Raw genomic sequence first — 57671 nt, forward strand, 5'->3', positions numbered from 1 at the left:
CGCGGGCCTAAGGGCTCATCCCTTGTGTGACAGAATCATAAGTAGGATGGAAATTTTAACGTTAGAAAGTATCGAAGAAGTTCAGAAGAGGCGTATAACGGGAATATTTATCTGAAATGGGATATTGCTCAAGGGTCATTCAAAAGAAAACATCTGCTGATAACCCATCTTAAAGCCTTGATCGTAAGTATTATCCTTTCTCATCCCATATAAACCGCTAAAGAAAACTCGTCCCCCATCTCCTATCTTATACTGAACTCCAGGATGAAGATTGAATGAATCAGAACGAGGAGCCGGTATCGTATCTTCCACTGCCATACGATAGGTAGTTTCTAAAAGAAGGATCCAATTCGAATTCGTTTCGTAAGAAAGAGTGGCCCCTGCTTCCATATAACGATAATATTTATCCTGGACCGGATCTCTAAACTTAGAATCGGTTTCTCTTTCGTATAAACCGAAAGCTTGGAACTTAGTTCTACCAAAATCCAATACAAAACCTAAATGAGGGCGAACCAAAAGAAGATCAGGATTTCTTTCTCCGATCCAAGGTTCGGATACAGAAGGTCCGTAAACGTTTACACCTCCTCCTATAGAAAATATCCCGAAGGTAAAAAATGTTTTTAGACCTGCCTTCCATCTATCCCAACCACTCCAAGGTGTAGCCTGAGTAGCATATTGATCCACATATCCGTACCCCGCAGAAACGGAAAAATGATCTCCTAATTTCAACTCTCCGTCCAAAGAAACATTACGATTGCGATCATAATTTTCAGAGTTTCTATATTCTTTAGCGCCCGCGCTAATTACAAATATATTATATACTCCGACTGACTGTCCCCAAGCAGGATAAGGGATTACGGTTTTGTCTGAGGCAAAAATTTCTGCGAACGGACTTAAGAATAATAGAAGGAGTAAGAATCTATACTTCATAATAGAAACTCCATCCAAAACTCAGGTAAAGTTGCTTTAAGATATTCTCTTACTCTTTGGGAAAGAATTCCATATCCCTCGTCCGTTAAGTGACCGCCGTCCAATAACATCTCGCTATGGATCAGATTTTCCGGATCTATCCTAGGTAAGAAGGTTACCTTCTCCTTCATTTCTAAATTGATCATAGACGCAGCTTTTGTCGGCCAAGGAAGTTGTACCGTCCATACGTTCAATACAATGATATAGTCACAATGGTTGTTTAATATCTCTAAGGTCTTAAGCTGACGTTGAACAGTAGCATCGACTTCCTCCCAAGTGGGTTCGAAATTATTGAGGAAATCGTTTACACCACCGTTCAACATACAGGACCGATATCTCATTGTTTCATTTTCAGCAGCCTCTTGGATCTCGTAGGTCCTTCTTCCAGGAAACGCTTTCTTATATGTCTCAAACTCAGGAAACTGTTGCTCCACAGGCCAAAAGGCAGAGATACTATCTCCGAAGAGTGCAAAGCTAGGTTTGTATAATTTGGATTCTTTAGATTGGATTCGATCCTGAACGCAGGCCCCTAACAGAAGTGCCAGCGCCAAAACAAAAACTGAAAACCGATTAAAAACTCCCCTGGTTTTCGAAAGGAAAGAAAGAAGCCTCAACTTCTTCTGGAAATAAATTATATTCATTTTTCATAATGCTCTATAAATTAGGACAAGGAAAGAAAGGAGAATGTTCCAATTTTCCTAAAAATAGAGTGACGGTGACCGGAGTTCAACAAAACTTAAAGTGCACTTTAATATTATATTTTAATAATACAATTGGAATGCGGTTCATTTTTATTAACACAATGTATTAAAAATTATTCCCTGAGTGAGAAGAAAAAATAAGGCTAGGACTGATGTTTAAATTAATCGATTAAGACCACAGCCCGTAGTAAAACCCATGGACGAAAACTATAGTCCGATAGACTCTGGTCTCGAAGTGCGGACTTTTATACTAGACCAAAAATCCATTCGGACTCCTTATTATAATCTAGCTTTAGAAGAAGCTCTTGCAGTCCAACTAGTATCCGGTGGATATTCCGGTGGAGTTCGGTTCTGGGAAGGACCTAGGTCCATTATAATGGGTCTCTCTGAAAAACCGGAGCTAAGCGCAGGGAAAGAAAATACGGAAAGTTTCCTCGCGATATTCCGGAAAAGGCAAGCTCCTAAAAAACCTTCTCCAACAGATCCGGTTTATATTGCCAGAAGAGCAAGCGGTGGAGGGACAGTTGTTCATGAGCCTGGATGGAATCTGAACTTCAGTCTTTTTGTTTCCCTAGAAGTGAAACCCGAACTGTATCCGGTCTCCAATTCTTATAATATATTCTTAGGCTTAATATCGTCCGCCTTGAATAAACAAGGACTAAAGACAAAATGTAAGGGTAAGTCTGATCTTGCCTTGGAGCTTTCTCCGGATGTATGGAAAAAAATTTCGGGTAATGCTCAATTCAGAAAGAAGAACTGCATCGTACAACATGGGACCTTGATCCTGGACTCAAGACTTATTCCCTTGGTGTCGGACCTCCTACCCCATCCTCCGGAAGAACCCGAATATAGAAAAGGCAGAAGTCACGATGAATTTGTGACCTCCTTACCAGCCTCTTTTTCGCCAGGAAAATTCAAACAAGACCTTTCCCTTTTATTTGCGGATTATCTGGGGGTTGAAATCCTAGGTACCGAAGCGGATCCTTCCTTCTTTCGAAACGTTCGCAAGATAGCAGATCGGCTGTTTCAGGAAAAATATTCAAATCTAGGATATATCCTGGGAGAATGATTCTCGCAGGACACGACAGAGGAAAAAATGAAATACCTTCCCCAACAAGACCCCGAAATTTTCAAAGCCTTACAAGCGGAAGACCAAAGACAGGAACAAAACCTGGAAATGATCGCTTCCGAAAACTTCGTGTCCAGAGCCGTTTTGGAAGCTTATACTTCCACGCTTACCAATAAATATGCGGAAGGATATCCTGGAAAAAGATATTATAACGGATGCGTAAACGCAGACGCTGTAGAGTCCCTGGCTATTGAAAGAGCAAAAAAGATCTTCAAAGCGGAATATGCAAACGTTCAGCCGCACTCCGGTGCGCAGGCAAATATGGCGGTCTTCTTGGCTACCATGGAACCGGGAGATTCTTTCTTAGGAATGAATCTGGCTCATGGAGGACATTTAACTCATGGTTCTCCGGTAAATATCAGCGGAAAATATTATAAACCGATCCCTTACGGTGTAGATCCTAAAACCGAAACCATAGATTATGATGCTCTTGCATCTCTTGCAAAAGAACATAAGCCTAAATTGATCGTAGCAGGTGCCTCTGCATATTCAAGAACGATCGATTTTGATAAATTCGCAGAGATCGCAAAGTCCGTAGGCGCAAAACTTATGGCAGATATCGCACATATCTCCGGATTAGTAGCAACTGGATATCACCCTTCTCCGATCGATAGTTTTGATTATGTTACTACTACAACCCACAAAACTCTCAGAGGACCGAGAGGTGGATTAATTCTTTCTAAATTAGAAAACGAGAAAGTATTAAACTCTAGAGTTTTCCCAGGCATCCAAGGTGGACCTTTAATGCATGTGATCGCGGCAAAAGCGGTGGCGTTCGGAGAAACTTTAACTCCTGATTATAAAAAGTACATCGAAACAGTACTCGCAAACGCTAAAACATTGGCAGAAGTTTTTGTAAAAAGAGGATTCAGAGTAGTTAGCGGCGGGACCGACAACCACCTGGTCCTACTCGATGTTTCCGTAAAAGGTTTAACCGGTGCCAAAGCAGCTGACGGACTGGACGAAGTGGGAGTTACCGTGAATAAGAACGCGATCCCATTCGACAAAAATCCTCCTGCAGTTGCTTCCGGAATTCGTTTAGGAACTCCTGCACTTACAACCAGAGGGCTCAAACCTGCTGATATTGAGAAAGTAGGAAATTTGATCTGCGATTTCTTGGACAATCCGGATGACGAAAAGACCAAAGAAAAAGTTAGACAAGGTGTAAAAGAGATCACCCAACAATTCCCAATGACCAATTTTAGATTGGATTAATTACTTTAAGTTAACGTATAAGAGAGCCTTATGAAATTTTTTTCGTATATTACAGAGAAGCGGGATGAGGAATACCCTGCCCTTAATGGAGTCAGAGCTATCTCCATTATGATGATCATAGGGCTCCATATATGGATTGGGGCAAATCATTTTATCCCTAATATCCCCAACTTATTGGATACCGCTCTTAAAAACCTTACTGCCGGGATCGACTTATTCTTTATACTAAGTGGGTTCCTAATTTATGGAAATCTACTAAAAGAGAAAATAAAGTATGGGAACATAAAGTTATCCCTTTTTTATATTAAAAGATCTCTTAGGATCTTCCCTGCTTACTATTTTCTACTCTTAGTCCAATATCTCAGCATGAGAGGAATGTTAAAATCCTTGAACGCTGCAGAAAATTTAGATGCTTCCAAAACCCTTTTAAAACAGAGTTTGACAGAAAGTATTTCCTACGCATGGGCGGATCTATTCTATATTTCCAATTATACGAAAGGAAGATTATTCGATTACGGATGGTCTTTATCGATTGAGGAGCAGTTCTATTTAATATTGCCTCCTTTATGTGCATTGCTCTTTTTCAAAATTTCAGATTCCACAAGAAGGATCCTACTTGTGGGCCTTTATTTTGTTCCGGTCATATTAAGAGCGGTTTATTCCCAATTCGATATTTTGCCTGTCAAAATCATATATACCCATAGCGAGACTAGATTCGATTCGCTTATTGCTGGAATGTTGTGTTCCGAATTTTTTCTTTCTTCTTATTATTCAAACTTTTCCCAGAAAAAACCGATCCGTTATGCCGTGCTTTCTGTTTCTATTATTCTCGCAGCAATAGGCTTTTTGACGGAGAAAACCGCAGTCACTCAAATTTATGCTTATAATTGTTTGAATCTTGGTTTTGCAGGAATTGTATTAGTTAGCCTTTCCGAAAATTCCTATATAGGCAAATTTTTAAGCTTTTCCGGATTTCGTCCTATCGCTCGGGTGAGTTACACAATGTATCTTTGGCATTTATACCCGACCTCCGCAGCAATCTCCATAGTTTGTGGAACAGTAATACAATCCTTAAGTTATTCCAGGACTTTCGCCACTTTTATAGTTGCGGTATTATTCACTTTCTTATTCTGTACCATTCTATTCTATTTGATCGAAAAACCATTCTTAAATCTTAAAGACAAATGGATTGCTAGACTAAAGGCAAGATCGACTTCAACACCTAACTAACTGGTAAAATACATGCTAAAATACTTATATGCTAAAAATGACGCCGAAATCCCCTCATTAAACGGCCTAAGAGCTCTCTCCATATTTATGGTGATTATTTTCCATCTTGGGACTGGAGCAGGGAAAGTTCTGGTCTCCGACGGGGAAATATTAACCACAATTATCGTAAACTTACAATCATCCGTTGATCTATTTTTCATGTTAAGCGGGTTCCTGATCTACGGTGGGTTATTAGATGAATACGGAAGAAGTTCCAAGATCGATCTAAAAAAATTCTACTTAAAACGTACATTTAGGATCATACCTGCATATTACATTTGTTTAATTGTTCATTTTATACAAACTAAAGCAGCCTACAAAATCGGCGAAAAAATGACCTCCCCTTCTCCGGAAATCCTGATCATAAAAGAAAAATTAGCGAACTCTCTCTCAAATTCCTGGACTGATTTTTTATATATTTCCAATTTTTTCCATGATAGATTATTTTCATTCGGCTGGAGTCTTTCCATCGAAGAACAATTTTATTTAGTCGTTCCTCCACTATGCTCCATCCTTCTTTTCAAACAAAAAGCGGAAATGCGAAGGATCATATTAGTCGTACTATATTTTATCCCTATGATTATCAGAGGTTTCTATTATCACTTCGGCTTTACGGCGGATTGGACCAGCTTTCATACAGAATCCCGTTTCGATGCGATCATTGTAGGAATGTTGCTTACTGAGCTTGTAAGATGGAAACCTGAATTCCTAAAAAACACGAGTCGGACAAAAAACTTAGGTTTTTCGATCGGAGCCGCGTTATCTCTCTGTATCGCACTTCTGATGAGTAGAACAAATATAAATTCGATATTCATTCATACATATTTCCAATTTAGTTTCGCTGTTTTATTTATTGCATGTTTACTCGAAGGGAATTTCTGGAATTTTATATTCAGATCACGCTTTTTCACTCCGATAGCTCGGACAAGCTATACAATGTATCTTTGGCACGGAATGTTTTTACTGGCCGCCCTTCGGTTTATATTCAAAAATAATCTTCCATCCGGATTAGAAGCGGGACCTTACTTACTTCTTGGAATTTATACGGTATTATTTGTTTTCGTTGTTTGCGTTCCGATTTTTTATATTACGGAAAGGCCGTTCTTAGCAATTCGAGATTATATACTAAAAAGAATGAAAAAGAAAGAGCTCCAAACCAAGTAAACATCTTGACTACTTTATAATTCTATTTAATATTTTTGCATGCTTATATTAGGTCAGGATCCCGGAAACCCTATCCTGATTTGGCCAGAGTTCTCTTGGACTCCTGTTATCAGCGGAGCGATCTTTTTAGTCCTTCTATTCACAGTAATTTATCTATTACAACGTTATCTACGCAGACAAAACCGCCTCGCTTTAGAATATAGAGCTAAGATCGTATCAAAACTACAACTTCATCATTTCAATTCCAAGGATACGAATCTGTTCCACACATTCTTGGATCATGTTGATAACTCGGATCTAAAACGACTGGCAGAAGATCCTTCTTGGTATCGAAAATATTTCCTTCCGGAGTTTTTACAATTCTTAGCCGAACAAAGTAATCTTCCCGCATGGAAAGATATATTGATCGTACATGCTTTGGATCATTTGATAGAAGATCATAAGGCGACTGCCAAAAACTTCATCACTGCGATTTTAGAAACTGACTCCGAAGAAAGATTTCCAGCCTTATTAGGAATACAAGAACTGGATGAAAATGCCCTAAATCGAGCAATACGAGCCAGGATTTATACCAAAAAAGTAGGAGCTACATTCTCTCTCACAAGATATGAAAGAATGCAGATCTTAGTTCCAGACGAGAGTAAACAATGGCTTAAATCCGAGGCGATCTTGCTCTCTCAAGAAGGAACAAATCTCACCCTTCAGATCAAAACAACTCCTGAACTGGACGATAAAAAAACGGAAGAATGGGCCGAAGCTCCTAAAACAAGTCCTGCAGGCCCCGCTCATTCCGGCACCATACCGGAAGAATATACGAACAGTCTTACCCAAATTTTAGAATATTCGGGACTGAACCCTGGTGTTTGTGAAGAAATTACCAGGCTTGTAACCGCATACAAAGAGCATCCAGGACTAATACGCAGAAGACATAGACAAGAAGATTATAAAATATTAATACGATTATACAAGGTTTGTTTTATAAAATTCCGCTCTCAGGCAGCGCATGTACCCAAGCCTGTTCTTCTATTTATACATTTTTTCTTCTTGGATGAAGGTTTAGTCTCTGCCAAAAGATTGCAGGATCTTGAACTTGCGATCACTACATTAAAATCCTCCGTCAACGATCGCCAATATCAGGAAGTAAAACTTTCTATTCACCTTCTTCCTGATTGGTTGAACTTAATACTCGCCGGCAAAAAGAATCCTTCTCAAAATCATTTCGGACAAACTTACGATCAGGTCCAAAAATCAAATCTACGCTGGAACCAAGAAGCTGAAGCGAAGAATATTATGAATAAAGAATATCTTTTGCATATTCTTGATTGGGAACTGGAAAATATACTTTATATGGGGCTTTTAGGAGTTTCCTTAAACCCAAATTTTGCTTATCCGATCCTCTCCGAAGATCAATTTTACGGAGCAACAGAATCCAATCTTACTTTCCCGGATAAGATCCTATCAAATGCAGAAAGAGTTTTAAAGATAGATAAAAGTATTTTCCATAGAGAAGTTAGTGTGATATCTCATACTGACCCAAGCAAGACGGATGAGTATAGAAAAGAATTTTTTGCCGATTGTATACTTCTACCTTATAGCGGAAATAGAGGAGTACTTTGGCAGGAAACAAGTGTAGGTAACCAAGATTACAGTAGGCTATTATTCCCAGTTGTTATGACTGAAAATGCCACGTTAGTAGTTACTAAAACCTTAGGAGAATTCCGTTGGGAAACGGAAAGAACCTTAAGAGGCAGAAAATGGAAGGATCCAATCCCTGCTTCTCTTACTTCAGAATATTATTCTTATTTGGAAAATTTCCAAAAGAACCCGCACCTTACAGTAGAAGCCAAAAAAAGAATAGAGCAACAATGGGTCAAAGTCGGGAAGAATATCAAGGACATGTTCAGTATTGACTATGCCTATTGGATCCTTCTGGAAGCCGAAGGAAAGCCCAGACTCAATCGGGCGGTTAGGGAAATCTTAAATCAATTTGTTCCTATTCAGATTAAGATGTAATTAAAGAATTCCTTTAATTTCCAGGAATATTAAGATCATAGAAGAAGTAACACCAACTAAAAGACAGCGATAACTCCATCTCAAATATCTATATTTTGTAAAGTAAAGGGATTTTCCTAACTGGTATAGATCCCTAGTTAACGCTTCATATAAAGAAGAATCTTCCGAAGCAATCTCTTCCATCTTATTCATAAATTCATTTTCACTCATAGGAGCAAAATGTCCGAAAAACAAGGGATTTGATTTTCCATTCTTCTTCTGTTTGAATGTAGGCATCACCGCAAGTATAGCCAAACTCGCTGCGATTACAATAAATACCATCAGAGTTAGTAAGCCTGTTCTATAGGTGGGTCTTTGTACATATCCCAAGGAAAGCGAAAGTATAACGAATGATGCAGCGATCAGAATATTCGCCTTTTGGTCCGCCATCTGACTGAGCTGAGAGTGATGTTGGTGAACGGTCCTAAAAAGATAATCTACAGCAGAACGAGCACGGACCGTTTTGAAATGATCTGATTCCATAGCTCCAAGGATTTTGGAAAATTTATTTCGACAAGACATAATTGCAGTAGGCCGTAGCCCAAAGTACCCTTTTTGGAATTCCTACATCTCAAATCACTTTACATTTTTTAACATATCATTTATATAGTATATATGTATTTAGGCCCTTTGGAAGGTTTCCAAGACCAGCTATTTCGCCCGGTCCTAGGCTGGAGCAGAGACAATGTTGGGCTTTTAACGGGAAGGCAAGGAATCTATAAATTGGCGCTTCGTTGGGAATACGCATTTGCGGTTTCTGGATTCCAGGTTTTTAATTTGGACTGCGCCATTCGTTTCGATGTATTCACGATTACAGAAGAGACCAGAAAAAGAAGGGTATCTCCCGAAGCTCTATTAGAAAAGATACTGGTACAAAGAGCATTCACTCCTTATCAGATCCTGGACTCTTTAAAGGAAATCTATACTTCCACAAAAGAGAATACTATCTATTTCATTTTAGCTCCATGCAAACAATTCTTCGATGGGGATGTCCAAGACGACGAGGGTCTTTTTCTTTTGGAAAAATTGGTATTATTATTGGAACGTATGCGTTCTAGACAAATCCCGATCGTTCTTGTAGAATCCACAAAATACACTCATCCCAACTTTCAAAAAATTTTCCCTAAGTTAGTCTCTCTTTCGGAAGATCTTTGGGAGTTGAATATGGTGGAAGGCCATTCTTATTTAAAGATCAGAAAAGCAAAATCTATGTATGAGATCGGAACAGATCCAAATTCTAAACAGGAGTTTATTTATGGGTAGGACGGTTATTCCATATTCCAGACAAATGCAATATATAGAGTCCAGCCTTGGGCAATACAGAAGAGGACTTCGTAAACCGGATCAGGAAATTTTTGACGAGTTGATCCGAACTGCAAAATTACAGGTACAAGCAGGTGTGATGGCTTCTTCTCCTTATCCAATCGATATCATGCTTCTTACGATGATGATAGATCTGAAAAAAGAGATACTTAGATTAAAAAAAGAAACGGAAACTCTTCGGAAATCGGAATGAACCTCCAAACCGCCAAGGGATATTTGTTCGACGTTTATCATGCGGAGGACATGGTATATCTTTGGTTAAAAAATGAAAAAGGTGAATCCCAACTCTTCTTGGACAAATTTAATCCGATCATATACGCAAGAGGAGAATCTGATCTACTTAAAAAATTAGTAAAACGTCTTTTCGAACTGGATGCTATCGTAGATATTCCCGTTCCTGAAAATAGAAAACTATTTTACGAAAACAAAACTGTCCCAGTCCTAAAAATTACGATCACCAAACCTTCTATACTACCTAAGATCAGCCGCAAATTATATGCTCTATATGGGAAATTCGAGATCTATCATTCGGATCTGGATCTTCCTACAAGTTATATGTTCCAGAAGGGCCTATTTCCTTTATGCAAAATGGAGATAGATTATACCGAAGATCCTGGAGCAAAAAGGATCGTAAATATAAGAACCGAAGATTCTCCTTCGGAAATGGATTATGAAGTTCCTAAATTCAAGATCATGTATCTAAATCTCCAAAAGAGCCATAGGATCAGTATAGAAAACAACCCATTAATAGTAAGAACAGACACAGATTATCATGAATTGTCCGGAAAAAATCCAAGAAGATTATTAGAAAAACTAGATATACTTCTAAGGGAAGAAGATCCGGACATTCTACTTACCAGATACGGAGACCAAGTCATTCTACCCTACTTGTTTTACCAATCCCAAAGGCAGGGATTTCTACCGGCACTGGACAGAGATAGAACCACTCCTATCCGAAGAAATATCAGCACCAAAGGAACCAGTTATTTTACGTATGGAAATATAGTATTTCGTGCACCTTCTTATCCTTTATTCGGAAGATGGCATATAGATTCTAAAAATAGTTTCGTGTATAAGGAAGCGGATCTAATGGGAGTCGTGGAACTAGCAAGGCTCTCCAGACTTCCTATGCAAAAAATGGCAAGAGCATCCACAGGGAAGGCACTCACTTATATTGAAACGGATGTAGCCTTAAGAAGAGGTTATTTAGTTCCTTGGCAAAAAAGTGCGGTAGAGGCCCCAAAAACCGCTCTCCAATTATTGGAAGCAGACAAAGGCGGTTTAGTTTTCCAACCGGATGTCAGTGAAGGAAAAACGGCGGAAAATGTTGCACAATTGGATTTTGCTCAGATGTATCCGAGCATCATGGCAATGCATAATATTTCTCCAGAATGTGTGAACTGCCTATGCTGCGTTGATGATGAAACAGTTCCCAAGGCACCGGATATAGGATATCGTATATGCGACAAACGTAAAGGAGTTGTTTCGGAAGCCTTGGAGCATGTGTTGGAAAGAAGGGCCTATTACAAAAAACAAGCCAAGGTCACTTCCGGAAAACAATTAGAGGACTACGAAGCAAAACAAGCCAGCTTAAAATGGATGCTAGTCACTTCTTTCGGATACTTAGGGTATAGAAATGCAAAATTCGGAAGATTAGAAAGTCACGAAAGTGTAAACGCATTCGGAAGAGAAAAACTTCTACTCGCAAAAGAAACTGCAGAAGAATTCGGCTATGAGTTCGTTCACGCAATCACGGACAGTTTATTCATTAAAAACTATAACTCTTCTCCATTAAGCGCATCCGAGCTAAACTCTTTGTGTTTAGAAATACAAAAAAGGACCGGGATCCGAATGGAAGTGGATGGGATATATACCTGGTTACTTTTTCCTCCGTCTAGTCAAGATTCCGAGATGCCCGTAGCGAACAGGTATATGGGAAGATTCCAATCCGGAAAATTGAAATGCAGAGGAATAGGGGCCAGAAGAAAGGATCTTCCCTACTTTATAACAAGTGCACAAAGTGAAATGTTGGAATGGATGAAAACTAAAATTACGATCCAAGATCTAAAAAAGTCCGAATCTGAAATTTTATCCATCTATCATAAATATGATTCTATGATCCGGCAGAATTGTATCCCTCCTGAAAATCTTCTACTTCTCAAATCCAGTTCCAGAGAATTGGAAGAATATGAAGTAATGGGAGCCACTGCACTTTCTATGATGAAACTAAAAGATTTTGGAATGCATGTACAGGCAGGAGAAAAGATAAAATACTTAGTATTGAACCAGAAATCGAAAACCAAGGATAGAAGATATATGCCGGAAGAAGAATTACAACTCCATCCGAACAGGATCAAAAGAACAGGTTTCGACAAAGAATATTATAGAAAAATGTTAGTTGGGGTCTTCCGGGAAGTTTGGGCGGAATTCGCATCTTTCAAGGATTTTGATTCTCTTATAGATCCACAAGGAAGATTCGAATTTTAGATCATAATGCGCCTTTCTGCATCAATTCTAAATTCTTAATATATCTATCCCTTTCTCCAGGATGGTCCGATTTACTCTTAAATTCAAGGCCTAAGGTCAAATTTCCATCTTCGTCCTTTCCCCACCAGCGAATCACGGCGGAAACTGTCAAAGGAGCCTGCATTTTGAATAGAACATCGAATATAAAACCCTCTTGTTTAGGTAAGGTATCAATCAGATTCGGATCGTGTATCTTTACCTTAAGTCCTTTAGGTGAAGCATCTAAAATTGTAAATTTTTCAGTGGTCTTGATCGTATTCGATTCTTTGATCCGGCCCACAACTTCGTCTGAAAGTCTTCCTAGTTCCGCCAAATAATCCGAACTGAGTTTTTTATCCTTACTTTGGATCCAGATATAACCTATCGGAACCGGTTGATCCGAATGGTTTTTGTAAATGATAGGACGAATGAGTTCAGAAACAATTTTTTGGTCCTTAAATTTACGAATGATAGTCCCAATATCATCGTCAATATCTTTGGAATAATCCAAACGATCCGGTCCTGACTCAGAATAAGAATTAGCGTTTTGTGTGTCTTCTAATAGCAAAGACTTTCGGGAACGTTTTACAATCTCGAACTTTCTGTCTAACCCAGGTTTAAATGTCTCGATCACTATATTATCCGTACTGTTCTTTTTCAGACGGTTCTTATAATCTTCTAAATTCACCTTTATCAAAGTCGGAATATTGAACATATTCGCTTCGATTACAGTTTTAGGCGTGATTAGATTCGTAACTACAGCTTTGCCGTTCGAGACTTGGACCCTGGCACTTTCCCGGTTCAATTTCGCAATCGCCAGTCTTTCCACTTTTAAAAGGTAAAGGTCCTTCTCCGCTTTTTGAAGGAACTGACAGTCAATTTCTATATATTTAGCGAGGATCTTGAATAAAGAGACCTTCTTCTCTCCGGTTTCTTCCCAATCCTCAGGCATACGGATCAGGATCTTCTCATCCTCTTCCAAATACTTTTTGATGACGGCCTTTTGCTCGAAAGGATAGATCTTAAGGGAAAGTTCCTGGTCTAGTAGATATTTCAGAATAACATGCTTTTTCTGATCTTTAGAAACTATATAATCTAAAGCTCTGGAATTCTTTTCAAAATATTGCATAATCCGACTATACTTCTTTTATTAAGCGAATTGATTCTTTTCGAATTAACCGACTCACAATTTATTCTTGGAATGTCTTTCGTTTTCGATTTTTTTGAGGTGAAATCGTCTTCTTTTGGAAAAAAATTTTTACCAAATTTTGTCCGTTAGGGAACACGGATCCAGACTAACGTATCACTCGATTTAGGGAGAGTCTGAAAAGGTGGGAAAAATCCTCGAAAAGTCGAGTTTTACCTAGGTTTTCATAAACTAATTTTTTTATTTGATATAGGACTAATCTAAATTTAAAGAAAACGTTTCTAAAAATTAATCGATTGACTATCGTTCAATTTGGAAATAAATTATTAATCAAATTTTGAGTTTGGGATATATATGAAAAAACTACTCATCGTCCAGCTTCTCATCTTGATTCTCTCTGCTCATTCTAAACTTGGCCTTAGCGCGGATGGATGTTATATCTGCGGTTCCGGCTCTAGCTCTAACTGTAGGGATTATTGTAGCTATTCGGGTTCTGATACTTCTGAAAGTCGTAAAAAATGTGAAAAATCAGGATGTAAGATCGGAGGAACAGCAAGTTGTCCATCTGCTGTTAATTATAAAGTTTGTTCTGCTTCTATTTTCGATTCTCCTATCGATAAGAAAAGTCTCCTCGCATCCCTTCTCGCTAAATAGCTTCTAGCCCGGGGGATGACCCCGGGTGTCTTTTCTTACTTTAAAGTATTTATATATTCACTTAAGTCAGAACTGATCTTTTGGGAACTTGCTTCAAATACCATAGGTGGATTCGTTCCCAACGTAGGGCTGAACATTCCAAGACAGCTCAAACTTCCGATTCCACATTCTTTAGGATTCGGGGAGATCCATAATGCTCTCCAAACAGAATAATTATTATCATATTCCAGTTCTTTGAGCAAATTTAGGTTTTTATCATATACTAAAACTTTTGTATTCGCTGCATACGCCTCGTAAGAAGGCAAGATCCCTAAGGTTGCCACACTGAATAAACTTGAAAAAATGGTGATAAAGTTCAGACCTACATTCCTTGTTTTTTCAAAAACAGGATAATGAAGACCTACAATATAGTAATCGTAAGGAAGATTTTTGAACGAGTATATATAATTATCCCCGGTTTTTGAGATCTCCAAAAACTTTTCTAATTCTTTGATGCCGGTAGGACCCGTTACCTCTAGGAAAGATTTTGCGAATTTTGAAACCTTCTCCGTAGCCAAATCCTTTCTAATTCCGTTCGGTTTATTTTCTCCAGGAATAGGAAAACTTCCTCCGACAGGTTCTTTGATCGTACGAGAATATGGATCTGAGAGAGCTTCAAAATCCACGGTTCCATCCGGATTTTTTAATTTTGTGGATTTGAATGTATTAAATCCTATATAAGCAATCCTGAATTTTTTAATAAGTGGTTTTGTAGGAGCTCCTACATCGCTGTTTTGGGTAAGAGAATATCTAGAAGCGCAGGCATTGGATAAAAATAAGAAGAAGATGGAAAGGACCAGTAAACGCATTTGGAAACCCTAAACGAATTTTCTATAAGATTCCAGTAAAAAATTTACTTCGGTTAGGGATTAAATTCTCAAACTTCTTCTTTGGAAGGGATCAAGACCAAAGCCAAACTGCATAGAGCGATCACTAAAGTGACTGGAGTGAACACAGTCGTTTCAGTAGAATTCAAAGAGAATATATTTCCCAGAGTATTCAAAGAAAAGATTACAACCATGATCCAGATTGTGATCCGAACAACCCGCCCGGAGATCGGAAGTTTAATAAATTTGGAATCGAGAGCGATCACCATTAGAAAGATTGCATTTAGAAGTATTGAGATCGATTCGAATACGATCATCTGTTCCGAGGTTTCTAGTCTTCCACCCCATACTATGGAAAAAGGGACAGCACCGGATATGATAATCGTATGAAATATGATGGAACAGGAAAAAAATAGAAGAAGCAAGCCTGCAGCGAACTTTCGGATCAGTATTTTTTTATTCATGGTGTTTTCTCTCCCTTCTCATATAGCAAAAAAAATCCCCCAACGAATCAAATTCGGAGGGGGTTTTGTGAATTTTGAAACGGATAAAAGAACGTTCTTCTTTTACTTTTTCAGCTCAGGTGCCAGATCTGCCAGAGGAACCTTATCTTTCGGAAGGTTTCTGTAGATATCATATTCGAACCCGTCCGCAGATCTTCCTTTTGAATCAGGTCCTGCGTTAGGATCGTTTTTATAATTATATCTGTCTCTGTCCTCTCTGTCTAAGAAAGGTTTATAATCGGAACGATATCCCCATTTGAAAACTGAATCATCAGGATTCTGCGCGACAACTAAACAAGATGGGTCTACCCAACCTTCGTTTTTCTCTGTCTTGATACGGACCAATTTTTTCGCGATATAGTAATGGTTTCTGTAATCATAAACCTTTACAACAGTTCCAACAGGAAGGAGTTCTATTTGCACGGAACCCGACTGGTCGTCGGAAAGAATTCCGACTTTAGGATCCAGTTTATCTTTTTCTAATGTAGGACAGTTAATATTCCCTACAATTTGAGCGGTGTTGGAGCAAGCTCCCAAAGCGAGAGCTGCAATTCCGAGGATCGTAATATTTAATGCTAATTTTCTCATGATCCTTTTCCTTATTGGTGATGGTGTAAAGCTTCTTCCAATCTCGGATCTCCCACCGGGATCAAAGGAGCTTTCTCCAATCTTTTCAGAACTACCAGACCGAATAATCCGATCACACCTACTACTGATCCTAAAGATACCAGGTATCCTCCGAAGGAGAAATCCACGAAATTAGCAGGGTATACCAACCAGAAAATCTCGGTAGCTTGAGTGAAGATAACCCAAAGAGCAACTTTCACCAAGAAATCGATGTCTCTTTTGTTTGGACGGTTTAACAAGAGCATAAAAGGAACCGCAAACTTAATTGCAGGCAATGCTAAAGTAAGATATTCCCATCCACCGGTCAGTCTTTGCTCATAGAAGAAAGTTTCTTCCGGAATGGAAGCATACCAGATCAACATGAACTGAGAGAAACCAACATAAGCCCAGAATACTGTGAAACCGAGTAAGAATTTCCCTAAGTCATGGATATGGTTTTCGTTCACCAGGTTTCCTAAGAATCCTTTCTTCTTCAGATAATACGCCATGATTATGAAAGAAGAAAGTCCTGCCTGGTAAGCTCCTGCGAAGCAGTAAACTCCGAACATGGTAGAGAACCAGTGTGGAGTAAGAGACATTACCAACATGATGGAAACTAAGGAGAAAGAAAGAGCGAAGAATATGATATATCCTCCGGCTAACTTCGCATTGAATTGAGTATGTTTAACGTCTTTGTCACTGTCTTGAGTTACGGATTTCTTATAGAAAAGATATCCGAATGCAGACCAAGCAGCTCCTAAAACAACCACCATCACGGAGAAAAATCCGATGTTTAAGAGCGGTTTTTTGTGTTTTAGAAGTTTATCAGCCTCTACAGCTTCTGCGTGAGTCCACTCATATAGATCATGAGCTCCGAAGATCAAAACAAGAAGAAGGACAGCCGCAACAGGTACGAATAATCCATAAGTTTCGGAAATTCTACGGAGAGTTACCGGCCAATGAGCACCGGTAATATGAGCCAAAGAGGTAAAGAAGATCCCTGCAAGTGTAATCCCCAAAATGAAAAATGCACCGACCAGATATGCAGACCAAGCCGGGTTAGAATGTCCACCTTCATGACGAAGTTCAGGATGTCCAAGACCGAATGCCGCAAGACCGATACTTGCTAGTCCTACTAGGATCATTCCGACCAGAGCGTTTCTGGTTTTGGAATCCAACTTAAAGTTGATTAAGTTTTGTTCTACTTTAACTTCCATTATTTACCAGCCGTTCTGTCGTATTCTTGTAATTTACGAACATATAATATGATTTTCCAACGATCCTCAGGAAGAACTTGAGAAGCATAACTTTTCATAGCTCCTTTTCCCTCGGTGATGATATGGTAGATCTGTCCGTCTGAATAACCTTTAGCACTTGCAGATGTTAGTGCAGCCATTGGGCTTCCGTCAGACTGAGCCATATTCAAACGTGGAGCAGGACCTACTACGGTTCCGTTTCCTTGTCCTCTAACACCGTGACAAGGACTGCAATACGTTTGGTATTTGATCTCCCCTTTTTGAAGAGTAGCTAGATCTCCTTTGATAGGATTCGCAAGTCCCTTGTTTGGAAGAGCATCCAGAGATTGTGTCCAACCTGCATACTCATAAGGGAAATATCCCTGAGGAACCGCTCCCACCGGAGGAAGACGTAAGGAAGTATTATTCGGAAAATTAGAGTCCGCTTCCTGAGCTTCTCTTGCTGGAGAATCAGCCATATCCGGCATGTACTCCATAGGAGGAGTCTTAGACTCGCAGTTCCATAGTATCAAACCTGCGAGAGAAAGAGCAAAAATTCTTTGCAGTGAAATCATCAAAATTCTCCTATTTCACCGTCTCGACATGTTTAGAGCCGAGGCCTTTGATAAAGTCGGTCACTGAACCTTCTGAATAATTTGCAGAGTTGGAAGGGATCCAAAGTGCAAATTTGTCGGTAGTGATGTCCGGATGTAAAACCTTACGACCGGTTCTTGGAAGTTTAGCCAGGAAGAACAAAGCTGCTGCTGTGGAAAGTCCAGCCATGAACACTGTAAACTCGAATGTGATCGGAATATAAGCAAACCAAGCGTTGAAACTTTTTCCGGAGATATTGATCGGCCAATCGTATTTATGAGTTAAATACTGCATGGAGAAACCAACAGTGCATCCGAAAATTCCCATGAAGAAGGTTACCCAAGGAAGTCCGGAACGTGGAAGACCCATCGCATCATCCAATCCATGAACAGGATACGGAGTAAAACAATCGAAGTTGGTATAACCCTTCTCCTTTGTTTTTTGAGCTGCGTCTATGATCTGAGCTGGAGTATCGAATAATCCGAAAACTCCATGTTCTGTTTCTTCGAAAGTATGAAACTGTTCTTTCTTAGGAGTATACATTAATGATGACCTCCATCTTTATGAGGCATTACTGTTTTCACTTCCGCGATTGCGATTACCGGAAGTAATCTACAGAAGAGAAGGAACATAGTGAAGAAGATACCGAAGGTTCCGAGTAACATCATGAAGTCGTAAACCGTTGGAATGTATTTATCCCAGCTGGAAGGTAAGAAGTCCGCGTGTAATGTCATTACAATCACGAAACGTTCGAACCACATACCGATGTTTACGATGATGGAAACGATGAACATTACAGGGATACTGTTTCTAAGTTTTTTAGACCAGAATACCTGAGGAGCGAACACGTTACAGCTGAACATGATGAAGTATGCCCATCCGTAAGGTCCGAATGCTCTGTTTACGAAGGTAAATCCTTCGTATTCGTTTCCTGAATACCAAGCCATGAAGAACTCAGTGGAGTAAGCAAGACCCACGATCAAACCGGTAACCATGATCACTTTGTTCATGTTTTCCAAGTGTTTCATGGTGATATAATCTTTCAGTTGGAAGACTTCCCTTGCGATTACCATCAGGGTAACCACCATCGCGAATCCGGAGAAAATCGCACCGGCAACGAAGTAAGGAGGGAAGATCGTAGTGTGCCATCCAGGAACGATGGAAACCGCGAAGTCGAAGGATACGATCGTGTGCACCGAAAGAACCAGAGGTGTAGACAATGCAGCGAGGATCATCGCAACAGTCTCTAAGTGAGACCATGCTTTATTGGATCCAACCCATCCGAAGGAAAGAATATCATAAACTTTTCTACGAAGTGGTGTAGTTGCCCTGTCTCTCACAGCTGCGATATCCGGGATCAAACCGATATACCAGAAAACAAGAGAGATACTCAAGTAAGTGGAAACCGCGAAAGTATCCCAGATCAGAGGAGATCTGAAGTTCACCCAAAGAGGTCCTCTTTCGTTCGGATAAGGGAATAACCAGAATCCCATCCAAGGACGTCCAATGTGGATGATCAAAGTGGATGCAGCAGTTAATACCGCGAAGATGGTCATCGCTTCTGCAGCACGGTTAATACCGGTTCTCCATTCTTGGCGGAACAGATAAAGAACCGCGGAGATCAGAGTTCCCGCGTGACCGATACCGATCCAGAATACGAAGTTTACGATGAAGAATCCCCAACCTACAGGATTGTTAATCCCGAGGATATAAAGACCTTCGTATACCAAGTATCCGATGATACCTAAATCGATTACGGTAATGGTAAGAGCCAGAATGAAAGCCTTCCACCACAGAGAAGTGGGGAAAGCTTCGACCGGCTTGAGGATATCCTCGGTAACGTCACGGACGGACTTGCCGCCAGTGACTAAGGGTTGGATATCCAGGGCTTCTTTGATTGCGTTAGGTATAGACATAGCGCTTTAATTACTCCGGATTAAGCTCTTACCCTGGTCAGATATGCGACCTGGGGACCGACATTTAAATACTCGAGAACTCGGAAAGATCTAGGATCCGCACTAAGTTTGGAAACCTTAGAAGTTTTATCGTTGGTGTTACCGAAGCTGATCGCATCTGCTGCACAGCTTTGTTCGCAAGCACAACGAACTTCTCCGTCTTTAAGAGTTCTGCCTTCGTTCTTGGCTTGGATTTTAGCCTCTGCGATTTTGTGAGCGCAGAAGTTACATTTTTCCATAACCCCTCTACCGCGAACCGTAACTTCAGGATTGAGTCCAAGATATCTAGGAGTTCTAGATCCTTTTTCGGCTCCGGTATCGTTATACCAGTGCTGAGCCCAGTTATAACGACGAACTTTGTAAGGACAGTTGTTAGAGCAGTAACGAGTTCCAACGCAACGGTTATAAACCATGTCGTTGATCCCTTCAGAACTATGAACAGTTGCCATAACTGGACAAACGGTCTCACAAGGAGCGTTATCACACTGTTGGCACATCATAGGCTGGTGAGCGATCTGTAGATCTTCCGGTTTTTCAGGATCACCGATATAGTAACGGTCGATACGAAGCCAATGCATCTCGCGACCCACTCTAACTTCGTCTCTTCCTACTACCGGAATATTATTCTCTACTTGGCAAGCGATGACGCAAGAACCGCAACCGGTACAAGCAGTCAAATCGATAGCCATACCCCATTTGTAACCAGGGTATTCATGAACCGGGTTTGCTCCGGTTGCGTAGACCATCTTACCGTCTTTTTTGATTTTAGGAATTTCGGATTCTTTCACTCCGGAAGCAGGATTCTTTTTCCATTCTTCCAAAGAAGTAGATTGTACCAAAGGACGATCTTCGTATCCGAAACCTGGTGATAAAACGTGGTGGTGCTGGGTGCAAGCAAGCTTATAGGTTTTGCCTGTCTTCTCAAGAGAAGTTACAGAGATTCCGGAGAAAACTCCGTCTTCTGCCAGAACATAAGCGTTCTTACCTACTTCGTTTCCTACTTTACCAGCTGCAGTTCTACCGTAACCAACCGCGATCCCGATCGTATCCTTATGCACACCAGGTTGAACCTGAGCAGGAAGTTCGATAGAACCTTTAGTAGTTTTAACGGAAACCACATCGTTGGATTGGATCCCTTTCTCTTTTGCTAATGCAGGAGAAATAACAACATAGTTGTCCCAAGTAACCTTGGTTACAGGATCCGGAAGCTCTTGTAATAGAGAGTTATTAGCCGCTCTACCATCTCCGATGGAGCTTGTCTCATAAAGAGCTAAACGGATTCCAGCAGGATAAGTCGCAGGCTTTTTCAAGGCAGCTTTATTGAAGCCACGAGTAGCACTTGCAGTTTTTCTGCGGTCCTTAGCTCTTACAGTAGTTCCAACTCTGAGAAGATCTTCCCATTTCTGTTTGGAACCAAGTTTTTTAGTCCAAGAGTTCTTTACATATTCGTAAAATGATTTTTCTCCGCTGAGAGAGCCGCCTGCGAAAGCGATCAAACTGTCCTCGAAAGAACGAGTGTTGAATAGAGGGCGGATCGCAGGTTGTTGGATAGAGAATATTCCCTTAGTTCCTTCTGAATCTCCCCAAGACTCTAAGAAATGAGTAGTGGAAGCAAGATAGTTGGAAGCAAGTGCAGTCTCATCCGCTCTGTCTGCAAGACTTACGGTTAAAGCGGCTCTATGAAGAAGGTCCTTCCAAGAATCGCCAGCTTGGTAAACCAAATTGGTATCATAGAGGAATAGAACTCCTACTTTAGTTTGTTTTAATGCTTCAGTAAGTTTGTTTAAGTTACCGGAATAATCCGCTAAACCTTCTTTTTTAGGAGAAGTATAATCAACAGTCTTACCGTCGTTGTCTAAGCTAGAGTTTAAGAAGTTCACAAGGATCTGAAGATCCACAGCTTCTTTGGTAGAAGCAGAAAGACCGCCCGCAACCACGAGGGATCTGCCTTTGTTTGACCAAAGAGCTTTTGCTGTTTTGCGGATACCTTCTGCGCTAACTCCAAGATCACCAGCGAGACTTTCTACAGTAGAAGCTCCGGTAATATCTTTGGTATTCGCTCCTAATTCTCCCAAACCTGCAGCAATTGCAAGAGCCAGTTTGGACTGGTCACCAGGACGAATAGGAAGTCTAAGATCCGCGTTAGATCCAGACATAGTAGGAATGGATTCAGCAGCGATGAAATAGTTAAGATCTTTTGCTCCATCTCTTAGGTTTCTGCGTTTAGCAAAATCCTTTTGGTGTTCTTCAGGAGACAACCATCCGCCCATAAAATCGCAATCGATGGACAGGATAGTGTTCGCCAATTCGAAGTTATAGTTAGGAACAAGTGCCTTTCCGTAAGAAGCAGCCTGAGCTTTGGAGATCGCATCTTCTGGAGAAGTGATAGAGATCTCTAAATGTTGTCCCCCACCTACTACTTTTAAGAAGTCAGCGATAATCGCTTTGGTAGAAGGAGAATCAAGAGGTCTTGTTACGATTACAGTGTTACCTTTGTTCTTAGAAAGAGCTTCCTGAACTTTAGAATCCAAAGCGGCCCACTGGATATTCTCCACTTTTCCGCCGGAAACTGCCGCAGGACCTTGTGCTCTATCCGGATCATATAGATCAAAAATAGCAGCTTGTCCGGAAGCGCCGAGAGCACCTTGAGATACAGGGTGATCTTCGTTTCCTTCTAATTTTAGAGGACGTCCGTCTTTAGATCTTACTAAGTAACCGGTTCCGTTGAATACGGTAGCATAGTAGTATGCTTGTCCGTGTTTTACGAAATCGAAAGTACCTTCGTCGGTTTTCAGATCCACATAAGGAACGATTTTTTCGACAGGCTTGCGTACACAATTTAAGGAAGTCATCGCGACTCCCGCACCCATCAATTTAAGGAAGGTCTTACGATCAAATTCCCCTGACTTAATCCTTGCGATGACTGGATCCGGAGAAGTGAAAAATTCAGAGCGCGCCAGATCCTTCGTTTCTTTATCGTTATCTTTCAGTTCGAGGGAGAGCCAGTGAGCTTTCTTTTCTTTCTGGAAATTCTTTTTATCCATCTGTTATGCTATCTCCTGATTATCTGTGGCAGGTGGAACAGTCGGTAGGAGCGTTGTTCTCCCGGTGGCAGTTGATACAGTATCCCATATTCAGGGATGCTACCTGCTTGACCTTGACCATTTCAGCTACATTGCCGTGGCATTGCGAACAATCCACGCCTCTTGAGATATGGCGAGAGTGATTGAACTGAACATGATCCGGAAGGTCGTGGATTTTCACCCACTCGATCGGTTTGTTCTTCGAATAACTCTCGCTCAAAAATTTGATGTCTGGGCTGTTCTTTGCAACAAGCGAGTGACAGTTCATACAAGTTGAAGTATTCGGAACCGTTGCGTGCGCGCTTGTTTCTACACCAGTGTGACAATAACGACAGTCTATCTTATTATCACCTGCGTGAATCTTGTGGTTAAAAGGTATAGGCTGATCCGGAGAGTAGCCTACATATTTGGAGGGAGAAAAAATCAGGTAAGCCACTGCTGCAATAGCAATAAGCGGAACCGAAAGTTTCAAAGCTTTCTTATTCATTCGTGAGAAGTCCCGTGGGTTCCAAAATAAGGTTTGGGAACAAGGATTTTGGCTTCGGTTAAAATTGCAAGTAAACACGTAAAAACGCGATTGGTTTGGCGATTTCTTGCATTTTTATATGAGACTTAGTATCAATTAAATTGATGTTATTTATACTTAGTATAGTCTATTTTAGAAGATAAAAGATCTCGAATACGAAACCTAAGTTTATAATAGATGTGATTAGAACGATCGTTCTTAATATTAAGAAAATTCCTGGATTTTACTTTCTAAATCACTAAAATATGAATTCAAAAATCTAATTTGGAAAGAATGATGCACCGCGCACTGATCCTATTTCTGGGAATTCCCTTCGCTTTCCTAATAACAATCTCCACTATCGCGAAAGGTCAGATAAAAAAACTTAAAGTCACAAGCTTCAATTCATACTTTTTATATGATGAGATAGGAGACTCGCATAAATTCCCCAAAGATAGAAAGCATAGAACAGAAGAAGATTTTGCGAAGATTAAAAAGATAATTTTATCCAATCATCCCGATATAATCGGATTCCAAGAAATAGAAAATGAGACCGCACTTCATCATATTATAATAAATGAATATGAATGTACTGCAACTGTTACCCCGGGTTACTCTCAGGAACTAGGTCTTTGCTGGAAAAAAGAGCTGGGCAAGCCGATCATAAGCGAACTGGAACAACTTTCTATTCGCCCTGGCCTCAGAAAAGGACTACTTGCAGAGTTCAATTTCGACGGTAGGAAAGTTTCTGTCCTAGTAGTTCATTTAAAAGCCGGCCATTCTCCTAAAGATAAGAAGGAAAGAAAAGAACAGATACTCGCTCTGAAGGATATTCTACCTTCTCTGGGCAAATTTGTTCTATTAGGAGATTTTAATGAGGTATTGGAAAGAAGAGTGGATCTTTTGAAGATCCTTCAAAGAAATCTGAAATTGAAAATAGCGAACTATAAACAAAAATCAGATTGTTGGCAACACCATGACGGATTTATAGATTACCTGATCACTAATATGGATTGGCAACAGGGAAGTTTTGTCCAAACCAAGTTTGAATCTGATGACGGCAATTTTGACGGAAATCCAAGTTCGGAAAAAGGCCTTTCGGATCATTGCCCGGTGAGTGCTGAACTGTTGTTAGAGAGATAATTTAAATTAGTAGTGCGGCCGGAAATTGTATATGACGGACGTCTCTTTACCAAAACAATCTTAAGCCAAGAGGGTTATATTCCTTTAAATATCTATCTTTTGTAATAAACACAAAATCAAAACTTACCGCTTGCCACACCAGAAATCTATCGAATGGGTCTGTATGTTTCCCGGTCGGTAATTTATAATAATTCGCAAATATCTCAGGAGAATCCTCGATAAATTCAAATCCAGCTTCTCGGATCTTTTTAGGCAATTGTTCTGGTGTTATTCCTTGCAAGTCCATCTTTCTTAGAGAAAATTTCAGAGAAATTTCCCACAAAGAAATACTACTAATAAAGATCCGATTCCTCTGATTTAAAATTTCCGATTCTACTGTATAGGATAGATTCTCGGGTTGAAATAAAACCCATAGGATCGCGTGAGTATCCAAAAGGTAATTCACAGACTCAGAAATTCCTCATCTGTCATTTTGAAATCATCGGAGATCTCAAAGGAGGCTTTTCCTTTTAAGATTCCTAGTTTTCTCTTTTCGGGTTTTCCAACTTTGCTTGTTGGGATTCGGTCTTTCGTAGAAGGCTTTGTTTCTTGTTCAAACCCTTCCAAAGGAAATTGATATTTGAGTCCTGTTGCTGTCTTTTTCATGACCCAAGGATATTTACATTTTTTTAATGCGTCAACCAGAATGTCTTCAAATCATCTCGATCTCGCGGAATATCTATTCCAAGTTCGTGTTACCACCGAATTTGGTAGCTAACACGAACTCAAGCTGTCTTACGTTTGGAGCGGAATCAAAGTTCTCGTTTCAAAACTTCTATATCCGAATTCAATTCCTGGATAGAAGATTTCATCTTACCGTTATAAATTCCACGTAATCTAAGTTGTGAATCTAAAAGATATACATGATCCGAGTGAAGAAAATCATTTTCAGTGAGTTTCTTTTTGGCGTCTTCTTTCGGGATCGCAGTATCTGCATTAAAGGAGTCTCTTGCTAAAGCATAAATTTCCTTTTGGTTTCCGGTCAGAAGTTTCCATTTTTCGTAACGGATCTTTCGTTTCGAACCGTATTCTTTTAATACCTTGGGAGAATCCAAATCAGGTGTAGCGGAGAAGGATAAAATTTGGATATTAGGATCGGCCTCGAATTCTTTTTGCACTAAACTCAGATTGTTTGTAATCGTCGGACATATTCCTGCACATTTTGTAAAGAAGAAGGAAACCACCGTGATTTTTCCCCTACAAAGACCCTCGGAGACATTTTGATCCTCTTGATCCTTCATTATAAATTTAGAAATTTCTCGCGGCTTCGAAGAATTTTTATTCTCCCAAACAGGCTGTAGATCTTTTCCATAATATAAAGGAAGTTTATCTTTTTGAGGTAGGGAGAAGTCTGTGATCTCTTCCGAATATTCGTCTTTTGGATCTTTCGAACAATTGATAAAAAGAGAGATAAAAATCAAACTGCAGAATAAAATTTTAGAATAAGATCGTGTTCCCATCTTCATTTCCTCGGATCTGACTGCATAATTTTCCACCGGTCATTCCATACGCTCGTCCCTGATATATCACAAAGTTCATATAGATTTGTCCGTTCTCTCTCCACATCTTCTTTCCGATCACTTTTCCATGATCGAATTTTGCATATGAATACAATGATCCTGAGTTTCTCCATTCCCATTGGGGACCGTGGAATTGCCCTTCTAAGTATTCATTATGAAAACGTTTTTTACCGTCGGGGAACCATCCTAGGTGAGTTCCGATCTTCTTCCCCGCAGAAAATTCTCTTTCTGCCAAAACTTGACCGTTGGAATGTACATCTTTTTCGATCCCGTCAGGCAAACCGTTCTTATAGGAAGTCACTCGAATGATCCCTAATTCTTCTGTCCTGGACTCCAAAAGTCCGTAGAATTTTTCTCCTCTATAAAAAACATATCTTCCATTTCGAGTAATAGAAGGATCCGTACTTGCGACCCGAGCCGGATCGCAAGCGACTAGAAGAAAACAGATTACAAATAAATAGAACTTCAATCAGACCTCTGATCAGTCTACGGAACCTGGGGTTCCTTTGAAGTAACTTCCAATAATGTATCCGTTCAGACCTGTATTGTTTTCTACGTGATAACAATACGTTGCATCTACAAATTCGGTAGTAGTGCAAGAAGTTGTATGAGTGGTAGAATCCAATGTAGGATAAGAGCCTGATTGGTTTTTCTTTCCATAGATCGGGAAACCATCCAACATGATCCCTACTAAATTATCATCGTCGTTCGTGATCTTATAAGGTTCTGTATGATAATGATATTTTCCAGTATTCTGAGGGTGGCCTTGGGAAGGATCCATCGTGTAATATTCAGTCGCAAAAGAATCCCCCGGAGCTGCCTGGTTATTAAAGATCACAACACCTAATGTTGTAATTCCCACTGAATCCGTTCCTGCATTGGATTGAGTACAATCCGTAACAGTAGGAGTAGTTGGGATCGTCATGGTGATATTTTGAGATATGATAGTATTCGGATTTGTATGGAAACCACCAGCAGTGTCTATCGCCTCGTTATACCCGGAAGCCACTGAATAATATGAACTTTTATGAGGAGGTTTATCATTCGTTGTGATCACATAATTGGAACCTTCAACAGTTATGGTCACACAATGGAAACTGGTTTTCATCCAACAAGGAGCCTCTGCAGCAATATGTGTCTCACAGGTAGGCCCCCCAAAACCTCTGTCGTCAGGGTTAATATCGATTGCAGCCGAACATGAAGAATTGTCCGTAAGAGTTGTAGGCATTGTAGTGGTGGTTGTAGGTGTACATTGAGAAGAAGATGATAATAAAACCGCAGCGGAAGAAAGATCACTTCCTCCGGAGCTATCGCAGTTCCACACAAAGGCTGCGACTGCGGTTAATAGAATAGATCGTAAACGAAGCATAATTACTCCAAACTTATTAGTTTAGAATAATCTACGAAATCTTTCGTACGAATTCGACCGTCCCAATCGGCTCGAACCATATTTTTAAAATTTTAGGCGGAAACGATTTTGGAAATTTCTTCCAAATATTGAGTTGGTGTCTTTCCTGTGACTTTTTTAAAAGAAGTATTAAACGTGGACTTGGAATTGAAGCCATACTCAAGGGCCAGTCTCAAAAAATTAGGACGTTCTTCCGAAATATTTCCCAAAGCGGAAATGATATCTTTGATCCTATACTCGTTAACAAAATTATAGAAATTTGTTTCCAGCGTTTCGCTTAATATTTGTGTTATATAGAACCGAGGAATTTCCGTATTTTCAGAAAGTAGGTCGATGGAGAATTCAGAATCTTTATAAGGTTTTTCAGACTCCATATAATTTCGGATCTTAGAAAGAAATTCAGGGACCATATCTTCCCTTAGCCCTGACTTTTCATATTTTTTACGTTCTTCTTCTACCCCCTCTTCTTCATTTAAAGTTTTTTCTTTAAACGCATGAAGTTCTCTATGGGTGTAAACCACGGTTTGTCTTACTCCAAACCAGCAAAAGAAAACGGAAAATGCCAATACCGCAGCTCCTCGAACTAACCTAGGTTCGTAAGTTTCGGGAGGAAGATCCGTAAACAGCAAACCTTCTAACAAAAAATGGACTCCTGCGGATATTACGAACAGTACCAAAGTCCAATACATCCATCGTAAATCCTTAATACTATCTATATTAGAAAAATGATTTACTATATTCTTCCTATGGCGGTTCAAAAGTAGGAAAGTCCAAACTGAATACACTAACATAGAAGTGACTAATAACCCGCCGTTTGGGTGGAATCCCCTACTCGGTCTATGCCAATCATGAGGATCAAATTCTTCTTCCTGAGGTTGAAAAAAGAATAATCTAGATAAAAGTATACATTGCAGGATTACAAATGGAACAAAATGAAGAAGGTCCGTTCTTCTGAAACTTCTACCTTCCGTCGTTAGATTTTGAATATAAAGCAATAATAATGGACCATAGGTGTAAGGAAACAGGATGGAAAAATCCAAAAACTCAGGTCCCCATTCGAATCTATGGACCAACAAATGTCCTAGATGAGGAGCCGCGAGAAAGATCGTAAATACTGAATAGATAGAATCAAAAGAATATCTAGGTCTTTTAGTAAAGATCAGAAAAGCGGAAAAAACGCAGATCGTAAATGAGATAATCGGGATCGCAGGAACCATGACTAAATTTGACCCGGAAAATCCCCCGGTTTGGTTCTCCATCTTCTATGTACCCAAAAATATTGTTCAGGATACAGTTTCACTTCTTCTTCCAATGCTTTCGTCCAAACTTCAGTGTAATGACGAATTGCAGCTTCTCTATCGGAGAACGCGGATTTATCTACGAAGCCAAGATCCTTAACTCGTACCATAACTTTTCCTTTTTCTCCGCATAAAACCGAATAGAGTAACATTTTTGCGCCGGTTAAGTAGGCCATCAATGCAGGACCTTGGTAGGTAGATGCTTTTCGATTGAAGAAGTCTACAAAGATCCCAACCTTGCCTGCATTCTGATCGGAACCAAATCCTACCCAATAACCTTGTTTTAACATTTTAGTAACTTGGCTGGATTCTTCTGTGGAAACTAATTTGATCCCATTCTTACTTCTTAATTTATGAATGAGTCTATCCACATAAGGATTTCGGACTTTTTTATAAATCCCTCCTCCCTTCATTCTGATTCCCATAAATTGCACAAGAATTTCCCAGGTACCAAAATGTCCCGAGATCAAAACAACCCCTACTCCGTCTTGGATCGTTTTCTGCTCGATCGCCAAAGACTCCGCATCATAAACCAGATATTTATCCATCCACTTACGACTCAAACGAGGAGCAAATAAGGTACCAGCGAGAAGGTCACCTATATGAAGAAAACTTTTCCATACGAGTTCCTTTTTCTTTTCTTCCGAATAATCCGGAAACGCATAAGAAATATTATCGTATGCGATCTTACGATGTTTTTTAGCGAGAGGATAAAGAAGACGTACTAAAAATCTTCCGTAAACTAAACAGGCTCTATAAGGTAGAATTCTGAACGGAAGATAAAATAAGTATAAAAAGATATAGGGAATAATATAACGAACCAAGGTAGATCCAATTCTTGTTTTTCGAACATAAGGGCTCGGTCCTTATTCCTTGACAAGCAAAAAGACCCTCAGTTCATCTGGTATAGGATCTCGAATATAATTTGAGTTCCCAATTGGACATTCTCCAAACTAATACTTTCATTTTTTGCATGAAGCATAGCGAGTTCCTTTTCACTTAAAAGAACAGGGATCAGACCATAACATTCCATACCAATCTGACGAAAGTACGCATTATCCGTTTTGCCTGGAGAAATAAAAGGAGCGGCAACACTCCCAGGGATTTTACGAGTCGCGACAGATGCAATCGTCTGGAAAAGAATAGAATCCAGTTTAGATTTATCGGAAGTCACTGTGGAAGCAGGCTCCACTTCAACTTCATATTTTTCCGCGATCTTACGGATCTCTTTCAAATATTCCAAAGGATCAAATCCAGGAAGAAGTCTCACATCCAGTTTTGCCTCCGCTAAAGAAGAAAGTACATTATGGCCTTTACCCTCTTCTGTTTTCAGGCCGGAAACAGATTTAGTATTTCGAGTGATCGCGCTCAACTGCCTACTTGCACGAATAGGTCCGTATAATAATCTTCTCAAAACTGGAATATTTGAATTTTTTAATATAAATGATTTAGGAAAAGAGCTGATACTTCCGAGTTGATAGAAGAAACCTTGGGTCTCTTCGGAGATCCGAATTTCTGTGTCGTATTCCAAAACTTCTGTTAGAAATTTTAAAAGCCTTAGGCTCGGATAATTTTGACTTGGAGTACTGCCATGCCCTTGGTCTCCTTTAGCCTTCACATTCAACCAAAGATTTCCTTTTTCCGCATATTGGATATTGAAGATAGTACTTCCGGGAATGGCAACATCCTTGGTACCGAAACTCCCTTCATTCAGCATATATCCGTAACCTTTAAATAATTCCGGATGTACTTTTAATAAGAATCTAGCACCTCTTTCACTTCCGGATTCTTCGTCCGCCATACTTAAGAACATTACTTTTCTTTTAAGTGGAACTGCGGATCTTTTAAGTTCCAAAAAAGAAATGATCTGCATCACAATGAGGCCTTTACAATCCAACGCGCCTCTTCCGTGAATTCTACCTTCTTTGATAGTTCCCGCAAAAGGATCTTCTTCCCATTCTTTAGGATCCGCTTCTACTACATCCAAATGGTTTCCAAGGATTAAACCTTTTTCGGAACTTGGAACATTTGGCTCTAACTCGGCAATAAGATTCACTCTATCCGGAAACCCGGGTTCGGAGATAAGTTTAGTCTTGATCCCTTCCTTTTCGAAAATCGACCTGATATATTCTGCGACTTGTTTTTCGTTCCCTCTAACTGATTTGATCCGGATCAGATCTGTGAGAATTTTAATAGTTTCCGCTTCTCTCTTATTCCAAGAAAGGATATGATTCTCTTCTTTAAGAGGGGTGTTTTTAATGGGAGAAGTTACACATTCTATAAAAAGAAAGAGGCAAACGATAAGACCTAAACGGCAAAAGAAGGATCGATCTTTGGACATTCTCCAGTTTTAAGAGATTATCCATCTAACGTCCATAATTTACTTTAGCGGGTTTTCGCACAAAGGTCACAAAGAGCACGGAGACTCTTTAATAGAACTAACTCTTCCACAAAGTAAAACACTTCCCTAACTCCGTGTTCTCCGTGAGCTCTGTGAGCTCTGTGTGAAAAAATATTATAGATAAGAGGGAAAAGTAGCCCCAGGAGGACCCTGGGACCAAAACCAAACCAGGCTCATAACAAAGCCTACTTAAGAATTCGGTGGGTTTGTAAAATTTCCCTTATACTTTTTTTCTCAAAATTAGAAAAAAAGAATTATTTTGAATTCGTTGTCGCGGTCTCTTTCCCAGGCTTAAACCGGATCTTTCCTAAATAAACCTTTGTAGTCAAAGAATCCCTTTTTGATTTTAAGAAGAAACCGAACTCAGGAGTGGCCACCTTATAACTCTCATACTCCGCAAAAATATCCAAATCCACTCGATTTGCAGTGAATTCATCGAAATGAGGCAGATACTTTTCGGAAACGAGTATCATTCTTTCTCCATCCTTCTGCAAAGCTTCGAAAAGAACTTCCGGATCGAATAAAGTCCGAGTGATACGTTTTGCATAAAATGCATAAGATCTTTTGGAAGCGGGAACACCGAACATCAAAAACTTTTCTTTTCCTGGCTCCGCTTCTTGGATAATCTCCCCTACTTCCTTAGAGGGTTGATAAGAAACAAGCAACGGATAGGCATACAAACTTACTAAAGTGAAGAAGAAGGAGACGGATACAACTAAGGTGCCAAGCACTGCGTCCATTTTAAAATACAATAAAACAATCGCTGCAATTCCCAGATAAATCGCCACCCAAACATAATAAGAAACCGGAACATCTAAAACTAAGATCGGAAACAAGATCCCTGCAAATATGAATCCTAAACTAGTCAGATAAACTAAAATTTTACCTATGAAAGAAAGAGATCCTTCCGGACTTTCAATCAGCTTAAGTAAAAATCCGGAACCAACGACTGCTCCCGCGGGAAGACACCAGTAAATATACTGAGGCAATTGGTATTTGGAAAAACTGATCAGGAACAAAAATAGGAAGAGCCAGAATGCAGGAACAAAATCCTTCTCCTTCCATTCATTTTTTAGAATATTCGAGAACAGACCTTTTCCTTTCTCTTTTATAAATCCGTACAAATTCGATCCGATCCAAAAAAGGAACGGTAATATGAATATTCCGAATGCCCAAGAGAAATTAGAATAGAAGAATAGAGGATTGAACTTTTGGTCGTACATCTTGATATAAAAACGACCGAAAGATTGGACCCAAAGAAAGAAATAAGGCCCGTAAGTATTAAATTCCAAATACAAAGGAATAGACCATAAAAACGGAGGAAGTAAGGCCAATATCCCGCCTGGGAATAATTTCATCCCAAGAAGTCTTTTCCAATCCCTTCTGAAAAGAATGTCGCCGCCAATTCCGATCCCCGGGATCACAACTGCGATCGGCCCTTTTGTAATAAAGCCGAGTCCCATGGCAAGATACATCGCATAATAGTAAGCAGAATTCTTCTTGGTCCCTAAATAATAAAAAGCGAATACTAAAATGATATATGGAGTCACATACACATCTATTTTAGGATCCACAACCATCGCGTATAATCCGGGAGATAAAGCGTACAAGAAAACTGAGATCCAAGCACGTTTTATATTTCCTGAATATAACTTAGTTATAGTAAACACTCCCCAGAGAGAGAGTAAGGTCATAAGTATTGCAGGCAAACGGAATGCATAATTATTCTGACCGAAAAGAGTAAAAGAAGAACTGATCTTCCAGAAAGTAAGGATAGGTTTGTCCAGGTATCTTCTTCCATTATCCCGGATAAAAAACCAATTCCCGCTATCGGTCATTTCCCTGCCGATCTCCGCATACTGGGAGGAATCTATATCGATCACATCCAAAGGAAATGTCAAAAATAAGGGCAGAACAGCAACTGCTAAAAGAAATCCAGTAGACCATTTCAAAAACGGAACGTTTTTCCTATCTTGAACGAAATTCATATTTTTATAATACTCCAAACTTAATAGAAAAACGCTAATATCAATCCATGAGCCCGGATTCCATAAGGCAACGTGTAAATCCGGTACATGTTTTTTCGGACTCATAACAAGGCATCGCGTATCCTTGTTCTCTCAAACATCCCGATTCACATTCAATTTGCATGAAACTTTTTTGGGAAGCTTCCATGGGTCCCTTGGATTCGAATTGTTTTTCTACACAAGAGGTGAAGAACCCGCAGATCTCTTGGCATTTTTGTTGGTAGGGATCTTTACAATCGGTGAATCCGATCATAATAAAAGAAAATAAGAATAAGGTCGAAAAAAGGGACAGCCTCATTCCAGCTAGGTTATTCGATACGGATCTAAGGTCAACTTTTTGCGGCGAGCATTCCGCAGGCCCCATTGATGTCTTTTCCAGGGGACCTTCTGTTCAAAATAGGAACTCCAGCAGGCTCCAGATGGCGCAAAAACTCATCTATCTCCTGATCGCTGGGTCTTCTCCAACCGAAGAACTCAGTATTCAAAGGGATTACGTTTATTTTACAATCCAGTCTTCTTGCGATCTTCACTAATTTTTTGGCGTCTTCGGCACTCATGTTCACGCCTGGGATCATCACATATTCGAATGTGATCCTTCGTTTAAGAACTTTGGTATATTCTAAAGCAGCATCTAAAAGTTCAGGAAGTGCAAACTTCTCTTCTATATCCATGATCTCTTTTCTTCCATTCGGATCAGGATGATTGAGGGAGATTGCAAGATTATAAGGCTCTTTGTTTTCAATAAATCTGCGAATACCGTTTACTACTCCCGAAGTGGAGATCGTAATTCTTTTAGCGCCCATTCCCAAAGCGTCTCCATCATGAAGAAGTTTTGCTGCACGCATTACATTAAAATAATTATGCATAGGCTCGCCCATTCCCATGAACACTATGTTTGTGGCTCTATCACCGACGATCTTTTCTACCTGAAGGATCTGGTCTATGATCTCTCCTGCTTTTAAATTCCCCATATAAGGAAGTTTTGCTGTGGCGCAGAATTTGCAATTTAAGGTACAACCTATTTGAGAAGAAATACAGATCGTTTTCCTTCCACCATCTCCGGAAGGGATCCAAACTGATTCGAATTCTTTTCCACTTCCTGGAACCGATTCGAATGTGAATTTTTGGGTCCCATCCACTGATTTTAAATGTTTCGCAACGCTGATGGAGGAGAAGCTAAACTTCTCCTTTAATTTTTCTTTTAAATCCTTACCGATCGTAGAGAACTCTTCCCATGACTCATAACGATTGGCGTACAATCCATTATAAATTTGTTTTGCTCTAAAAGGTTTTTCGCCCAGCTCGGAAATGAGCTGAGTGAGTTCCTCGAGAGTATGGCCCTTGACCGGGATTTTTCCAGTTCCATTCTCCTGGATCTCAGTATTAGGAATGGTTTCGTTCACTTGCAAAAATCCTTATATTGCTTTTCTGCGTTTTCGTATCCTAGATCCCAGGATTTTTTATAATCTTTGCAAGACTCGGTTTTCCTTTTTAAGGCAGCATAACCCAATCCACGATTAAAATATGATATCGAATCATCCGGTAGGATTTTCAAAACTTTGGAATAAGAATCTATACTATCTCTATATTTTCCGGAAGCATAATACGCAAATCCCAAGGCAAAGATCGCTCTAGGATATTCCGGGTCTAATTGTACCGCTTTTTTGGCGTCGGCTAAAGATTCTTTCGCTTTTTCTAATATACCCAGCTGGATCGCTCTTTCTGCAAATGCGTATGACTTTATCAAACCAGAATCGATGGCTTTATTTAAGTCTTCTAAACCTTCTTCTTTTCTTTCCAATCCGAAACGACTTAAACCTCTATAATATAATGCATCCAGATTTTTATCATCCAAAGAATATGCGGAATCGAAATCAGTTTCAGACTCGCTGTATCGATTCAAATAATATTTACTTAGGCCCCGGTTATATACTGCGGAAGAATTTTTAGGATTCACTGCAAGATAACGATCATATTGGGAAATCGCATTTTCATATTCGGATGCATTATAAGAATCTAAACCTTGTTGGAATAATTCCTTCAATTCCTGTTCGGAGAGAATTTCAGGACTGCTATTACTGTTTGCCGATTCTTTCTCTAATTGGTCCAGAAAGGAGCTGATAGTAGAAGTGATCCAAAAAAACACCGCTTTAGGAGTTTCAGTTTTTACTTCTTGTTCATCGGGTTTTACCGAAGAACTCGTTTGTTCCGGACTATTAGAAGAAACCGTTTCCGGAGAAAAGATCTGAAATCCCGCCAGGATCAAACCGACCACCAAGAAAATGCCCAATACTTTCTGCATACGATTTGTATGACCGGATTTTAAAAGGAATACCAGCTTTTTTCCGGTCAGGAAACAGCAGAATCCGAATGTTCGGAAATAACTTTCCCATCTTCCAGAATCATTCTAATAAGCCTAGTCATCTCCACAGAATATTCCACGTTTAAGTGTTTCGTCACACCTTCGCAGAAACCATTGATGATAAGAAGTTTTGCATCGTCTTCCGAAAGCCCTCTGGACTGAAGATAGAATAACTGATCCTCATCGATACGAGAAACAGTCGCCTCATAGTTTAAGGTTCCATTCTGCCCGCTCACATCATTATAAGGATACGCATGTGACTGAGAACGATCATCCATCATTAGACCGTCACATTTCACATGGCTGTATGCGTTTGAAGAACCAGTAGTGAATTTTACAAGACCTCTGTAAGAGTTGATCCCTCCATCCAAGGAAACACCCTTTGCCAGAATATTACTGCGAGTATTTTTACCTACGTGGATGATTCTTGCACCTGTATCTTGGATCTGGCCGGAACCTGCAAAGGCTAAGGATAGAATATCCCCTGTAGAATTATCACCTTGTAATACGATACCAGGATACTTGATCGTATTAGCGCCGATATTCACATCCGTCCATGTTATATGAGCCGCTTCATGACAAAGGCCACGTTTAACGGTCCAGTTATACATATTCTTTTTCCAGTTCTGGATAGTAGTGTAGAATATTTTGGAATTCTTATGAGCGATCAGTTCCACTACAGCAGTATGAAAATTTGTGCCTTTGTCCTGAACAGAAGAACATCCTTCCGAATATTCTAACTCTGCTCCATCCTCTGCGATCAAAAGAGTTCTTTCATATTGGCCGGAAGAAGCAGCACTCACTTTGAAATATGCCTGCAAAGGCATAGGAGTTTTAACACCTTTCGGAACGTAAGCGAAAGATCCTCCGGAAAATACTGCAGAGTTCAATGCGGAGAATTTATTGTCCCCGATAGAAACTACAGTCCCGATATATTTACGAACGATATCAGGATATTCACGAATAGCAGTATCTATATCGCAGAAAATAATCCCAAGATCCGTAAGTTCCTTTTTAACGTTAGCGTAAACAGTCTCGGAATCTTCCATGGCTTCGATCCCGGCCAGGTATTTTCTTTCGTGTTCAGGGATCCCAAGTCTTTCAAAACTTTTTAATACTTCAGGATCTACTTCGTCCCAGGATTTTTTCTTCTTATGATTTGCGCCTATATAATGCACATACTCGTCTATATCCACTTTGAAGTTAGGAAAAAATCCCCAACCAGGCAAAGGTTTACTTTCATAAACTTTAAATGCTTCTAGACGGAATTCAGTCAGCCAAGCAGGCTCATTTTTAATATGGGAGATGGACTCCACCACTTTGCGTGTAAGTCCTTTGGGAAAATTATCCGCACGATAATATCTATCTTCGTCGGAAATGATCTCAAGTGCTTGTGCCATAATATTCTTCTCCCATATCTTAGACTTTTAGAAGGAAAGATGCAATCCTTTCCGAAAGTCAAAGTGCGAGTTTTGCCCGAATGAGGGCTATATAACAAGATTTTAAGGGGAACGGTGGGTGACCAGGAGAAATTAGAAAGGAGAATCCGGTCCTAAGACCGGATTTCCGTAAGAATGGATTAGTTTACCGCAGAGAAGTATTCTTTGGACTTTTCTGGATCCGCTTTCATGGTTTTCTTTCCTTCGTCCCAGTTTGCAGGGCAAACTTCGCCGTGTTTTTCCACGTATTGGAAAGCTTTCACTAAACGGATTGCTTCATCAATATTTCTTCCTACAGGAAGATCATTGATGGTAGACTGACGGATCACTCCAGCAGGATCGATGATGAAGGTTCCTCTCAAAGCCATTCCGCCTTCTAAAAGAACTCCGTAATCTCTTGCGATTGACTTGGTTATGTCTGCAATTAGAGGATACTTGATATCACCTAATCCGCCTTGTTTACGAGGAGTATTCTTCCATGCAAGGTGAGTAAAAGCGCTGTCTACGGAAACTCCCAGAACTTCCGCTCCGATTTTTTTGAAATCGTCCAATTTTGCATCATACTCGATGATTTCAGTAGGACATACGAAAGTGAAGTCGAGGGGCCAGAAGAATAGAACAACCCACTTTCCTTTATAGTCGGAAAGTTTGATTTCCTTGATTTGCTGGCCGATTACGGCTTCTGCTTTAAAGTCCGGTGCGAGTGAAGTAACTTGAGGCATTTTGCTCTCTCCTATTTAGAATCATTCTAAATTTAGACAGTTAGGATGGAAAGCAGTTTTTCTTTTTTTCTCCAAATCGACAATTTTCAACCAATCTCGATTTCCAGACAGAATTTCAGGTTTTAGGAGTTTTTCGCACGGAGTTCACAGAGAAGACGGAGAGTTTTGCACGCGAAGCCGCAAAGAGAAGAAGATATTAAATGGTGTTTTTAAAAACCTACCTTAGCGGTCTTAGCGCCTTTGCGTGAGAAAATATTTTTAGAAAGGATCAGCCTTTAGCCATGAGATATTTCTCCATGAACTCGGTAATGTCCTTGATGTTCCGGTTAATCATCTTTCTGAGTTCAGGTGGGATGTTCTGTGATTTAATAACTCGATAATAGTTCAAAGCATTCTTCAACATTTTGCGGCGAGCAAATTCCTGGGCCTTGATCAGCATTGGTTTATACTTATAATATGAGTATTCCATAATACTGTAATTCTTGGAAAGTTTGAAAGAGTGAGGGATCTTACCAAAATCATAGGTTAAGGTCAAGAAGGGAGCATCATCCACTTCCGGAGGTTTTAACTCCAGAATACCATGGATCATCTTAGGCTCGTCGTCCCCGCCTCCACTTTGACCTTCAGGTCTATCTTGGTCTAAAGGTTCGAGGCCTCCATCCAGTACTTCAATTTCTGGAGCTTCTTCCGCATTTGGAACAGGAGAAGAAGAAGGTGAAGAAGTCGGAGCACCTGGTCCTGCAAGCGGAGGGATCTCAGGTGTATATTCTTCGTGTTTTGTTTCATCTATAGGATCAGGAAGATCGATCTTAGGTAATTCGATCGGACCTAGAGAAGGAGCAGCTTCTCCACTTGGAGCAGGTGCAGGCGAGGCTTGAGGAGTTCCTTCAGGCTCTCCTCTCAATACTTTATCTTCCGGATCAGGTAAACGGATCGGAACTAGATCTAACTGAGGAAGTACAGGTGCTGCATAACCCGGCATCTGATCTGAAAGAGGGTATTCAGGTCTTGGCCAATCCTGAGGAAAAGGTTCTTCTGAAGCTTGCTGTTCTCTTTCTTGGCGTTTTTCTTCCGCCTTCTTCTTAAGATAATCGTCTCTCTCTTGGAAAAGATCTTCTTTTCTTCGATCGTCTTCTCCCCTTCTGTCCTTGCGAGAACCTTCTCCTCCTCTTCTCTCTCCTTGCGAGCGACGATCTTCTCCGGTCCTTCTATCAACAAGAGGAAGATCCTTAAATTTATCCCATTCATCCGAAAAGAATGTATCTTCCGGAAGATCCATTTCGTTCGGATCAAGATGTGCTGGATCTTTAGGTTTTGGAGAAGGTTCAGAAGGAGCAAAATCCTCCGGCCCCACAGGACCTGGCCCTCCACTCGGAGGCGGACCTCCTGGTCCAGACGGAAATCCACCTGGAGGTGAAGGAACTCCTGCACTATAAGAAATAGGCGCACCTGGCGGAGGCGGTGGCATTGGCCCGGAAGAAGGAGCGTAAGAAATAATTTGATAAGATACAGGCCCTGGCGGCAACTCAGCAGGAAGTTTCGGAGCCTCTGTTCCAGGAGGTGCTTGGATCTGGATTGGATTTGCAAATCCTTGGGAAAGACTACCGCCTAAGGCTTGGCTGATATCCTTGATCGCTTTGACCAAGTCTCCCATTGGAATTGGAGGTCCTGAATAATTCGGATCATCTGGAGTATACGTCTCTTCCTCAGGAGGAGAATTGATATGATCCTCTATCGCTTGGATATTATTATCTATTTTTTCATTAATATCCGAATCAGGAATTCTAGCGTTAGTTCTCTTTAAGATCTCCAACGCACCTAGGAAATTTTCTTTATCTACTAATGCTTCTGAATGTAAAAGAGGTCTTCTATGGTGCGCATAACGAGAGTTATTCCGAATGATATCGTCAGTTGCATGAGGAAGTTGTAATTTATCCTTCTTCTTTAATCCTGGATAATTAGGTTTTTCTCCACCAGCTGGAGGAGGACTCCATTCTTCTTTCGACTTCTGAAGTTCTGGTTGTCCGCCTCCTTTTTGAGGAGGAGAAGAAGAGGAAGAAGGACCAGAATCTTGGTCTCCAACATTTACAAGTTTTCCTCTATCAGCTGGAGAAGGAGTTCCTGCACCACCTCCACCCGACCCAGGACCGCCTCCTCCGCCTGAACTTCCACCACCAGGAGAAGGCGCAGAACTTCCTGAAGATCTATTCGGATCTCTGAATAAAGTGTACGCTCCTGCTCCCGCAGAAAGAAGTCCTAATAATAAAAGAAGTGCAGTCATCTAAAAGATTCTTATCTATTATTTTCGACAGAGTATTACGTCGTTCTTAAACAGCAATCAGTAGCTTTTTCGGATTGACACCATGAATGTTAAGTAATAACTTGACATATATGAAATCAACGGTTCGGGAAAACCTGAGCTTCGGGTCTAGTCCTGACAATCCGGACGGTCTTCAATTAAAGATCACCTTTGATGAGGACACCAAAACCGCTTACGGTGACTATACGGTTCCTGAAAAGTTCCAAGGGTCTCCGGACGTGATCCATCCCGGAATTATCGCTACTATTTTGGACGAAATCATGGCCAAAATCAACGAGGCGATGAATTTTAAAACAACAACTGGCGAGTTGACGATCCGCTTCTTACAACCTGCACAAGTAAATCAACCTTTGCATTTACGCGGCTGGTTCGTTAAAAAGAACAAAAAAGTGATCGAAAACAGAGCCGAAATTGAGAACGAGATCGGTAAGATTGTAGCCCGCGGTAAGGGCAAATACATCGAACTCGATTCCTGATCCAATACGGAATTATAAAACCCGCCGATGTGGTGGAATTGGTAGACGCACTGGATTCAAAATCCAGCGGGGGCAACCCCGTGTCGGTTCGACTCCGACCGTCGGCAGGGTTATTTCCCACCTTTAGCAGAAGCAATCGCTTCTTCGAACGCATCCTTCTCCACTTGATCAATCGCTTCTAAGATCAGATCCATTTCTTCCCTAGTCAGTCCTGCAAATAATTCCTCTCCTTTCGTAAGAATTCCTGCACCTAGCATAATACCTTCTACCTCTTCCTGAGTGTAAGTTTTTGGTTTCGACTTCATTGTCTTAACAACTGCATCCATGAGTTGTTTGATCTTAGAAAGAAGTTCCTTATCCGAAAGTGTCGCAAATAATTTTAATATATCTTCTCTGAATTCGTCCGCGTCTTTTTTAGAAACGGAAGCAAGCACCTGGTTGAAGATAGATTTGTTTTGGAGATCGTTCCCTTCTTTTAATAATTCTTTCGCCTTGGAAAACATGATCTCTTCGAATCTATGAGCAGTTACGTAAGAATGTAACGCTGCAAATCCTGCCTGGAATGCCGATTTTAAATGACGGCCCAATTTGAATACTGCCATACTCAATGAGCCTAAAAGCCCGAATACTTTTGGAGGAGAATGTACAAATCCTGCTAAGGACGTAAATGCTCCGTCCAATTTTTTTCTGCCTTCGTATTCAGGATATAGTAGCTCTAGAAAGTAACGCACCAATAGATCCACTTTCTCTTCCGGGATGGATGAGAACTTAGGATACCTGGAAAGATTGTTTTTAGAATATCTTCTTGTTAAGGCTTCTCTATAAGCGCTTATCAATTTTGGAAATTCCGGTTCTTCTAATAGCGATCCCATACTCGGGTTGAGTTTTACACTAAGCTCTGAATAAGGAAGTTATTTTTCCACGCGAAACCGCAAAGAAAAGAAGATACGCAATGTTGGAATTCCAACCTTAGCGGTCTTAACGCCTTTGCGTGAGAATATCTTTTACCTTCCCGGTTGCTATTTTTTCCATTGCAAACGAACCAATTCATATTTCGCAGAGTTTGTTTCATCTAATGCTTTTTTCAGGTTTGGCAAAACCCATGACTTCGTGTCTTCTCGGAAAGTATCCTTGTAATTCCAATTGTCCTGGAACATTCTTTTATAATATTCTTTCGGATCTACTGTGACTACGAACTCGACTCGTTTTACCTTGGAAAATTCTTCTTTGGATAAACTTACATGAAGAAAAGCGGATTCTCCAGGAGAAAGTCTTGAGTCAAAAATTTCTTTTTGTAATTCCAAGTCCAACATCCAGCCTAAAGTTTTTTCAGAGACCTTTCTCTTTTGCCCGGTTATGGATTCTATCCATACTTCCAAGTATACTTTTGGAACAGAATAACTGGGAAATGTATGCCCTACTCCGGAGTTTTTTAACTCAGAGATAATTTCGGCCCCTTCTTCTTTTGGTAAAACTTGCAAGGAAGTTTGGACCCCACTTTTTACCATTTCCGGATCGGAGATACCTTTCCATTCATGTTTTCTATCAGGCATATGACAATTCTGGCATTGCACATTTGATTTGGCAAATTCGGACCTTCTCCATTGCCCATAAGTGTCCATTAGGAACTTTCCATTCACCTGTTTTGCAGTCTCAGGAGATTGATGGCAGTTCTTGCAAAATTCGGATTCTTCGAACTCTTTTTGAGGAATAAAACCTTGGTGAGGAATATTCGAATTTTGGAATATTCTGTCTTCATTTCCTTCCTTTGGAAATGGTCCGTATACTTTTCCTTTTCGGAGATGACAACTCGCACATTGTATTCCGTTTTCTTCCGAGCCTTGTTTCCAACTAGAGCCTGTGACTTCTCCCCAACCCAAACGTGAGAGTAATAAAGTTTTGGTTTCTGGATTTGGACTGTGGCAATTCATACAATTTTCGGATCCATGTTTTCCGATCCTAGGCAATTGCCAAAGAAAGCCCGGGCCGATGGCCCGGGAGTGAAGAGTCGACTTCCAGGAACCGAACTGTTGTAAATGGCAGCTCCCGCAAGAGGCCGGGTTCGGATCTACTGTAATCGAGCCTTGGGATTCGAGGGGGAATGCCCAATGCCTCTGGTGAAACCCTTCTTCTTTACAAAATAATAAGAAGAAGGCCGCCGCAAAAATTGCGACAAAGAAGACTGAGGGATTTATCCTCCGCAAGGATTTCCTCCTCCACCTCCTCCTGAACCACCGCCTCCTCCGCCACCGGAGGAAGCAGAACCTGAAAGATATTTTTTATCCTGGTTTATTATATCATTCGTACCTTTCGCAAAGCTACGTTCTGGCGTAAAATAAGTTCCTAAATTAGAAATGTTTGATGCATCTATCCCGGATTTTCCTACGTTATATGTGATCGATTCAGTCACGGAAGAACGATCCGTTCTCCATGCGGATACCGCACTTATATTGGACCAGTTCCCGTTAGAATCGTAAGCGAGAGATCCCCATTCTACCCAAGAACCGTCGTAAAACCTGGTAGGATATCCAAGGATCGCAAGAGTTGCAAATCCAGTGATGGAAGATCTTACATTAGTTCTGCAATAGGCAATGATAGTCTGACCTTCCGTATATCCGTTCGCAGATAAAAGGTTTTGGAGATCCGATTTTGCGAGGAATTCCTTATTCGCATTAATAAAGTTTGCGAAAGGAATATTTTTTGCACCTTTCACATGCCCTTCGAAAGGAGTATAACAGCTAGGGGTATCCGCGCAGGTTAAGTTAGAAGGTCCTACTGTGGATCCACTTCCATCATATTCTGCAGCTGATCTTGCATCTAAAATGAAACTCCCTCCTGAAGGTGCAGGAGTGGAACCTTCGAATATTGGATTTGTAATACCTTGGACTACATTAAAAACATCCGCGAGTGTAGCCTGTAATATAGTATGATCCCTGTATAAACTTCCTAGAGTACCCGCGCCGCTGGTTGTAGGAACAGTGTAGGAAGACCCGCCCGTAAGTTGAGAAGCGCCTATCTTAGTGGAAACCGCTCCGTTCAAAACTGCAAGATGGGTTCTTTCTAATCCCCAATAATATAGAGTATACCAAGAACGTAATGTAAGCATTAGGTTCCCATCCGTAGGAACATCTTGTGCAAGTACGATCAGGTCAGTCGCTGGATTCACACCAAAACGTTTTAAGAATGCATCTATATTTTTCCCTTCCGGAACGATCGTCTCAGTATCAATCAAACCGTTAAATCTAGTCTGACCGAAAAAAGTATAATCTGTGGAAGTTGCAGTAATCCCATACACTCTCACTCCCGTCTCTGGTCTTACATAAGAACCGGAAAGTGCTCCTCCGCTGATCTGAAAGATGATCAATCTTCCGCTAATCCCAGGAGGGCGGTTCGCTGCCCAATTAGATCTCCAGGATTCTAAAGTAGACGCAGTGATCAGCCCATACGTATTATTATTATAATCGTCATTTGATACCGACAAAAGTTGAGATGTATTAAAAGCCTCCACGGGTTGCACTAAAGCAAGTTTCTCATACGGAGTAAGATACTCCGGGCCATGGCAGGCTCCTAAAAAAGGAATTAGTAATAAACGAATTCCTAAATTTCTAATTTTTAAACCGAACATATTCCCCTCCGACTATAAGAGCCTGTCCCAAAGGTCCAGGCTCTTGAAGCCCGAAACCAAACACATTTAGATAACTTAAAGCCATGGGACGGACTATAAGTTAAATGGAAAATTGATCAGGAACCCGAAGGTTCTTAAGATTGCGGTGTTATACCCGGAATAAGTATGAGAATAGAAGAAGTTATAGTAATTACCGTACTTATCCGTATAACCCAAACTCACTTCGAGGTTGTGATAGACTTCCTTTCTTCCCCAGGCCGGTCTTTCATGCTCTAGATAATAATTGTACCAATCCTGCCCGAAAGGAGGAATGGAAGGTGGATCTAGTTGGATCAAGTTTAAAGGAGGAGTTCCTCTTGGATCTGCAAATGCATATCCTCCCTGGCCAATCTGCCCCCTACTTCCGACAATAAAGATGAATGAATCCAAGAAACGTTTATATAAAGCACCGTAGTAAAGAATATCATCAGGCACAGGCTTTTCTCTTCTGCGATAACTCCATTCACCTAAAGCGCCGAGTCCCCAAACATTGAAATCTTTGCCTAAGTAGATATTTACTTCTGCACCGTTTGCTCCATCCCCTAATGCCTGAGGGTTTCTATCATAATCACCCTTTTTAATCCCACCAATTCTTACACTGATAGTAGGAACCCAGATAGAGTCGTAATCATACTCATCTATTACTTTATAACGTAAGCCTGCTCTAGAATCTATGACACCATACTTATCCGGCTGTTCAGGAGAAGTTAAGGTCCCAAAATAACGATCGATCAGCTGGACCCTTCCTAATTTACCAAAACCTGTTTGAAGATCCACAGTAAGTCTATCAGTGATACCATACTCGAAAGCAAGAGCGCCTACGTTGATCCGAACATCATCATCATAAGTGTTATGGTATTTTCCCACGTATGCGGAATTATAAACCGAATTCACCGCAGTGGTCCGAACCCATAATTGTCTTTGGTAAGGAGCCCAAACCGTCTGAGAAAATAATTCCCCGATAAAAAGTGGTTGGGCCAAAAATAGAAGGGTAAAAAAAACTCCCTTCTTAATTAAAAATTTCATTATATAATGATTCCCTGATTAATCCTTCTTTTCCTCCAACTTCACGTTGAAGCGGATACTTACGAAAAATTCCAAAGCGGAAATCTGTTCTTCGGATAATTTTCCCGCCAAATCTTCCAAACTCACCCTTCCTTTTTCGGAGTTAGGCAAGGAGCCTTGGAGATATTCCAAACGGTTTTTCTGAGATTTTACTAGATCTTCTTTCTTAGCATCCAGGGCGACTTCTCCATTATAGATTGCCTTGCCTAGATTGAACTTTTCCCTTTCTTTCCCACGAAGTGCCTGCCCGGCCACCCCGCCTCCTCCGAATCCACCGGAGGCCAAAACAACTTCCAAAGAAGAGAAAAATAATGCGCCGATTAGCGCGTAGATATATAATATTTTCATAAAGCAGTAACTCCCTCTTTTTATTTTATGTTACAGAATTGGAAAGGACGGGGATTCCCCCGCCCTTAATGTATATCGCAACTTATTGGTTTTTGTAATTCCAGTCGTCGACGAATGCTTTTTTGGTTGTTGTCGCAGAGGAGTTGATTTGGAAATAATCCACAGTGGATTTTTTCACACCTGTATTATAGTGTGGTCCATCTCCGGATCCTCTTGCACCAGACTCGATCGCACCTTGAACGTCTGCGGCGAATTTAACCGGAACGGAAGGATAAGTAGAAGCTCCCGCAGTTACATCGTCGTTAAAGTTCGCAGACGGAAAATTACCCGCCAATAATCCAAAGATACTCCATCCATCTTCTAAGAATACGGAAGGACGTCCCAAGATAAGCTGAGTAGAAATACCACTGGTTTGGGTTCTGGTATTCGTTCTGCAATACTGAAGAATAGTTTGGCCTTCTTCATATGCAGGTGCGCCTGAGTTAGGCCCACCTGTAGTTCCGTAAGTGTCCCAAATATCTTTGATATCCGCTTTAGACTTGAACTTCAGAGTATTAAAAGTTCCTACAGCAGAAGTAGTATATGCGTAAGCGTTATCCAAAGTAGTACGATCTACTACATTGTAATGAGGAACAAATACTGCACCTTTCAAGTGACCTTCGAAAGCGATAGCACCACCTCCGGATTTTGTAGTCCCGGTAGTATTCTCTCCGCCGTTATACTCTTGCCATCCAGCACTAGATGTATATACGCTAATATCGTTGTTATTGTTCGCAGTTCTGTTATCTGAGATCAATACAGTTGAAGAAAGCCCCTTCACACTATGATGCCCGTTGTTCTTAGCAACTTCGATCGTATCTTCGATACTTAATGTAAGGATCCTGTTATCCACATTCTTCAGTTGTCTAACAGAGAAAGTACCGTTCAGAGGAGGAACTGACTCGTCAGTATCATTGCCCAATTCCGCTTCCGGAAATTGACCCTTGATAGTTCCATTAAGAATAGCAAGATGTTCGTGAGCCACACCCCAATATCTTAAAGTGTAATGTTGGTGACCAATGGAACCATAGTTGTCTCCATTACCACTTGCAAATACGATCAGATCCTTAGTAGGGTCTACTCCGTAAGTTTGGAACCACTCGTCTAAACTTGCCCCGCTTAAAAGTCCGTTTCCACCTGTGGTTGAAGTTCCACCTGGAATAGTGATCAAACCGTTGTTTCTTGTTTCTCTAAAAGTTTTCCAAGAATAAAGTGCAGCGTTGTTTCCGGTGACGGAGACAAAAACTTTCACTCCAGCAGTAGGAAGGATTAAACTTTTATTCGCATCTGCTCCCACTTTGTTTGCTTGGAAGATCACCAAGTTTCCTGTAATACCAGCTGGCTTATTGTTTGCCCAATCGGTTACCCAAGTTCTTAATGTAGATGAAGTGATCAAACCGTATTGGTTAGCATTATAATCATCCGCAGATTCGATAGACAGATCCGAAGCGCTTGCTACTTTTACACTGGAAGTTCCTCCCCCAATGGCAGCTAATGCAAGTGCGGAACTGTCCGAAGATCCCTCTCCACAATTCCCGAGTAATCCCAGCACAATTGCCAGGAGGCTCGAATTAATGAGCTTATTTTTCATTTTGTTCTCCTTTGCTGGTCCGGCCGGGGTTCCCTCATGTTTATTCCACTGCGGACTCTAAGCACAAAGTCGAGAAAAGGCTCCGCTTTTACTAAGATTATTTCAATATAACGAACATATTATCCAATTAATTGAACAATATATTGTAATTAACGCACAATTTTTTAAACAAAACGGAGTGAGCCCTAAAAATTAGGAAACAAAATGACTATAGAAAATACTTTCTGTGGACTTAGGATGTGTTATTTTCCGCTAAAGCAGAATATTCAAAAATTGAAAATTACCTTTTTATAAAGTGTTGGGTTGGATTCAGAAGGAGATACGAGGCCCTAAGTGGATCAAGGTCCCTCCCCATTTATAAAACGGATCAAAGGCCAAGAGATAAGCCAATCCCAGTAACAATCCGAAACCTAAAACCCATTTTTCCCGGTTAGAAAATCCTTTTCGGAAGCGGATCAGCCAAAGAGCAATCCAGGCCGGATAGAATAAGTGAGAAAACACTCTTGTACTGTCTGCAGTAAAAAAAGTAATGAAGAAGGCGCCAAAACAAACGAATAAGATCGAGATCTTCTTACGTATCAGATTCTCCAAAAATAGAAATAGCAAACCATTCCAGAAAGAGAGCAAGGTAAGAAGAAAATAATTCGTATGTGTAGAATACCAACGAGCGAAGCCTAAAGACTGCGCGGTATCTAATCTTCTTTCATTCCATTCTATTCCATTCAGATAAAAGATCAAATAAGAAGAAGCTCTTCCTACAAATATTCCGAGCAAAAAGACCTTTAATATATCTCGATCAATCTCTTTCTTCTCCCAGAAATATAAAAACAAAACTAAAAAGGAAATTATTATAAATTGATAAAAATGGGTCCAGGATCCCAAAACAAAAAGGAAGAATAAAAAGTATAAGATAAATTTCTTCCCTTGGCGCTGATCATATTGATCCAAAAACAAAATAAGCAGTACTGACCAGAAGAATGTAAGATGATCTGCAAAGCCGATCCAATTGTTTTGGATGAGATAAAGAGGAGAAAGAAGCAGAAAAAAACCCAAAAAAATCCCTGCAAAATAACTTCTAAAATAAGAAGCATAAACTATCAGGATTGCGGAGATAATATATAATAAAAACTTACAATACCTTTTGAACCCTTCCGGAGAAAGATCTATCTTAAAAATTCGAAGATGATAAGGAAATAAAAAAGAATCCGAATCGTATTCTTTGGAAAGATCCGACTTAGAGAGATAATAAAACCCTGAATTGATTACTTGGGACTCAGGAGAAGTTTTGTATAAAAAATAAGAAGCTTCCTTTAAGAAAAAAATGGAAACAAGTCCAATTAGTAAGGACAATACTAATCTTTTTTGTTTGTAGAAACTTTCTCGGATCTTCTCGCAGGATTTCATCTAACCAAAAACTTTTCATTCAATGAAAAGTTCGGATTATAGTCTACTGCCCCCTCAGGAATTGCAATTAACAAAACGTAAACAGAGATCTATTTCAATCGTCGGAAAGAGAAGAAGACCAGATCAGATACGAGTCCTTCTCCCCTAAATTTGCAAGTTCTTGCAGATCTTTTCCTAAGAAAGTCATGCTGTCTCCTTCTTGCAGGTCGAACCATTTCCCCCCTACTTTTAAACGTAGTGCGCCCGATTGTAGGAACAAATTCTGTCTTTGTTTGGATTGCACTTTTGTAATAAAAGTTTTGGCAACCCCAGGAAGAAGTCTGATTTCAAATAGTCTAGTTTGAAATCTTGTTTCTTCATGAAGAAGTGGTCGGATCACGAACTGGTTCTCCTCTACGGAGTTTTCACTCGAGTCTTCTTTCCTATAAATTTTAGGAAATTCTTCCTTAGAAAATTCCATGAGACTGGACAATGGTAAACGGATCGCTTTAGAAATTTTCCATAATAAAGCGATAGAAGGTGCAGCCTTTCCAGATTCCACGAGGCTTAACATTCCTCTGCTTACCTGAGATAATTCTGCAAGCTTTCCGAGAGAAAGACCCAACTCTTGTCTCCTCTTACGAACCAAGGTCCCAATAGATTGGATCAAACCTCTTTCAATCGGATCGATCGTTGGCATACTCGGTTCTCCTCACTGATCCGGAATTTTGTTTATTCCGAACAGTTATAATAACAATTTATCCAACTTATTGGAAATATTGTCCAAAATAACAACTAAAATTCTTTCAAAGGAGAAAAAAATCCGATTTAACTCAAAAGAGATGGTTTTTCGAGGGAATTGGTGATTTTAGAAGAAAATCGGATCTTATGCCAGACGAGAAGAATAGGAATAAAGAGCAAACTAATCAAATACAAGAGCCAATCTGGATGTGCATAATAACCTTTTTCTAATACAGACTCCCAATCTCCCAGGTTCGCGTAGTTTAGATAAGAGATCTGGCCCAAGAACAAAAACACCCAAGAAGGCCAAAAAACTCCCGGTATCCTTAGCAAAAATGGAAACATCCAAAGCAAATACCAAGCATTTACAACGGGCGAGAAGTAGAAGAATAAGAAGAATGAAATCCCTATCTTCTCCTCTTCTTCTAAATTAGAAAAATATATTTTATTCAAAAAAAGTAATACACTTATAACCGCCGGGATCGCCCAAAAAAACCGAGAAAATCCCCCGAAGAACATATAAAGAATATTATAACCCAAGGGAAAGAATGTAAAATTTCCAATAAATCTACTTAAAGCAGTAAAGTCAGTCTCTGAGGAAGAAAATAGAAAGAAAGAATATGCTAACACTATTCCTAAAATGGAAAAAGCCATATCTATTACTGCTCTTTTCCAATTCTGATTTTTGTCCCAATGTGATTTCAGCAAGAAAGTAAAAAGTACAACTCCGAATCCTTTCACAGCCACGCTGAGTCCCCAAATAAAAAAGCCTAAACGAAACCTAGACTTCTCCGCTAAATAAAAAGAATAAAACAAAAGAAAGATCCCTATAATATCCGGGTGAGAATTTAAAAAGATCTCTTTGATCAGGATAGGATTCCAAAAATATAAGGAAGAAGAATGAGTCCCGTATTTACTTTTGATCAAGAAGAATAGAAGAATATCAGGAACTAAGAGAAAAAGTTTGAGGGCCCAAAGTTTCCAAGGGAATAGAATATGGATGAGATAAAAATAGACCTCAAGCACCGGAGCATAGATCGTGGGCCAGTCTGGATGATTGATCCTGGAAAGTATTTCAGTTCTAGTAGGATCCGATTCTCCAAAAAAAGATTCCGGGGCAATTCCATAAGGACTTCCTTTTTCAGAACTGATCCATCCATCCCAAAGATAACGGGCCCAATCATCTTCGAAAATAGGAGTGAAAAAGATCAAAACAAAACGAATTAGAAGTCCTAAAACAAAACCAAGTCTTCCAGATGATTCTAAAGTTTTAGAAAGAAATAAAAATCCATAAACAATACTTAATCCGCAAAAACCAAGAATGTATAAACTTCCAGTTAAACTTCTTCCTAGGTTCTTCACTTCCCAAAAAAGAAAAATACTTAGGTACGCTAAGGTTGCCAGGATCCAAATCAGATTACTTCGATTTAAGATCTGGCTTCTTCTTTCTTTATTCCTTTCGAATTCCAAGGTCCATTTTCCTTTTCACTGTTAAATACCATTAAAAACACAGGACATTTGTCTGTAATATTAAAAATATTCTGCTATATAGGATTTTTTGTATTACTTATTGACGAATCCCGGCCAGTTTCCAACTTAGATCATATGAAGATCATAATGTCCTTTGCCTTAGTTTTTCTAATTTCTTCCTCTCTTTTCGCCTCCGAAAAACTTTCCGGAGTAAGAGGATGGTTCATCAGCGCACCTGAAGCATTATATCTACATGGGCAAGGCGCAGTGTTCGTGGATGCAAGAGATGGTATCAAAATTTCCTCATTCTCCAAGTCAGTTCCATTAGGTTGGCAGGAAATCTCTCAGAAAGAATTTCCCAACCAAGGAAATTTAGTCCAGGCTTCCGAGGCGAAGGACTTACTACGCAAAAAAGGTTTAGATACGAATAAGATCGTACTGGTATTCGGAGATCCCACGGGAGGATGGGGAGAAGAAGGCAGGATCGTCTGGTCTCTACGTACTTTAGGTTTTTCTAAATCATTTATCGTAGATGGAGGAATTTCAGCTCTTCTGAAGGCTTCTAATTCTCCCATTCCGAGCCGTCCTGAAATTCTTTCCAAAATAAATGTTTCCGCTTCGGAAAATAAAAATTGGTCGGCAGATTCTAAATTGGTCCAAACAGAACTTTCCGGTAAAAAATTCGCCTTCATAGACACCAGAGAAGAAAGAGAATTTTTAGGACAAACTCCTTACGGAGAATCCAGAGGAGGACATCTTCCTGGAGCAAAATGGATCTATTACAAACAATTTTTGGATAAGGACGGATATCTACTAAATGAATCCAAAATTGTCTCGAAATTGTACGAATTAGGGATTTCCAAAGATAAGACAGTGATCTCTTATTGCACTGGAGGAGTTAGATCAGGATGGATGACATCCGTTCTAGTCTCATTCGGATATAACGCAAAAAATTATGCAGGATCTATGTGGGAATGGTCTTCTAAAGGGGATCAAAACCATCCTTTGGTAACTAGATAATATATTTATAATGTTCTTAAATAAAAGAAGAAGTTTCATCCTAGCGGTCCTATCTTTATCTTTGACCGCTAGTTTGTTTTATTGTATTTTTACAAAACCGAAGGATCAACCGGTCCCAGTGGACGAGGTTTTTTCGCAAGCTCCTTGGTCCAAACCTTTGCCTCACCTTCCTCCTCTTGCAGGAGTAGGAGAAGTTCGAGCTGAGAATTGTGGGAAATGCCATATCGAAATTTATTCAGAATGGAAAACATCCACTCATGCAAACGCCCTTTCCGATCTTCAATTCCAATCCGAACTTTCTAAGTCTTCTTCTCCTCGTTGGCTTTGTTTAAACTGTCATACCCCGGTTGCAAACCAAAGAGAAACTCTGGTCAATTATCTCAATAATGGGGATTATAGAACTCCTATAGAAGAACCAAATCCTAACTTTGATCCTAAGATGAAAGCGGAAGGAGTTACATGTGCAGTATGTCATATTCGTTTAGATGAACAAGGAAACTCCTACGTATTGGGTGCAAACGGAACTACAAAACCTCCTCATCCAGTCAAGATTGATCCGGATAAATTAAGGAACAGATGCCTGGACTGTCATAATGCAAATTATGTTTTGGACGACCAATTGGTATGCGCTTTTAAAACAGGAAATGAGTTGGAACAAAAAGGAAATTCCCATGGTAAAGTCGCCTGCGGTTCCTGTCATATGGGAGAGTTACAACGCAAGCTAGTCAAACCGGAACTAAATACTCCGGTCAGAACTTCTCATAAACATTCTTTTATTGGAGGAGGAGTTCCGAAAAGATTCGAACTCTATGAGAAACAGATCCCCGGAGGATATAGAACCGGACTAAAAATCCAACCTCTTCAATTAAAAAAGAAAGGAAATGATCTGGAATATTCAGTTTCCCTCACGAATGAAAAAGCAGCCCATAATATTCCGACAGGAGATCCTGAAAGATTTATACTCCTAAAAATTTCCGTATTGGATTCCAAGGGTATATCTAAGGCGACCAAAGAGATCAAGTTCGGACAAGAATGGGAATGGTATCCTAAAGCAAGACTTGTTGCAGATACCCGCATTCTTCCAGGAGAAACCAAGGTTTGGAAGGATCTATTTACAGGGATCGAAAAAGATCAATCGAAGATCGTATTCGAAATTTATCATACTCGACTCAAAGAATCTAATGCGGAACATATGAGAAAGAATAGCGAGAATGTTCACTCGGATCTTCGCAAAAAGATCTCGGAAATAGAAAATTATTATCCTTTTTCCAGTATAGTTCATAAAGAAGATATAGATCTAAGCTCGGGAAAAAGTAAGATCTATTCGCCTGAGGAACTTTTCAAGATCTCTAAAAATAGAAAAGGGGAATAAACCTTTTGTCAGTTCCTTGGGCAAAGTCCAAATTTCTTATCCCTGCACTTAACGAAGAAGAATCCTTACCCAAAGTTTTGGATTCTTTATTTAGATTCGGGATCTTGCCTGATCAAATTTTGATCTTGGATAATGGATCTAAGGATTCAACTCCTCAAATTGCAATCGATGCAGGAGTAGTCTTAGTCCAAGAACCCAAAAGAGGTTATGGAGCTGCATGTTTAGCCGGGATCCATTATCTTCAAGAAAGAAAAATTTCTCCCGAATTTATAGTATTCATGGATGCGGATGGTTCGGATGATCTAAACAATCTTAAAGATCTTTTCTTTGTATTCTCTCAAGATCCAAATACAAATTTTGTGATAGGTTCTAGAACCTTAGGAAACGCTGAACCCGGTTCTTTGTCCTTCTTGCAAAAGTTTGGTAACTGGCTTTCTTGCTTTTTGATCCGAATATTTTATGGAGTAAAATTTACTGATTTAGGACCGTTCCGCGTTCTAAGATGGCAATCCCTATTGGAATTAAATTTGCAAGACCCTACTTGGGGATGGAATCTAGAAATGCAGATCAAGGCGATCCGAAAAAAATATAAGATCCAAGAAGTTCCCGTTCATTATAGGAAAAGAAAAGGTGGAAAATCGAAGATCAGCGGAAATTTGTTAGGAAGCCTGAAAGCAGGTGCGAAAATACTTTATATTTTCTTTAAGTTAACAATTTTTTCAGCTTAGTCCAGGTATAAGGTCTTTTTAGGACTTTTAAAGAAGGATCAAAATCTATTTTGGAATTCCATTCTGAAATTACAATAGTCCGATCCTTAGTCTTTAATTTTTCCCATTCAAAACTTTCGGATAAAATTTCTTCTTCTGCGAAGATCGCATACATTTCAGGATAATTTTCTAAAACGGTTGTTGCTTCTTGTAGATCGTAAGCTGGAAATATTTCAAAACCTAATCTATTCAATAAGGCAGTTAAATAAGTCTGGTCTTTTATATTTCTTTCTAATATTAATATCTTTTCGTTTAGAGCCTTATGGATAATCTCAGGGCCCTTGCTTAAGGGCAGAAAGATCTCTACACAAGTTCCCTTACCGATCTCACTATGAACATGCACCATTCCATTGGATTGTTTTACGAATCCATAGACCATAGGCATTCCAAGACCGGTCCCTTTTCCGGATTGTTTGGTGGTAAAGAATGGTTCGAATAATCTTTCTAATACTTTGGCATCCATTCCGGAACCTTCGTCTCTGACTGAAATGATACATGCATCTTCCATATCCACAAATCCTGGGATCATGGATCTATGTTCTTTTCCTGCGGGAGAAAACCCTGTGCTTACTAAAATTGTTCCACCTTCAGGCATCGCATCTCTTGAGTTCAAACAAAGATTTAAAAGTGCATTTTCTAATCCATTTTTCTCGAAAGAACAGATCATAGGAAATTCTTCGAGGCAGAATTCTATATTGATTATATCGTTCCGGATACGAGTAAGTATGTCTGCAAAATCGGAGATTACATGACCTACATCAGCTTGCTCCGGATTTAATGCCTGTTTACGCGAGAATGCCAATAATCTTCTATTGAGTTCGGCACCTCTTCTAACAGCGTCTTGTGCGGAGAATACTCTCTTTAATAGTTCAGGTGTCTCTCTTAGGTTTAATTCCAAAAGATCTAAATTTGCTAAAATAACATTTAGAAGATTATTAAAGTCATGGGCCATTCCTCCTGCAAGTTGGCCGACTGCATCCATCTTCTGAAGTTGCCTAAGAGAATCGTTCCATTCTTTTTCTTCAGTGATATCCTGCATGGTCCCGGTTCCGCCGATAAATTTCCCTTTTCGGTTCAGTAAACCTTCTCCCTTTACTGAAAGAAATTTTTCTATTCCATCTTTTGATACGATACGAAGTTCAGTGTCTTCAAAGATCCCTTGAGAAAGGAATTTTTCGTAATTTTGTATAATACGACTTCTATCTTCTTGAGGGATAAACTGGATAAAATCCTCGAAACCAGGAGGGGAATCATTGAGATCCAAACCGAATATTTCGTACAGACCTGGGGACCAAGTTACTTTTCCGTCCAACTCCATGGTCCAACTTCCCATCTTTGCAAGCTTTTGCGCATTATAAAGTTGTTCACGATTTACATTCAATTGATCCGCAAAGGATTCCAGCCTCTGGATAGTTAATCTATCGTCCGTAATGTCCCTGCCGATACAAAAAACGGTTCCTGATTCAGTAGAATGGGATATATTCCAATTGATATACCGGATTTGTCCATATTTCGTTATATAACGATTTTCGAATCCTTCTTTAGCACCTGATGTTATCTTAGCCTTTGTGAGTTCCACATCGTCCGGGTGTATGAACTCCAACAAACTTTTGTTTTTTACGTATTCTCTTTCATAACCTAAAATTTTCTGAAAAGCAGTATTTGTTTGCCGGATCGTACAGTCCGAATCTATAGTGAGTATGATCTCTGAAGAAAATTCTATTAGAGTTTTTCTTTCTTCGTCTGCTACCCTTCTACTTACTATCTCTGCAAATCTTTTGGAAACGACTCCTAATAGATCTAAATAAGCTTCTTCAGGATTTAAAACTCTTTCGGAAAGTAGTTCTATTTCGTAAAATCTTCCGTGAGAAAGTATAGGTATTCCCATCCAAGAACGGAAGCCTGCCCCTATTGCAGCATCTTTTCTTTTTAGTTCCGTATCAGTTACGAGATCCGGTATAAAATATAATTTTCCCGATTCACTTACCTTCTTTAATATACCTTCTTTCGTGCTGAAAAACTTATTTATAGATTCTTTTCGGAATATAAGTTGAAGATCCGAATCATAAACAAACGGATCTTCTTCATTTATATAAACAGTATCTCCATTGGATCTCCAGATTTGTCCGTAAGTCCATGCAGTATTTTTAATCAATGTTTTGAGTACTTTCTCGAACGCAGAACTTAGGGTATCTGAACTAGAAATATCCCAGAGTAAACTTTCTCCTATTGCCCGGGAGATTTCTTGATTCGTTTCGGGAGCTTGGCTCGGAACCCCTTGTTCCGATAGTTTGTTACTCTTTCCCGAGGACATTCTACCTAGGGTACTATTGTTAACCGAATTTGGAAAGAATTTCTGGGATTTTTTCGGGATGAACGGGTTTAGAATAATAATAACCTTGGCCTACATCACAGCCGGCTTCTTTCATTAGTCTTTCTACTTCTGCAGTCTCTATACCCTCTGCAACGACATTCATTCCTAACTTATGCCCTAAATCAACGGAGGCCTGACAAATAAACAAGGATTCCCTATCCCTTGGGGAATCCATCACGAAAGACTTGTCTATCTTCAATTCAGTGAATGGAAATCTATGTAATTGTTTCAGGGAAGAATAACCTGTGCCGAAATCATCAATGGAAAGGCCGATCCCACGAATCCTAAGCCTGGTCAAAATATCCTGAGTAAAACGGATGTTCTCCAAAAAGCCTGTTTCAGTGATCTCCATTTGGAATTGGCTTTGAGGTATCCCTTTGTTCTTAATTTTAGCGAGGATCCTTTCAGGAAAATCCAACTCTGTCAAAGTTACAGGAGAAACGTTAACCGCAACACGAAGCTTCCTGCCATTTGTATGCCAGATCCTTGTCTCATCTAACGCAAGATCAATGATCTTCTCTGTCATTAGATTTAAGATGGTAGTTTCTTTTTCCATCAGAGGTAAAAAAGAATCAGGGAATACCAATCCTAGTTTGGGATGATTCCATCTTACCAGTGCCTCGAAACCTTCTACCCTTCCCGTTTTTAGATCGAACTTAGGTTGGTAGAATAATACGAACTGATCAGAACGAACCGCGTCTAAAACTTCTTCCTTTTCGAAAGTAGGGCCTGATTTTCCTTTTCCACCTGTTTTGGTACGAGAAGAAATATCCGATTCTTTTTCAGCGATTGCAGATAATGTATTTCGAATATCAGAAACTCGGATCGGCTTTTCCATAACCGCTGCAATATGCAGCCCGTATTCTCCGGCTAAAGTTTCAGCGCTATGAAGTGTTCTTCTGTCCGCACCAGAGATCAGGATCACATCAGGATGAACATCTTTCTCGGATAAGAATCGGATTACGTCCACTCCGTCCATTCCCGGGATCATTAGATCTAAGATCACACAATCAAAACTTGGATCTACCTGGTCTAAAAAATCCGGAGCGGTATGAGATAAAGAAACTTCAAAGCCGCAATCTACTGCGATCTCTCCCAAGATCTTTGCGATCTCTTCTTCATCATCGAGGATCAGAAGTTTTTTAGAATTTCTTACATCCGTCATGGAAGAATTTCTCCGATATTGCGAACCGCTTCTTTCAATAGG

53 protein-coding genes and 1 tRNA gene (1 of these 54 running past the window's edge) are annotated in these 57671 nt (G+C 40.0%); 15 read left to right on the forward strand and 39 right to left on the reverse strand.

What is annotated here, in order from left to right; translation table 11 throughout:
* Nucleotides 1–135 precede the first annotated feature (135 nt).
* Both EHO65_RS01570 and EHO65_RS01575 read right to left on the reverse strand, forming a co-directional pair.
* A complete protein-coding gene (locus tag EHO65_RS01570; RefSeq protein WP_135772480.1) occupies nucleotides 136–930 on the reverse strand; it encodes a hypothetical protein in 795 nt (264 codons plus the stop codon).
* On the reverse strand, nucleotides 927–1520 hold the full coding sequence (locus EHO65_RS01575; RefSeq protein WP_244243397.1) for an SGNH/GDSL hydrolase family protein: 594 nt from the start codon (nucleotides 1518–1520) through the stop codon (nucleotides 927–929). Before EHO65_RS01575 ends, EHO65_RS01570 begins: the two co-directional genes overlap by 4 nt.
* A gap of 385 nt (nucleotides 1521–1905) precedes the next feature.
* Here EHO65_RS01575 and EHO65_RS01580 point away from each other — a divergent pair, with 385 nt between their 5' ends.
* Genes EHO65_RS01580 through EHO65_RS01600 form a run of 5 tightly spaced genes read left to right on the forward strand, consistent with a single transcriptional unit; the run spans nucleotide 1906 to nucleotide 8460 of the window.
* A complete protein-coding gene (locus EHO65_RS01580) occupies nucleotides 1906–2739 on the forward strand; it encodes a lipoate--protein ligase family protein (RefSeq protein ID WP_135772523.1) in 834 nt (277 codons plus the stop codon).
* Between the two features lie 27 nt (nucleotides 2740–2766).
* Nucleotides 2767–4014: a serine hydroxymethyltransferase gene (glyA, locus tag EHO65_RS01585; RefSeq protein ID WP_135772482.1), complete on the forward strand. Its 1248-nt coding sequence runs from the start codon at nucleotides 2767–2769 to the stop codon at nucleotides 4012–4014.
* Between the two features lie 30 nt (nucleotides 4015–4044).
* Nucleotides 4045–5244 carry an acyltransferase family protein gene (locus EHO65_RS01590; protein ID WP_135772483.1) on the forward strand — a complete coding sequence of 400 codons (1200 nt, stop codon included), beginning with the start codon at nucleotides 4045–4047 and terminating at the stop codon, nucleotides 5242–5244.
* A 12-nt stretch (nucleotides 5245–5256) separates the two neighbouring features.
* Nucleotides 5257–6447, forward strand: a complete 1191-nt coding sequence (locus tag EHO65_RS01595; protein ID WP_135772484.1) for an acyltransferase family protein — start codon at nucleotides 5257–5259, stop codon at nucleotides 6445–6447.
* A gap of 39 nt (nucleotides 6448–6486) precedes the next feature.
* The gene (locus EHO65_RS01600) at nucleotides 6487–8460 is read left to right on the forward strand and encodes a hypothetical protein (protein WP_135772485.1); all 1974 of its coding nucleotides are present in this window, start codon (nucleotides 6487–6489) and stop codon (nucleotides 8458–8460) included.
* Here EHO65_RS01600 and EHO65_RS01605 read toward each other — a convergent pair whose 3' ends face one another.
* Nucleotides 8461–8982 (reverse strand): Pycsar system effector family protein, encoded by a 522-nt coding sequence (locus EHO65_RS01605; protein WP_244243398.1) that lies wholly within the window; start codon nucleotides 8980–8982, stop codon nucleotides 8461–8463. It lies immediately after the preceding gene.
* Between the two features lie 132 nt (nucleotides 8983–9114).
* Between EHO65_RS01605 and EHO65_RS01610 the strand changes: the two genes are divergently transcribed.
* From EHO65_RS01610 to EHO65_RS01620, 3 genes are read left to right on the forward strand one after another with little or no spacing between them, the layout of a single operon-like run.
* On the forward strand, nucleotides 9115–9762 hold the full coding sequence (locus tag EHO65_RS01610) for a hypothetical protein (protein ID WP_135772487.1): 648 nt from the start codon (nucleotides 9115–9117) through the stop codon (nucleotides 9760–9762).
* Nucleotides 9755–10015, forward strand: coding sequence for a DUF8156 family protein (locus EHO65_RS01615; RefSeq protein WP_135772488.1), 261 nt, complete (start codon nucleotides 9755–9757; stop codon nucleotides 10013–10015). The genes EHO65_RS01610 and EHO65_RS01615 overlap by 8 nt, the downstream gene beginning before the upstream one ends.
* Nucleotides 10012–12309: a DNA polymerase domain-containing protein gene (locus EHO65_RS01620; protein ID WP_135772489.1), complete on the forward strand. Its 2298-nt coding sequence runs from the start codon at nucleotides 10012–10014 to the stop codon at nucleotides 12307–12309. The genes EHO65_RS01615 and EHO65_RS01620 overlap by 4 nt, the downstream gene beginning before the upstream one ends.
* 1 nt (nucleotide 12310) lies before the next feature.
* On the opposite strand, the gene EHO65_RS01625 is transcribed toward EHO65_RS01620, so the two are convergent.
* Entirely contained in the window at nucleotides 12311–13456 is a 1146-nt protein-coding gene (locus tag EHO65_RS01625; RefSeq protein ID WP_135772490.1) for a DUF1577 domain-containing protein, read from the reverse strand.
* A gap of 372 nt (nucleotides 13457–13828) precedes the next feature.
* Here EHO65_RS01625 and EHO65_RS01630 point away from each other — a divergent pair, with 372 nt between their 5' ends.
* Entirely contained in the window at nucleotides 13829–14128 is a 300-nt protein-coding gene (locus EHO65_RS01630; RefSeq protein WP_135772491.1) for a hypothetical protein, read from the forward strand.
* Nucleotides 14129–14163: 35 nt separating this feature from the next.
* On the opposite strand, the gene EHO65_RS01635 is transcribed toward EHO65_RS01630, so the two are convergent.
* From EHO65_RS01635 to EHO65_RS01675, 9 genes are all read right to left on the reverse strand, one after another.
* Entirely contained in the window at nucleotides 14164–14976 is an 813-nt protein-coding gene (locus EHO65_RS01635; RefSeq protein ID WP_135772492.1) for an Lp29 family lipoprotein, read from the reverse strand.
* 68 nt (nucleotides 14977–15044) lie between these two features.
* The gene (locus EHO65_RS01640) at nucleotides 15045–15458 is read right to left on the reverse strand and encodes a hypothetical protein (protein ID WP_135772493.1); all 414 of its coding nucleotides are present in this window, start codon (nucleotides 15456–15458) and stop codon (nucleotides 15045–15047) included.
* Between the two features lie 102 nt (nucleotides 15459–15560).
* A complete protein-coding gene (locus EHO65_RS01645) occupies nucleotides 15561–16085 on the reverse strand; it encodes an Lsa16 family lipoprotein adhesin (RefSeq protein WP_135772494.1) in 525 nt (174 codons plus the stop codon).
* 11 nt (nucleotides 16086–16096) lie between these two features.
* Nucleotides 16097–17320 (reverse strand): hypothetical protein, encoded by a 1224-nt coding sequence (locus tag EHO65_RS01650; protein WP_135772495.1) that lies wholly within the window; start codon nucleotides 17318–17320, stop codon nucleotides 16097–16099.
* On the reverse strand, nucleotides 17320–17913 hold the full coding sequence (locus EHO65_RS01655) for a c-type cytochrome (RefSeq protein WP_135772496.1): 594 nt from the start codon (nucleotides 17911–17913) through the stop codon (nucleotides 17320–17322). The genes EHO65_RS01650 and EHO65_RS01655 overlap by 1 nt, the downstream gene beginning before the upstream one ends.
* A 10-nt stretch (nucleotides 17914–17923) precedes the next feature.
* A complete protein-coding gene (locus EHO65_RS01660; protein ID WP_100724964.1) occupies nucleotides 17924–18475 on the reverse strand; it encodes a DUF3341 domain-containing protein in 552 nt (183 codons plus the stop codon).
* Nucleotides 18475–19842, reverse strand: coding sequence for an NrfD/PsrC family molybdoenzyme membrane anchor subunit (gene nrfD, locus EHO65_RS01665; protein ID WP_024863936.1), 1368 nt, complete (start codon nucleotides 19840–19842; stop codon nucleotides 18475–18477). The genes EHO65_RS01660 and nrfD overlap by 1 nt, the downstream gene beginning before the upstream one ends.
* Nucleotides 19843–19868: 26 nt before the next feature.
* Complete coding sequence (locus tag EHO65_RS01670) at nucleotides 19869–22931, reverse strand: TAT-variant-translocated molybdopterin oxidoreductase (RefSeq protein ID WP_135772497.1); 3063 nt, start codon at nucleotides 22929–22931, stop codon at nucleotides 19869–19871.
* Between the two features lie 19 nt (nucleotides 22932–22950).
* Nucleotides 22951–23457: a cytochrome c3 family protein gene (locus EHO65_RS01675; protein WP_135647505.1), complete on the reverse strand. Its 507-nt coding sequence runs from the start codon at nucleotides 23455–23457 to the stop codon at nucleotides 22951–22953.
* A 312-nt stretch (nucleotides 23458–23769) separates the two neighbouring features.
* Here EHO65_RS01675 and EHO65_RS01680 point away from each other — a divergent pair, with 312 nt between their 5' ends.
* Entirely contained in the window at nucleotides 23770–24618 is an 849-nt protein-coding gene (locus EHO65_RS01680; protein WP_244243399.1) for an endonuclease/exonuclease/phosphatase family protein, read from the forward strand.
* A gap of 46 nt (nucleotides 24619–24664) precedes the next feature.
* Here the strand turns inward: EHO65_RS01680 and EHO65_RS01685 are convergent, their stop codons facing one another.
* The 14 genes from EHO65_RS01685 to EHO65_RS01755 all read right to left on the reverse strand — a co-directional run bounded on the left by EHO65_RS01685 (nucleotide 24665) and on the right by EHO65_RS01755 (nucleotide 40115).
* On the reverse strand, nucleotides 24665–25063 hold the full coding sequence (locus tag EHO65_RS01685) for a type II toxin-antitoxin system VapC family toxin (RefSeq protein WP_135772498.1): 399 nt from the start codon (nucleotides 25061–25063) through the stop codon (nucleotides 24665–24667).
* Between the two features lie 346 nt (nucleotides 25064–25409).
* Nucleotides 25410–26117 (reverse strand): SCO family protein, encoded by a 708-nt coding sequence (locus EHO65_RS01695; RefSeq protein WP_135772500.1) that lies wholly within the window; start codon nucleotides 26115–26117, stop codon nucleotides 25410–25412.
* Complete coding sequence (locus EHO65_RS01700; protein WP_135772501.1) at nucleotides 26095–26646, reverse strand: toxin-antitoxin system YwqK family antitoxin; 552 nt, start codon at nucleotides 26644–26646, stop codon at nucleotides 26095–26097. Before EHO65_RS01700 ends, EHO65_RS01695 begins: the two co-directional genes overlap by 23 nt.
* A 12-nt stretch (nucleotides 26647–26658) precedes the next feature.
* On the reverse strand, nucleotides 26659–27546 hold the full coding sequence (locus EHO65_RS01705) for a YHYH protein (RefSeq protein ID WP_135772502.1): 888 nt from the start codon (nucleotides 27544–27546) through the stop codon (nucleotides 26659–26661).
* A 92-nt stretch (nucleotides 27547–27638) separates the two neighbouring features.
* A complete protein-coding gene (locus EHO65_RS01710; protein ID WP_244243400.1) occupies nucleotides 27639–28844 on the reverse strand; it encodes a helix-turn-helix domain-containing protein in 1206 nt (401 codons plus the stop codon).
* The gene (locus tag EHO65_RS01715) at nucleotides 28805–29707 is read right to left on the reverse strand and encodes a lysophospholipid acyltransferase family protein (RefSeq protein ID WP_135625598.1); all 903 of its coding nucleotides are present in this window, start codon (nucleotides 29705–29707) and stop codon (nucleotides 28805–28807) included. Before EHO65_RS01715 ends, EHO65_RS01710 begins: the two co-directional genes overlap by 40 nt.
* A gap of 68 nt (nucleotides 29708–29775) precedes the next feature.
* On the reverse strand, nucleotides 29776–31224 hold the full coding sequence (locus EHO65_RS01720) for a M20/M25/M40 family metallo-hydrolase (protein WP_135772503.1): 1449 nt from the start codon (nucleotides 31222–31224) through the stop codon (nucleotides 29776–29778).
* 314 nt (nucleotides 31225–31538) lie between these two features.
* Entirely contained in the window at nucleotides 31539–33272 is a 1734-nt protein-coding gene (locus EHO65_RS01725; RefSeq protein ID WP_135772504.1) for an ArnT family glycosyltransferase, read from the reverse strand.
* A gap of 40 nt (nucleotides 33273–33312) precedes the next feature.
* Nucleotides 33313–33609 carry a Cys-rich protein gene (locus EHO65_RS01730; protein ID WP_135772505.1) on the reverse strand — a complete coding sequence of 99 codons (297 nt, stop codon included), beginning with the start codon at nucleotides 33607–33609 and terminating at the stop codon, nucleotides 33313–33315.
* A 31-nt stretch (nucleotides 33610–33640) separates the two neighbouring features.
* Nucleotides 33641–34702, reverse strand: a complete 1062-nt coding sequence (gene rlmN / locus EHO65_RS01735; RefSeq protein ID WP_135772526.1) for a dual-specificity RNA methyltransferase RlmN — start codon at nucleotides 34700–34702, stop codon at nucleotides 33641–33643.
* A gap of 8 nt (nucleotides 34703–34710) precedes the next feature.
* Nucleotides 34711–35613 (reverse strand): tetratricopeptide repeat protein, encoded by a 903-nt coding sequence (locus tag EHO65_RS01740; RefSeq protein WP_135772506.1) that lies wholly within the window; start codon nucleotides 35611–35613, stop codon nucleotides 34711–34713.
* 47 nt (nucleotides 35614–35660) lie between these two features.
* Nucleotides 35661–37073 carry a Fe-S cluster assembly protein SufB gene (sufB, locus tag EHO65_RS01745; RefSeq protein WP_135772507.1) on the reverse strand — a complete coding sequence of 471 codons (1413 nt, stop codon included), beginning with the start codon at nucleotides 37071–37073 and terminating at the stop codon, nucleotides 35661–35663.
* A gap of 179 nt (nucleotides 37074–37252) precedes the next feature.
* Nucleotides 37253–37834: a peroxiredoxin gene (locus EHO65_RS01750; RefSeq protein WP_135756006.1), complete on the reverse strand. Its 582-nt coding sequence runs from the start codon at nucleotides 37832–37834 to the stop codon at nucleotides 37253–37255.
* Nucleotides 37835–38102: 268 nt separating this feature from the next.
* Nucleotides 38103–40115, reverse strand: coding sequence for a hypothetical protein (locus EHO65_RS01755; RefSeq protein WP_135772508.1), 2013 nt, complete (start codon nucleotides 40113–40115; stop codon nucleotides 38103–38105).
* A gap of 110 nt (nucleotides 40116–40225) precedes the next feature.
* Between EHO65_RS01755 and EHO65_RS01760 the strand changes: the two genes are divergently transcribed.
* Nucleotides 40226–40630: a PaaI family thioesterase gene (locus tag EHO65_RS01760; protein ID WP_008595600.1), complete on the forward strand. Its 405-nt coding sequence runs from the start codon at nucleotides 40226–40228 to the stop codon at nucleotides 40628–40630.
* Between the two features lie 23 nt (nucleotides 40631–40653).
* A tRNA-Leu gene (locus EHO65_RS01765) sits at nucleotides 40654–40737 on the forward strand.
* Nucleotides 40738–40740: 3 nt separating this feature from the next.
* On the opposite strand, the gene EHO65_RS01770 is transcribed toward EHO65_RS01765, so the two are convergent.
* From EHO65_RS01770 to EHO65_RS01810, 9 genes are all read right to left on the reverse strand, one after another.
* Nucleotides 40741–41502, reverse strand: a complete 762-nt coding sequence (locus EHO65_RS01770) for a hypothetical protein (RefSeq protein WP_135772509.1) — start codon at nucleotides 41500–41502, stop codon at nucleotides 40741–40743.
* 147 nt (nucleotides 41503–41649) lie between these two features.
* Complete coding sequence (locus tag EHO65_RS01775) at nucleotides 41650–42834, reverse strand: multiheme c-type cytochrome (protein WP_135772510.1); 1185 nt, start codon at nucleotides 42832–42834, stop codon at nucleotides 41650–41652.
* Entirely contained in the window at nucleotides 42822–44255 is a 1434-nt protein-coding gene (locus EHO65_RS01780; protein ID WP_135772511.1) for a sulfurtransferase, read from the reverse strand. The genes EHO65_RS01775 and EHO65_RS01780 overlap by 13 nt, the downstream gene beginning before the upstream one ends.
* A 93-nt stretch (nucleotides 44256–44348) precedes the next feature.
* Complete coding sequence (locus EHO65_RS01785; protein WP_135772512.1) at nucleotides 44349–45320, reverse strand: hypothetical protein; 972 nt, start codon at nucleotides 45318–45320, stop codon at nucleotides 44349–44351.
* A gap of 18 nt (nucleotides 45321–45338) precedes the next feature.
* On the reverse strand, nucleotides 45339–45707 hold the full coding sequence (locus EHO65_RS01790; protein WP_135772513.1) for a hypothetical protein: 369 nt from the start codon (nucleotides 45705–45707) through the stop codon (nucleotides 45339–45341).
* Between the two features lie 82 nt (nucleotides 45708–45789).
* On the reverse strand, nucleotides 45790–47337 hold the full coding sequence (locus tag EHO65_RS01795; RefSeq protein WP_135772514.1) for a sulfurtransferase: 1548 nt from the start codon (nucleotides 47335–47337) through the stop codon (nucleotides 45790–45792).
* Nucleotides 47338–47646: 309 nt separating this feature from the next.
* Nucleotides 47647–48741 (reverse strand): hypothetical protein, encoded by a 1095-nt coding sequence (locus EHO65_RS20005; protein ID WP_244243401.1) that lies wholly within the window; start codon nucleotides 48739–48741, stop codon nucleotides 47647–47649.
* Nucleotides 48742–48835: 94 nt separating this feature from the next.
* Nucleotides 48836–49420: a helix-turn-helix domain-containing protein gene (locus tag EHO65_RS01805; RefSeq protein ID WP_135772515.1), complete on the reverse strand. Its 585-nt coding sequence runs from the start codon at nucleotides 49418–49420 to the stop codon at nucleotides 48836–48838.
* A 128-nt stretch (nucleotides 49421–49548) separates the two neighbouring features.
* Complete coding sequence (locus EHO65_RS01810) at nucleotides 49549–50931, reverse strand: hypothetical protein (protein ID WP_135772516.1); 1383 nt, start codon at nucleotides 50929–50931, stop codon at nucleotides 49549–49551.
* Between the two features lie 135 nt (nucleotides 50932–51066).
* On the opposite strand from EHO65_RS01810, the gene EHO65_RS01815 reads away from it, so the two are divergent.
* Genes EHO65_RS01815 through EHO65_RS01825 form a run of 3 tightly spaced genes read left to right on the forward strand, consistent with a single transcriptional unit; the run spans nucleotide 51067 to nucleotide 54051 of the window.
* Nucleotides 51067–51951 carry a sulfurtransferase gene (locus EHO65_RS01815; protein WP_135772528.1) on the forward strand — a complete coding sequence of 295 codons (885 nt, stop codon included), beginning with the start codon at nucleotides 51067–51069 and terminating at the stop codon, nucleotides 51949–51951.
* Between the two features lie 10 nt (nucleotides 51952–51961).
* Nucleotides 51962–53323 carry a multiheme c-type cytochrome gene (locus EHO65_RS01820; protein ID WP_135772517.1) on the forward strand — a complete coding sequence of 454 codons (1362 nt, stop codon included), beginning with the start codon at nucleotides 51962–51964 and terminating at the stop codon, nucleotides 53321–53323.
* Between the two features lie 5 nt (nucleotides 53324–53328).
* Nucleotides 53329–54051 carry a glycosyltransferase family 2 protein gene (locus EHO65_RS01825; protein ID WP_135772518.1) on the forward strand — a complete coding sequence of 241 codons (723 nt, stop codon included), beginning with the start codon at nucleotides 53329–53331 and terminating at the stop codon, nucleotides 54049–54051.
* Here the strand turns inward: EHO65_RS01825 and EHO65_RS01830 are convergent.
* The 3 genes in view from EHO65_RS01830 to EHO65_RS01840 are tightly spaced (at most 19 nt apart) and all read right to left on the reverse strand, a layout consistent with a single transcriptional unit that may run on beyond the window.
* The gene (locus EHO65_RS01830) at nucleotides 54026–56404 is read right to left on the reverse strand and encodes a PAS domain-containing protein (protein WP_135772519.1); all 2379 of its coding nucleotides are present in this window, start codon (nucleotides 56402–56404) and stop codon (nucleotides 54026–54028) included. The genes EHO65_RS01825 and EHO65_RS01830 overlap by 26 nt on opposite strands.
* Nucleotides 56405–56423: 19 nt before the next feature.
* A complete protein-coding gene (locus tag EHO65_RS01835) occupies nucleotides 56424–57629 on the reverse strand; it encodes an EAL domain-containing response regulator (RefSeq protein ID WP_135772520.1) in 1206 nt (401 codons plus the stop codon).
* Nucleotides 57626–57671, reverse strand: the end of a protein-coding gene (locus tag EHO65_RS01840; RefSeq protein ID WP_135772521.1) for a PAS domain S-box protein. 1814 nt of this gene lie beyond the right edge of the window; the window shows 46 of its 1860 coding nt (coding positions 1815–1860); its start codon lies beyond the right edge, outside the window; it ends in the stop codon at nucleotides 57626–57628. The genes EHO65_RS01835 and EHO65_RS01840 overlap by 4 nt, the downstream gene beginning before the upstream one ends.

Origin of the sequence: Leptospira andrefontaineae, assembly GCF_004770105.1 — a bacterium.
Taxonomy (GTDB): Bacteria; Spirochaetota; Leptospiria; order Leptospirales; family Leptospiraceae; genus Leptospira_B; species Leptospira_B andrefontaineae.

Excerpts from the sequence above, each read along its gene's own strand:
- EHO65_RS01730 (WP_135772505.1), bottom strand. The coding sequence starts at position 33,609 with ATGAGGCTGTCCCTTTTTTCGACCTTATTCTTATTTTCTTTTATTATG.
- EHO65_RS01740 (WP_135772506.1), bottom strand. The coding sequence starts at position 35,613 with ATGCAGAAAGTATTGGGCATTTTCTTGGTGGTCGGTTTGATCCTGGCG.
- EHO65_RS01710 (WP_244243400.1), bottom strand. The coding sequence starts at position 28,844 with ATGGAGAACCAAACCGGGGGATTTTCCGGGTCAAATTTAGTCATGGTT.
- EHO65_RS01635 (WP_135772492.1), bottom strand. The coding sequence starts at position 14,976 with ATGCGTTTACTGGTCCTTTCCATCTTCTTCTTATTTTTATCCAATGCC.
- EHO65_RS01640 (WP_135772493.1), bottom strand. The coding sequence starts at position 15,458 with ATGAATAAAAAAATACTGATCCGAAAGTTCGCTGCAGGCTTGCTTCTT.
- EHO65_RS01605 (WP_244243398.1), bottom strand. The coding sequence starts at position 8,982 with ATGGAATCAGATCATTTCAAAACGGTCCGTGCTCGTTCTGCTGTAGAT.
- EHO65_RS01780 (WP_135772511.1), bottom strand. The coding sequence starts at position 44,255 with ATGTTCGGTTTAAAAATTAGAAATTTAGGAATTCGTTTATTACTAATT.
- EHO65_RS01625 (WP_135772490.1), bottom strand. The coding sequence starts at position 13,456 with ATGCAATATTTTGAAAAGAATTCCAGAGCTTTAGATTATATAGTTTCT.
- EHO65_RS01655 (WP_135772496.1), bottom strand. The coding sequence starts at position 17,913 with ATGATTTCACTGCAAAGAATTTTTGCTCTTTCTCTCGCAGGTTTGATA.
- EHO65_RS20005 (WP_244243401.1), bottom strand. The coding sequence starts at position 48,741 with ATGAAATCCTGCGAGAAGATCCGAGAAAGTTTCTACAAACAAAAAAGA.
- EHO65_RS01620 (WP_135772489.1), top strand. The coding sequence starts at position 10,012 with ATGAACCTCCAAACCGCCAAGGGATATTTGTTCGACGTTTATCATGCG.
- EHO65_RS01645 (WP_135772494.1), bottom strand. The coding sequence starts at position 16,085 with ATGAGAAAATTAGCATTAAATATTACGATCCTCGGAATTGCAGCTCTC.
- EHO65_RS01705 (WP_135772502.1), bottom strand. The coding sequence starts at position 27,546 with ATGCTTCGTTTACGATCTATTCTATTAACCGCAGTCGCAGCCTTTGTG.
- EHO65_RS01770 (WP_135772509.1), bottom strand. The coding sequence starts at position 41,502 with ATGGGATCGCTATTAGAAGAACCGGAATTTCCAAAATTGATAAGCGCT.
- EHO65_RS01760 (WP_008595600.1), top strand. The coding sequence starts at position 40,226 with ATGAAATCAACGGTTCGGGAAAACCTGAGCTTCGGGTCTAGTCCTGAC.
- EHO65_RS01785 (WP_135772512.1), bottom strand. The coding sequence starts at position 45,320 with ATGAAATTTTTAATTAAGAAGGGAGTTTTTTTTACCCTTCTATTTTTG.
- EHO65_RS01650 (WP_135772495.1), bottom strand. The coding sequence starts at position 17,320 with ATGGAAGTTAAAGTAGAACAAAACTTAATCAACTTTAAGTTGGATTCC.
- EHO65_RS01720 (WP_135772503.1), bottom strand. The coding sequence starts at position 31,224 with ATGTCCAAAGATCGATCCTTCTTTTGCCGTTTAGGTCTTATCGTTTGC.
- EHO65_RS01830 (WP_135772519.1), bottom strand. The coding sequence starts at position 56,404 with ATGTCCTCGGGAAAGAGTAACAAACTATCGGAACAAGGGGTTCCGAGC.
- EHO65_RS01600 (WP_135772485.1), top strand. The coding sequence starts at position 6,487 with ATGCTTATATTAGGTCAGGATCCCGGAAACCCTATCCTGATTTGGCCA.
- EHO65_RS01610 (WP_135772487.1), top strand. The coding sequence starts at position 9,115 with ATGTATTTAGGCCCTTTGGAAGGTTTCCAAGACCAGCTATTTCGCCCG.
- EHO65_RS01795 (WP_135772514.1), bottom strand. The coding sequence starts at position 47,337 with ATGAAAAATAAGCTCATTAATTCGAGCCTCCTGGCAATTGTGCTGGGA.
- EHO65_RS01615 (WP_135772488.1), top strand. The coding sequence starts at position 9,755 with ATGGGTAGGACGGTTATTCCATATTCCAGACAAATGCAATATATAGAG.
- EHO65_RS01805 (WP_135772515.1), bottom strand. The coding sequence starts at position 49,420 with ATGCCAACGATCGATCCGATTGAAAGAGGTTTGATCCAATCTATTGGG.
- glyA (WP_135772482.1), top strand. The coding sequence starts at position 2,767 with ATGAAATACCTTCCCCAACAAGACCCCGAAATTTTCAAAGCCTTACAA.
- EHO65_RS01570 (WP_135772480.1), bottom strand. The coding sequence starts at position 930 with ATGAAGTATAGATTCTTACTCCTTCTATTATTCTTAAGTCCGTTCGCA.
- EHO65_RS01750 (WP_135756006.1), bottom strand. The coding sequence starts at position 37,834 with ATGCCTCAAGTTACTTCACTCGCACCGGACTTTAAAGCAGAAGCCGTA.
- EHO65_RS01695 (WP_135772500.1), bottom strand. The coding sequence starts at position 26,117 with ATGGGAACACGATCTTATTCTAAAATTTTATTCTGCAGTTTGATTTTT.
- EHO65_RS01670 (WP_135772497.1), bottom strand. The coding sequence starts at position 22,931 with ATGGATAAAAAGAATTTCCAGAAAGAAAAGAAAGCTCACTGGCTCTCC.
- EHO65_RS01790 (WP_135772513.1), bottom strand. The coding sequence starts at position 45,707 with ATGAAAATATTATATATCTACGCGCTAATCGGCGCATTATTTTTCTCT.
- EHO65_RS01755 (WP_135772508.1), bottom strand. The coding sequence starts at position 40,115 with ATGACTGCACTTCTTTTATTATTAGGACTTCTTTCTGCGGGAGCAGGA.
- EHO65_RS01725 (WP_135772504.1), bottom strand. The coding sequence starts at position 33,272 with ATGAATTTCGTTCAAGATAGGAAAAACGTTCCGTTTTTGAAATGGTCT.
- EHO65_RS01820 (WP_135772517.1), top strand. The coding sequence starts at position 51,962 with ATGTTCTTAAATAAAAGAAGAAGTTTCATCCTAGCGGTCCTATCTTTA.
- EHO65_RS01815 (WP_135772528.1), top strand. The coding sequence starts at position 51,067 with ATGAAGATCATAATGTCCTTTGCCTTAGTTTTTCTAATTTCTTCCTCT.
- EHO65_RS01675 (WP_135647505.1), bottom strand. The coding sequence starts at position 23,457 with ATGAATAAGAAAGCTTTGAAACTTTCGGTTCCGCTTATTGCTATTGCA.
- EHO65_RS01660 (WP_100724964.1), bottom strand. The coding sequence starts at position 18,475 with ATGTATACTCCTAAGAAAGAACAGTTTCATACTTTCGAAGAAACAGAA.
- EHO65_RS01590 (WP_135772483.1), top strand. The coding sequence starts at position 4,045 with ATGAAATTTTTTTCGTATATTACAGAGAAGCGGGATGAGGAATACCCT.
- sufB (WP_135772507.1), bottom strand. The coding sequence starts at position 37,073 with ATGGCACAAGCACTTGAGATCATTTCCGACGAAGATAGATATTATCGT.
- EHO65_RS01595 (WP_135772484.1), top strand. The coding sequence starts at position 5,257 with ATGCTAAAATACTTATATGCTAAAAATGACGCCGAAATCCCCTCATTA.
- EHO65_RS01835 (WP_135772520.1), bottom strand. The coding sequence starts at position 57,629 with ATGACGGATGTAAGAAATTCTAAAAAACTTCTGATCCTCGATGATGAA.
- EHO65_RS01680 (WP_244243399.1), top strand. The coding sequence starts at position 23,770 with ATGATGCACCGCGCACTGATCCTATTTCTGGGAATTCCCTTCGCTTTC.
- EHO65_RS01630 (WP_135772491.1), top strand. The coding sequence starts at position 13,829 with ATGAAAAAACTACTCATCGTCCAGCTTCTCATCTTGATTCTCTCTGCT.